This is a genomic window from Ruegeria sp. CDSC068 (assembly GCF_059610545.1).
This window is the reverse complement of sequence record NZ_JBXWNV010000007.1, coordinates 107,132-164,802: the sequence shown is the minus strand read 5'-3', so window position 1 is coordinate 164,802 and position 57,671 is coordinate 107,132. Positions and strand designations below refer to the sequence as shown.

Sequence of the window (57,671 nt, the reverse complement as noted above, 5' to 3'; positions counted from 1 at the left end):
TCCTGCGCAGGTCCATGTCCCCAAAAGCGTTTTGGGACGCGTTGCTGGAAACCGGCCACATCACAGCGGCGATCTTGTTCCTGATCACTGCAGCGTCAATTTATAGCCGCATGCTGGGACTGGCCGGGCTTCCCAACCAGTTGCAGGATTTGCTTGCAGGAAATTCGGCGTCCTTCTGGTCGATCATGCTGCTCTACGTGCTTTTGATGCTGTTTTTGGGAACATTACTCGATACCGCATCCATCATTTTGATTGTTGTCCCGTTGTTCCTGCCTATGGCCGAAGCGCTGGATATGTCGCTGATCTGGTTTGGTATCATCACCGTGGTCGGCGCCGAAATCGGGCTTTTGACCCCGCCACTAGGCATATCCTGCTTCGTCATCAAATCGACGATCAATGACGACCGCATCTCGCTGAAAGACGTGTTTATGGGCGCGCTGCCCTTCGCCTTTGTAATGCTAATCGTTCTGTTCATTCTGATCGAGTTCCCGATCCTCAGCCTTGCCCTGATTTAAGGAGGCCAAGATGCGCTCTGTCACCAAAGACAATATCACCGATGTGTTCATGGGATACCTGTCCAAGGATACTGATCCGCGGATGCGTGAAATCATGGGGTCTCTGGTCAAGCACCTCCACGATTTCGCCCGTGAAACCAACCTGACGCATGACGAATGGCGCACGGGAATTGCATTTCTGGAGGAGTGCGCCGCTGTGGAAACCGAAGATAGGCATGAGTTTGTCTTGGCCTCGGACGTGTTGGGACTGTCATCGCTGGTGGATATGCTCCATTCAACTCCAGATGCCACAAGCTCGTCTGTTCTTGGGCCTTTTCACGTTTCTGGCGCACCGCCACTGCCATTCGGTGGTGATATGAAGCGTCACTACGGTGGGCCGGTTTTGCTGGCCGAGGGCGTTATCTGGGATGCAGAGGGTAATCCGATTGGCGGTGCAGAGCTCGACATCTGGCAAACGGCGCCAAATGGAATGTATGCAAGCCAGGATGAAGAACAGGACACCTTTTCTTTTCATGGCCTGATGACAACTGGTGAGGACGGTAAGTATGCATTCACGACCGTCAAGCCAGTCGAATACACCGTGCCGTCAGACGGGCCTGTCGGGGACATTCTGCGCGCCTGCGGTCGCCATCCTTGGCGACCGTCGCACCTGCACTATATCGTTAAGGCACCCGGGCACCGTTCCTTAGTTACCGAGATTTTCCCCGACGACGATCCCTACCTGGATCAGGATACAGTGTTTGGTGTTCGGGATGACCTGGTAATGACTTATGTTGAAAGGCCGGCTTCAGAATTTCCCGAAGGCATGGAACTTTCTGGCAAGATCACTGAACCTTTCTTGCACGTAAAGTTTGATGTGAAGCTTGCCAGAGTTTGAATGCTATTGAGGGTGGTGCGGTGCTGAAACATACCTTAATTTTAGGTGCAACGCTTCTTTGTGGTACTGCCATCGCAGAAGAGCGACCGATCTTCGATGCGCATATTCATTACAGCCATGATGCCGTCAAACAGGTTCCTCCCGAACAAGTTGCCAAAATCCTTCGGGACGCAGGCGTGCGCAAAGCACTGGTTTCCAGCTCGGATGACAACGGTACCCAATTACTGTTGGCCGCAGCGCCGGACATTGTTGTTCCAGCCCTTCGCCCCTACCGTCGCCGCGGTAAGATCAACACCTGGATGCACGATGAAACGGTAATCGGTTATCTGGAAGCAAATCTGGCGAAGAACGAATACAAAGCCATCGGCGAGTTTCACGCTTATGGTGATGATATCAAAACACCGGTCATCCAGCATATGATCTCGCTGGCAAAAGAACGGAACCTAATTCTGCATCACCACGGCGATCGAGAGGCCGTTGACCTGATTTTTGAGGCCTGGCCCGAAGCTCGGGTATTGTGGGCCCACTCTGGCTTTGACGACCCGGCCAGTGTGACTGATGCCTTGGAAACCTATCCAAGGCTTTGGGCCGATCTTGCGTTTCGCTCTGATATGGTCTCGCGGGGCCGTGTTGACCCAGATTGGAAGGCTGCGTTCGAAGCGCACCCGGATCGGTTTATGGTTGGTACGGATACGTTCGCTCCAGAGCGTTGGTACTACGTAGGCCCTCATGCTGATTTTTCACGGGAGTGGTTGGATTTGCTTCCGGACCAGATCGCAGACAACATCGCATACGCAAACGCAGAACGTTTACTGGCATCAGAATGATCCGCTGGGTTGTCTGGTTTCTAGTATCATCTGGCGCGGCCTTCGCTTGTGAAACGGCAGGGCAACGCATGAGTTCGGAAATTCAAAACGCACCCAAGGTGCATGTGGCGCTCGACGAAATTCGATTGTCCCAACCGTTTTCTATTCTTCTGACAGTCTGTGATGATGTTGCCGTGAGTGAGGTGCGCGTCGATGCAATAATGCCTGCTCACCAACACGGGCTAAACTACGCCCCCAAAATCACCGCATTAGGCGATAGGGTGTTTCGTGCAGATAACATGCTGTTTCACATGCCGGGGCTGTGGGAACTGCGAGTTGACACCAACTTTGGCAGGCGATCGATATCCTACACTTCCGATGTCGTTCTAAAATGAAGGTGCTGGTGACAGCGGCGTTTGTAGTCCTAGCAGGGGCCGTTCGTTCTGAAGTCCTGTTGTCTGATGACGAAATTCAGCAAACGTTGTCCTTCGGACCATGGCCAATTTCGTTTCAGTCGGATCCAAGCAACAGGGTTTCAAACGATACAGGAGCGATTGCGCTGGGAGCGGCCTTATTCAACGATCCGGTGTTGTCAGCCGACGGAGCATTTACTTGTGCAAGTTGTCATGACCCTGAACAGGCATTTACCACGTCCGACGCGCGAGCATTTGGTCGCGTCCTGGTAGATCGAAACACTCCATCCCTGCGGAACCTTGCTGGTCTCCGCTGGTACGGTTGGGGCGGTAAGAGCGATAGCCTGTGGGCAGCTAGCTTGCATCCGATCATCGAAGAGCAAGAGATGGCGCACAGTAAAGAAAGCCTAAAGGCAGCTATCTCGGAAAGTATCTACATTGATGATTTTGAAGCCATATTTGGCGACATCCAGATTCAAGATCCAGAACTTGTGCTGGTGAACACTGCCAAAACGCTATCCGCTTACTTGGAAACATTGGCAACCGGCCGGACGCAATTTGACGATTTTCGCGATGCATTGGAGAACCAAGATTTAGCAGCCGCTGCGAACTACCCCGAAGCTGCCCAGCGAGGTCTTCAGCTGTTCATAGGGCGTGGAAACTGTGTTTTTTGCCACAATGGTCCGAGATTTTCCAACAATGAGTTCCATGACGCAGGCGTTCCATATTTTCTGAGCGAAACCGAGGTCGACGACGGGCGGTTCGGTGGATTGAACTTTTTGCTTTCAAATGCTTACACATTGGACGGCAACTGGAGCGACGATGCAGAAAAGCAAGGTGCATGGGTGGTTCGCAGTGTCCGCAGGAGCCACTCAGATTTTGGGACCTTTCGTACGCCAAGCCTACGGGGCGTGGCCGAAACCGCGCCTTATATGCATGACGGCAGCCTGATCGACTTGGATGCGGTGATCAGGCACTACAGCGAAATTGATACAGAAAGGTTGCACGCCGACGGTGAAGCCATTCTTTCGGAGTTGAGTTTGTCTGAGCAGGAGATTGCAGACTTAACTGCATTTTTGGAGTCACTGTCCAAAGTGCCTTAACACAGCGCTTGTGTTAACGGCTTGGAAATGGGCTATCTGGCTTGCGGTTTTGGAGACCGTTGTAGACCTTGGTGTCTGAGCATTTTCTCTTCAAGAAAGTGCTCTCCCGAGTCTATTCCAATTATAGTGTACGATTGAGTCAGTCGGGGTACACGGTTCAACCGAACCCAAACTTCGCTTGTCAGATCACTGAAAAGTTTGGTGGATATTGGCGGCTGTCTCAAGAAGCGCTTGTTCAATAGTTTCTTTTTGTCGTGAAAACCGTGTCGTTGGCACCGGGATGGAGATTGCGTGCAAATCTCCAACCCAATCGACGAAGGAAAATCCTATTGCCGACACACCGGCAGAATGCTCGTCCATGTCATAGGCAAGGCCTTGTTCTCGGATCATGGCCAGTTCGGACAAAAACTCATCTAAGTTCCTCTGGATTCCGTTCCGGTCCCATTCGTTTCGAATTAGCTTGATCGCATCTTCTTTACTGAGTTTGGCAAGACATGCTTTGCCATTCGCCGTGGTGGTCAAAGGAAAAACCTCGCCCACTTGCGAAACTGTAGTCAAACGGTATACGCCGGGAACCTGATCCAGAAAAACCATACCGATACCGCGCATAACCGCTAGGTCAGTTGTTTCTCCGGTCTTTTGTGTCAGTTCAGTCAAGAGAAGCCGGCAGTGCTCGACAATGCTATATTGGGCCGCTCCGGCAAGGGCGTTCAGTTCAGGGCCGAGCCGCAGACCGCCTCCATTCGCATCGGAAATAACAAACTTCTCTTCCGCAAGGGCACTAGTGATTCTCTGTACCGTAGAGCGGGGCAGGTCAACGCGTTCGGCAATTTTCCCCAGGCTCATTCCGGACTGGCTTTCCTTCAGGACACGCAGAATCGAAGCTGCTCTCGAAATGACCTGAATGCCACCTTTGTCATTTTTATCAGGCATTTACACCTCCTCTTCGTTTCTTGGTTCTGCCGCTGCGGGTGTCAGGCGCACTGGCAAGCTGTACCACTATGCGGTGCAAGTCAACCGTAATGTGAGTTTTAAGTTGACCGCATCGCGGTGCGTATGCATCATGATACGGGACAGGTGGGGAGGCCACCCATTCAATTCAAATCGACCAACGCCGCTTCGTCGGCGAACAGAGGAGATATGCCCAATGGTTGAAATCCGCGGCATTGAGTTTCAGGCAAACACCGACAATGACATGGGGTTGGAGTTCTATAACCTGAGTCACAGATACGGGTTTCAATGCCCTAACTGGCCCTATTTCAAAGACGTCCAGATCGACCGCAAACACTATATGGCCAAGTCGGGCGTATTGTCGCAAACGATCACCACGACCATGCACGTGACCACGCATATCGATGCGCCGGCACATGTTGTTCAGGGAACGCCGTTCATCGACGAGGTACCGCTGCCGCATTTCTTCGGTTCGGGCCTGGTGGTTTCTGTCCCCAAGAAAAAGTGGGAGCAAATCACAGGCGATGATCTGGAAAAGGCTTGCGGGCACGCGATCCGCAAGGGTGACGTTCTGATCATCAATACCGGTTGGCACAAGCAGTACGAAGATGGTGACTACTTCGCCTACTGCCCGGGTCTTGTTCCTTCAGCCGCCGAGTGGATGATCGAAAAAGGTGTGAAAGTGGTCGGGCATGACACCCAGGCAAACGACCACCCGCTGGCAACAGCCATTGGCCCGCAGCGAAACGGTCCGATCATGCCGCATCTTGAGAAGGAATATCTTGAGTGGTCAGGCGGAATTCCGTGGGAAGTTGACTTCCCTGAGTGGGAACCGGTGCACAATATGCTGTTCTCCAGAGGTATTCTTGGAATTGAAAATGTTGGCGGTGACCTTGATGCGGTGACCGGCAAGCGATGCACCTTCGCATTCTTCCCTTGGAACTGGGACCGTGGTGATGGCTGCATCATCCGCCTGGTGGCGATGATCGACAAGAACCAGTCCTATCGTATCGAAGCTGGCGAAGAATTCTGAACACTCACGGACCGGTCGCCGGTTCGCCGGCGGCCACCATTACTATAATCCTGAGCGGGGACGAACATGCATCTAAAGCGGTTTAAAGACGCCCAACCCTACGAAGCACCGAACCACTTTGGATGCCACGGGCTTCGTTTGCAGGGGTTCGAGGAAGGCGGGCCGACAAATCAATGGATCGGCTTCAGTCAGTTCCTGCCGGGTGGAGGCGCGGGGCCGGACTCTACGCCGTTCGAGAAGGTCTACGTGGTTTTGGACGGCGAAATGACCGTCATCGTTGATGGAGTGGAAACCACCCTGGGTCCCATGGACAGCTGCACGATCGCGCCGGGCGAAGTTCGTAAAATTGAAAACCGTTCGAACCACACCTGCAAGATGCTTGTCGTCATTCCGTACCCGCCAGAAAGCTGAGGACGAATAGTATGTCTAATCCACTCAAGATGTTTGATGTTAAGGACAATGTCGCACTGATCACGGGGGCCTCTGGGGCTTTTGGCATGGTGGCCGCACGTGTTCTTGCCGGGGCCGGTTGCAACTTGGTTTTGGCAGCAGGCAACCAACAAGCGCTCGATGAGATTGCCAAAGAGTGCGAGGAGCTCGGAGCTGCTGTTGTAACAGTGAACACACGCCCAAACGATGAAGCGTCATGCGACGCGTTGGTCGATGAAGCGGTCAACAGTTTTGGCAAGCTGGACATTCTCGTCGTCGCGTCCGGTATGAACAAAGTCGCTCCAATCAACGAAATGGCTCCCGAAACCTTTGATGCGGTGATGGATGCCAACGTCAATCAAAGCTGGTTACTTGCGCGTTCGGCTGCGAAACAGATGAAGGTCAGCGAATATGGCAAGATCATCTTCGTCAGTTCCGCTCGTAGTATCCTTGGCCACCCGGCTGGCTATACTGCGTATTGCGCATCAAAGGCTGCAGTAAACGGGATCACTAAAGCCTTGGGGTGTGAGCTCGGGCCGACTGGAATTACCGTCAACGCGATCGCTCCGACAGTGTTCAGGTCTCCTTTGACAGCTTGGATGTTCGAAGACACCGACGAGGCCAAAGCGGTGCGCGATGGCTTCCTTACCCGTGTTCCCAAGGGGCGACTGGGTGAGCCAGAAGACCTTGCCGGTCCTCTGCTGTTTCTCGCGTCGAGGGCATCTGATTTCTACACCGGGCATATCCTTCATGCCGACGGTGGATATACGGCGGGCTAAATGATGGTGCGTAATAAACAGCAGATGGCAGTGATTGGCGCAGGTCTTATGGGCCATGGTATTGCACTGACTTTAGCGAAGGCCGGTCAATTCGTCGCCATCACGGATCCGGTGAAAGAAGCCCGGGATACGGTGTCAGAGCGCATTCGCGCCAGCATGGCGGCGATGGGGGATGACGAGGATAAAATCACAAAGACCCTCAAGATGATTGAGATCTTTGCGACAACGGAAAGCGCGGTCCGAAATGCGGACGCGGTTTTCGAAGCGGCACCGGAAAAATTGGAGCTTAAGCAAGCGATATTTGCTGAAATCGAGGCGCATGCACCAGAGACTTGCATTCTCGCATCCAATACTTCGGTCATGCCGATCACTCAGATCATGTCTGGTTTGCGGCTGAAAAACCGGGCCATCGGAACGCATTGGTGGAACCCGCCGCATATGATCCCGTTGGTCGAGGTCATCAAGACTGAGTGGACAGACTCAGAGACTGCACAGACAATGTACGATCTATTGAAGGATGCCGGAAAAACTCCGGTGATGGTCGAAAAGGATGTGCCCGGCTTTATCGGTAATCGCCTTCAACACGCGTTGTGGCGGGAAGCGGTCAGTCTGGTGGAAAACGGTATCTGCGACGCAGAGGCGGTTGATACCGTGATCAAGTCCAGTTTTGGCCGCCGGTTGGCAGTGCTTGGACCTTTAGAGAACGCTGACCTTGTTGGCACCGATCTGACGCTCGATATCCATGAAAACGTGCTGCACGATCTTGAGGCGCACAAGGGCCCCTCAACCTATCTCAAGGCGCTCGTCGATGCGGGCAAGTTGGGCATGAAATCCGGCGAAGGGTTCAGAAAGTGGGCCGAAGGCGAGGCAGATGAAGTTCGCCAGCGTGTCGCAACGCATCTGAAAAATCTCGAGAAGACTTTGTAAGATCAATCAAACACTGGCGGGAGGCCGGTGAAGGGAGGACGCAATGACAAGGACTTTCAAAACAGCCACAAGGCGTGGTTTCATAGCCGGTGCCACAGCGGCGATTGCTGCGCCGGCCATCCTTCGGGCAACGCGGGCCTATGCCGCGAACCCGACGCTGCGGATCGGTAACGTCAGCCCGCGCACCGGACCACTGGCCGGTTTTGCCGAGGCCGACGAATATGTGCTGCAAGCCATTCAGCAGGTCTTTTCGGCGGGGTTGGACAACAATGGCAAGACCTGGAATGTCGAAATAATCTCAAAAGACAGCCAGTCCAATCCAAACCGCGCTGCAGAGGTCGCCGCTGACCTAATCTTGGGCGATGAAGTCGATATCATCGTCGCGGCGTCAACGCCGGACACGGTGAACCCGGTCGCTGACCAGGCAGAGATTAATGAAGTTCCCTGCATCACAACCGACTGCCCATGGCAGCCGTACTTCTTTGGCCGCAACGGCGTTCCGGGCGAAGGGTTTGAGAACACCTATCACTTCTTCTGGGGTCTTGAAGACGTTATCGCCGCGTTCCTCGACATGTGGGACAAGACAGGCGTGGCCAAGACCGTGGGCGGTCTTTTCCCCAATGATGCCGATGGCAATGCTTGGGGTGATGCGGAACTGGGCCTGCCCAAACCGCTTGCTGCTGCAGGATACACGCTGACCGATCCCGGCCGCTATCAGCCGTTGTCTGACGACTTCTCAAACCAGATCGCAGCGTTTAAGGCGGCTGGATGTGAAATCGTTACCGGCAACATGATCCCGCCGGATTTCGCAACGTTCTGGAGCCAGGCCGCACAGCAGGGGTTCAACCCCAAGGTTGTCACGATCGGCAAGGCGCTGTTGTTCCCGTCTGTCATTGAATCGCTCGGCGATCGTGGCGATGGATTGTCGACCGAGGTCTGGTGGTCTCCACATCACCCGTTCTCGTCCTCGCTGACCGGCATTTCGTCGAAACAACTGGCAGAAGGGTACACAGCAGAGTCGGGACGTCCATGGACGCAACCGCTTGGCTTCAAACACGCTCTGTTCGAGGTCGTCGCCGACGTGATCAAACGGGCTGATGATCTGGAAGACCCCACTTCGATCATCTCGGCAATCACATCCACCAACCTGAACACCATCGTCGGGCCGGTGAACTGGGGTGATGGGCCGATGAACAATGTCACTAAAACACCATTGGTCGGTGGTCAGTGGCAAAAGTCCGGGGACGCGTATGAGTTGCAGATCGTTGCAAACAGCACCGCGCCCGAGGTTCCGGTGACGGCCGACATGAAGCTGCTGGGCTGACAAATTGTTCGGCGCCGATCTTGGCGCCGAACCCTTCATCCGAGAGAAGCATGACAACAATCCTGAATCTCCAAGACCTGAGCAAAGCATTTGGCGCAGTCACTGTCGCCGATGCGCTGAACTATCAGGTCCAACAAGGTGAGGCGCTTGGGGTGATTGGCCCCAATGGCGCCGGTAAAACGTCGATGTTCAATCTGATTACAGGGACGCTGAAACCGAATTCCGGACGTATCGACTTTGATGGTCAGAACGTCACCAAATGGAGCGCCGCAAGACGCAGCCATGCAGGGATCGCACGTTCGTTTCAGGTCCCGCAGCCATTTTCGGGCATGACCGTTTTCGAAAACGCCATGATCGCTGCCACGCAATCGGCTGGGCTGCGTGGGCACCAAGCTGAACGGTTTTGTCTGGAAGTACTGGATCAAACGGAGCTGCTGCCAAAGGCAAACACTGTTGCAGGTAGCCTGACATTGCTGGAACGAAAACGTCTGGAACTGACACGCGCGCTTTGCGCCAAGCCAAGATTGCTGCTGCTGGACGAAATCGCCGGTGGGCTGACCGAAGCTGAGTGCAAGTCACTGGTTAAAACCATCAAGGACATTCATGCCTCCGGCGTCACCATCATCTGGATCGAACACGTCGTGCATGCGCTTCTGGCTGTTGTGGACCGCCTGATCGTTATCGATTTCGGAAAGAAGATCGCTGAGGGCGAGCCGCAAACAATCATGGAAAGCACTGAAGTCAAAGAGATCTATCTGGGGATCGAAGCCGATGCATGATCCAATTCTCCAGACACGCGGTTTGAACTCATACTACGGCGACTTCCAAGCACTCTACGACGTCGAGCTGGACGTGGGCGAGGGCGAAGTCCTTGCCATTATTGGTGCAAATGGTGCGGGAAAAACCACCTTGATGCGGTCCATCACAGGGTTGCTGACGAACGGACCGGGTCAGATCCACTACCGGGGGCAGGATGTCAGCCGACTTCGAGCGGACGAGGTTGCCGAACTTGGCCTCGCCATGGTTCCAGAAGGTCGTCAATTGTTCCCCTCTTTGTCAGTCAAAGAAAACCTGATGATAGGTGCGCAAGTTGGCCGCAAAGGCCCCTGGGATCTGAAAGCCGTCTATGATCTATTTCCAATTCTTGAAGAGAGAAAAGATCAGGCCTCTACTTCGCTCTCTGGCGGTCAACAGCAGATGGTTGCTATCGGGCGCGCTCTCATGGCCAATCCCGATTTGATCCTCTTTGACGAAGTTAGCCTCGGGCTGGCGCCGATAATCATCAAAGACATCTACGAAGCGCTTCCCGGCATTATTGGCGAGGGTATGAGCGCGATCATCGTTGAACAGGACATCACCAAGGCACTGTCGGTCTCGAGCCGGGTCTACTGCCTGCAAGAGGGACGCGTTTCGCTGGAAAGCGCGTCTGACACCGTTTCGCGCGAAGACATCTCGCGCGCTTATTTCGGGATCGAATAACATGGAATGGCTGAACGCTATCGTGCAGGGAACTCTACTCGGCGGGCTTTACGCCCTGTTCGCGGCAGGGTTGTCATTGATCTTTGGAGTCATGCGGCTGGTCAATATTGCCCATGGTGACCTGATTGTGCTGGCCGCGTATCTCGGGCTGACGGTTACGACCGCGACGGGAATGCATCCGATGGCTGCTTTGGTGATCGTTGTTCCCGCAATGGCATTGATCGGATATGCCCTTCAGCGCGGCCTTCTGAACCAAACTTTAGGCGACGATATTCTTCCGCCCTTGCTTGTCACCTTCGGCCTAAGCGTGATCATCCAGAACGGGTTGCTGGAGGTCTACACCGCAGACCCCCAAACATTGAATGCCGGTGCGCTGGAAACAGCAGGCGTTGCCGTGGGCGGTGTGGCACTCGGAATCTTACCGCTTCTCACTTTCGGTATCGCCATCGCGGTGATCTGGGGGCTGCAATGGACCTTCTATCATACCGCTTTGGGGCGCGCGTTCCGTGCCGTTTCGGACAATCAGGACATCGCCCAGCTCATGGGCCTTAATCGTCGGCACATCTTTGGTCTGGCCATGGCTCTGGCCCTGGGTGTGACTGCGATTGCCGGTATCCTGCTTGGGATTCGGACCAGCTTTGATCCCTCAATCGGCGGCGGTCGTCTGATCTTTGGCTTTGAGGCCGTCATTATCGGGGGGCTCGGTAACCTTTGGGGTACACTGGTCGGCGGCGTGATCCTTGGTGTTGCGCAGACCATCGGTGCCAAGATCGATCCGGGTTGGCAGGTGCTTGCTGGCCATATCGCCTTTCTTGTCATTCTTGCCGTTCGTCCGAACGGCCTCTTCCCGAGGATTTCAGGATGAATCTGCAGGACTATTCCGTATCTCGATCGTCAAAAGCAGCCCGGGTTGCTGCGATCCTTGCGGCGGTCACTCTACTCGTTCTGATAGCAGCGCCCTGGTGGGCGGGCCGCGCTGACATGCGTCTGATGGGCGAGTTGTTCCTCTACCTATCCCTCGCCACCCTTTGGAACCTCATGGCGGGTTACGCCGGTCTCGTCTCGGTTGGTCAGCAGGCCTATGTGGGCTTCGGTGGTTATATGCTCTTTGCGTTGACGATGTTGGGCGGGCTGCACCCGTTGGCCGCCATCGCAGCGGCGGGAGTGCTGGGGGCTTTGATCTCAATCCCGGTTGCTGTTCTGATCTTCAGGCTAAGGGGCGCCTATTTCGCCATAGGCACCTGGGTCATCGCCGAAGTCTTTCGATTGAGCTTCGCGCAAATCTCAGCGCTTGGCGGAGGATCGGGGTCTTCGCTCCCCGTTGCCATCGTGAAATCGCTGGCGTCGGGTCGTGCGATGCGAGAAGCGCTTAGCTATTGGCTGGCGCTCGGGGCCGCTGTTCTGGTGGTGACAGCCGTGTATCTCTTCCTACGCTCGCGGCAAGGGTTGGCGCTGACGGCAATTCGCGACAACGAACTGGCTGCCGGTAGTCTTGGCATTGATATCTGGCGCACAAAGTTCATCGTTTATGTTGTCACCTCAGCGTTTACAGCAATGATCGGTGCGCTCATCTTCCTGCAAAAGCTACGCATCTCGCCGGATGCGGCGTTCAGCGTCAATGACTGGACCGCCTTTGTCATATTCATCGTGGTGATCGGCGGCATCGGCACCATCGAAGGGCCGATTATCGGTACGCTGGTTTTCTTCGCCCTGCGCGAAACACTCGCAGACCTCGGTACAACTTACCTGATCGTTCTCGGCGTTGTCGCAATCGTTGTCATGCTCAAGGCGCCAAAAGGCATCTGGGGCGTTATCCGCAGCCGTTATGACCTGCAACTTTTCCCGCTGGGCTATCGCGTCAAGCACATCGGACAATCCAAGGAAAACTGAACCCATGGCCCGTCAGAAAAAAACGATCATCACATGCGCCGTAACCGGCGCTATCCACACGCCAACCATGTCGGATGCACTTCCGTACACCTATGATGATATCGCGCGTCAGGCGATTGACGCTGCCGAGGCCGGCGCGTCGATCCTGCACCTGCATGCGCGCAACCCCGAGAACGGCTCACCATCGGTCGACCCGAATGACTTCGCACCTTTCCTGCCGCGCATCAAACAAGCGACAGATGCTGTCGTGAACCTGTCGACCGGTGGATCGCTGACTTTGTCTATTCAGGACCGGATCAATCCGGCCAAGGCCTTCAGCCCCGAAATGTGCTCGATGAACATGGGTTCGATGAACTTCTCGTTTCATCCGCTGGCTAACCGGTATGGCGATGACGATTGGAAGTTTGATTGGGAGAAGGACTATGTCGCAAATTCCGATCAGAACATATTTCGCAATACATTCCGGGACATTCGCGAAGCGGCAGAAACCCTGGCCCCACATGACATCAAATTCGAACACGAATGTTACGATGTCGGCCACTTGTACAACCTGAAATTCTGCATGGATATCGGGTTGTTCAAGGCACCCATATTCATTCAATTTATCTTTGGCATCCTCGGCGGCATTGGACCCGAAGTCGACAATCTGATCTTCATGAAACGCACTGCCGACAGGCTGTTCGGTGACGACTATCGGTGGTCAGTCTTGGGGGCTGGCGGGGCGCAGATGTCGCTTGCCACGACGGCGAGCGAGATGGGTGGCAATATTCGTGTGGGACTGGAGGACAGCCTGTTCATCTCTCGTGGAAAACTGGCTGAAAACAACGCTCAGCAAGTCGCAAAAATTCGCCGCATCGTAGAGGACTTGGGCAGTCAGGTAGCTTCGCCCGACGAAGCCAGGGAAATTCTGGATTTGAAGGGTGGCGATCAGGTAGCGTTTTAGCAGGAAAGGCGCTTGCTACTTTGCAATACTAAACTGGGGATTGGTTCAATTCTGGGTTTCGACATTAGCAGCAGATTCGGTGAGAGGCCGTTGGTCGATCTGGGTGAGAATTGCTTGACGCCTGGGTCAGAATTATCTGACGTTATTTGCTGGTTTTTTGAGGTTTTTGCCGTCGATTGAGATCAAGAATCTGTGACATTCCACAGTAAATGTTGAACGTCACACGAGCCTGACCCAACCGTCACAGTTGGACCAAAACTGTCTGATCGTTCGACACAGGAAGGTACCCTAAGTCAAACGCCTAAGGTGCGGGGAATCTTAACTCAGCGCTGTTTACTAGTTGTTGGCAATGGGTTGTGGCGTTGCCTCTCAGGTTGTCGGCTAGTCGCCATTTTAGGCCTACTCCAGAACTTGACCCTACCTTCAAGATGCTGCGGGCGAGCCCGCTTTCCCGACATTCGCTGCACGCGCAAGATCAGGAACTACTCAAACGGACACATTGCGGGACATTTCTGCCATCCAAATTGATGCCAGCCGTTTTGTTTTGGCGCAACTAGAGTTGGTAGATTTTGCTGAGAACGACTTGTAGACGTGGCCAAATTAGCCTGATCATGTGCTCTATTCGCTCACTCTGGTAAACTCGGAATTTAAGGCCCCGAAAGAATAGACAGTTGAAATGTGCGTTACTTTTTCAGTCGATTTGTCTCGGTCAATATAAACATTGAGACACTGTTCACGATTAACGTGGATGGCAGGTGTGCGTACACAGAACTGGTCCCCCTCGATCGACCAGTGACCGGAAATCGGTTGCCCTTTCATCCAGGCGAAGTTCATAGTGAGCGTGCCGTCAGTGCTGCGGTCTTGAGAATATGGCATTCCAAAGGGACCCAGCGTTTGTGTCTCCTGATAAATATCGGAAAAGAGTTCAATCAAATTGTCGTGCTGTAAACGGTCGGCCTCCCGCCCGGCTTCGAAATCGAAAGGTGATTCCGGTAATCCCGCGGCTCGCATTGCCTCACTCCAACGATCGTACAGAGCCGGATCGGCATACCGACCGAAATAGCCTCGCTGCCAGGCCAGATTGTTCCACACGGTCTCCTTGAGAAACTTTGCCATGTAAAATTTGGCTTCTTCCAGTTCGCCACGTCGGGCATAAGCATTCGCCAGTTGGGAGTACTGATCGATCTTGGCGGACTCTTCGGGAGGGATCTGTTTAAGCAGTCCCAAGGCCTGCTCTACATCATCAAGCAGAAGGTAGGAGAAAGACAGGTCCCTCGTTTCGCCGGAATTCAGCCGCGGCGACAACGACTGGTATTTGTCGAGTTCCTGCCGTGATTCTTCATAGTTGCCGGCTGCTAGCGACGACAGGCCAAGAACAAATCGTAGCCAAGGCTCGTCAGGTTGGAGGAATACGGCCGCCCTCGCTTTCGCCAATGCCTGCTCGTGGTTTGACAGTTCAATCTCAATTCGAACTTGCAGACCAATCGCATAGACATTCGTGTCTTGTGCTTGGAGGATTGTTTCGATGCTTTCTCTCGCTGCATCTAGTGCATCAAGGGTGTAGCGTATGGTGTTGTAGCCCATACTCCAGATGGGAAAATTGGCTTCCGCGTATCCGACATGTGCGGCGATAAATCCGGGATCGAGGTTAATCGATTTCTCGTAGAGAGGCAGAGATTTTTCTAGATCGAAGAAGTTTCCGCTGTACCGAAACAACTCAGCCTGGGCAAATGCGAGGTAGGCCTCGAAACTGGTGGTAGGCTTGGATTCGAGTATCGCCCGCTCCGTCTGGTTGAGCCTGACCTTCATGGCGGCCGTAGCGCCCAGTTTCAGCATAGCCAAAACGCCAAATAGCTCGTCAGTCTTCCCGACCTCTTTCTGCTCCCAGACAACGTCCTCACCCGAGGCACTGATGTCGCGCAGACGCGCCGAGATCTCGACGGAATCGGCTTGGGATATCGCTGTGCCGTCGAGGATGTAGCGCACGTCCAGATCATCCGGCACGTCGCTGGCAGCAAGTTCGATACCCTTGTATTGCATCGACACGTCGCGAGGTGCGATAGTCAGCCCCTTCAGCCGGGCAAACGAGGCAATCAAGTTCTCCGTCGCGGCCTCGGCAATCAGTCGGCTGCCAGCATCGGCGGCGGCCAGCGGCAACACCAGCAGCTTCGGTGGTCCGGTACTTGTCGGTGCAAACATCCGGTCGCGGGCGTAGAGTCCGGCGGCGATAGCCACCACCAGCGCGATCACCGCCAACGCCCCGTAGCGCACCAGCGGCAGTCGGGTCAGCCTCGCCTTTACCAACTTGCCAGCGTCACTTGGGTCGAGAAGCACTTGGAAAGTCTGGACTGGTTCCGAGATGTTTTTTGACCATTTGCGGACCAAGATCGGCAAATCCCAAGTCGAGCTCGCCTTTTACATTGTTGAACACGGCTTCCGAGATCCGGATACCACCCGCCTCTGCCAATCCCTCCAGTCGCGAGGCAACGTTGACGCCATCGCCAAAAATATCGTCGCCATCGATTATGATGTCCCCGAGGTTTACGCCAATTCGGTAGGCAATTCGTCGGTCTTCTGGGTTGTCCTTTTCGCGATCAGCCATCCACTCACGCTTGCTTTGGGCTTGGGTCGTGTGGAACTCTGACCGATGGGCGAAATACGCCAAAGCCACCCATTATTTGCATTCTCTCGCGCTACCTAGAGAGCCTATGCACAGGTGCGGCATTGCCAAGTTTTCTGAGGTGGATTGGAATATGCGTGAGACCATGCAATCAGGCCGATAGTTCCGCCACATACCCTTCCCACAACTCGGACACGTCGGCTCTGGCATGGCAGTAGGAGTGATTGGAAGGACGATAGCGGCCGGGACGAGGATTCTACTGATTTGGTCGTGGACGACGAGAAGTCGTTGCGCTTGGCGTAGTGAGTTGAACCGACCCATCATCTTTTCCTGATTTCGCGTCGGCCGGTGTGATCCTTCGGTCCGGATGTCGAGCCCGCGTGTGCGCCGGATGGTCGGTGACCGGCGCGATGGCCTTGGTCGGGGGAAGAAGCATTAGGGGTAGCTGTGCTGAAGTTCGAGCGTGCGTAGCTTGAATGAACGTTTTTGGGCGAATTGGAGGGGCCTCATGGCGGACAAATCCGCCTTTCTTATCAATTGCGCAACGGTACGCTTTCAGAAAAGGGCGTGACACTGTTGTTCAAACTTGGGTCCGGCACATATCCAGAAATGCTGTTACCGGATCCGTTTGTTGCACGGCCCTTGCCAGAGCAATGGTGACCTCGAACTGGCCAATCTCTTGCGCGAGCGGACGCGTGACGACAGCATCGCCTTCAATCGTCAGATTCCGGCCAGGCGGGAAGCCAACAAGAGTAAAGCCCAATCCTTTTCCCACATATGCTTGAACTATTTCGCGCGATTGCGAGGTCAGCGGCACCTCCGGATCAAGACCGGCAGCCCGTAACAAGTCAAGATAGCTGGGGCCGGGACCAGCGCGCGATACGGCAATGTAGGGAATGTCGGACAGGGCCTCGAGCTGCACGCTGTCTGCCTTTGCCAAAGGGTGCGATGCGGGCAGCAAAACCAAGGGCGGCAACGCCTTCAGGATTTCGACATCGAAGCGCGTATTATCAAAGCCCTGATTAAAAACAACAAGCGCATCGACCTCTCCAGCATCAAGTGCAGCAACGAGGCTTGGAAAATCATCTTCCACGACTTCGATACGTACACGGGCATAGTGGTTGCGGAACGTCAGAACCGCGGGCAACACGATCCGTTGGGCAATGGCGTAGTGTGTTCCGATTCGGATCGTTCCGGTTTCCCCTTTGGCCATTTCGGCGGCACGTCGGTCCAGGGCCTTCGCCCGCATTAGCAGAGCTTCTGCATCGGCTAGGAACTCCGTACCCGCGCTGGTCAGCCGCATACCCCGTGCGGGAAAACGATCAAACAAGGTCAAGCCAGTGACCGCTTCGAGTTTATCAAGCGCCGAGGAGATCGCCGGAGCGGAGACGTTCAGTTTTCGCGCCGCAGGCGCGATACCACCGCAACGGGCGATTTCCGACAAAAAGGCAAGTTGACGTAGTGAAAACCGAACCATCAGTTAAATCATCCTTTGAGCCAGATTAATTCAGTTTTTCCGGTCTTAAGCAATATCCTACTCTTCTCGCTAGAAAACAGGGAGAGAACCGATGGACATCAGACCTTTGACAGGCAGCTTGGGGGCAGAAGTTTTCGGAGCCGACGTAAGAGACGGTGCACAGTTTGCAGAAATCCAGGCAGCCTTCGCCAAATACTCCGTCGTTGTTCTCAGAGGGCAAAACATTGCCCCGGAAGACCACCTCGACTTCGCGCGCCGCTTCGGTCCGATCAACGTGAACCGCTTTTTCAACCCTGTCGACGGGCACCCTGAAATTGCAACCGTCCTGAAGGAAAAGGATCAGAAAGAAGCGGTGGGCGAAGGCTGGCACACCGATCATTCCTACGACCAGGTCCCGGCGATGGGATCAATCCTGCATGCCATCGAAATGCCCCCCTACGGCGGTGATACGCTTTTCGTTTCGATGGGCTCGGCCTATGAGGCTCTGTCGGAATCCATGCGCCGGTTTCTTGATGGGCTGACGGCCGTACATTCGTCGCGCCACGTCTTTGGCGAGGCCACGTTGGATAGTGAAGCGGCCAAAAGCGGAAGGTTGGCTAATGCCGAGGCAGCGACGCAAGATGCGCGCCACCCTGTCGTCATCAAACATCCGCTTAGCGGGCGCTGCGGATTGTTCGTAAACCCTGTCTTTACTACGCACATTGAAGGTCTGACGGTCGACGAATCTGCGGCCGTCCTCTATATGATTTATGAGCATTGCAGACAGCCCGAATTTCAGGCCCGTGTCCGTTGGCAGGAAGGCGACATCACCATGTGGGACAATCGCGCCACCTGGCACAAGGCGATCAACGATTATCACGGATTCCGGCGTCTCATGCACAGGATCACTGTGGATGGCGTAGCCTTATCGCGTTAGAAACCCGATGTTGGTCGAGCGAGCGCAAAAGGAATGTGATGCGCGAAGGGGTCATTCGTATGCCGCGTAGAATCAGACATTTTGGGCACGGAGCCAATTTGGACCGCGAATCCCGTCAAAGTCGGAAAGGCGGACAAAGTTGCCGTTCGCTGCGGCCGCTCCAAGGTCCGTTTTGGCGGACCTATTGCGGTACTCAGGAGGTGCAAGAAGGCGGCAAATAGCCTTCCAACAAGTTACCTAAATACTCCAAACGGTTCGGTATTGCTTCCAGAACAGCCGCCTCGACATTCGCTGGCAACCGCCCCGGATGATGGAGCATTGTCCAAGCGAATAACGTACTCTCGGCTATGTCCTCTTTGTTTCGCTTTTCAGCAGCGTAACTTGTGATGAAACCACCGTCCGCAATCTGATTTGACTGCCAATCAGGATCCCGAGAGATCAACGGGTCCAAAGCAACATGCGCGCTCTCGTGAAAGACTGTTTCATCCAGATCATGCTCGGCCAAGCGTCGCTCCATTAGCCCATCATATAGGGTAAAAAATCCACCCAATCCTTCTTCCCACGCTGCTCCATCACCATCGAGGATGTTCACATGTTTCAGCTTGTTACGCATCTGGGTCGGTAATCTGGAGATAGACGCCGCTGCTTCCATCGCGCGTTGTTGGGGGTCGCCGACATCGGGATGCACGTTGATGCGGATTTGCTTATCGGGAAAGGTCACTTCGAATTGACGGGCACCTTCAACGAACAGCAAGTCTCGTCGAGGGTCATACATTTCCGTTCTGCCAAGTTCGTTTTCAGCAATCGACCAACATGCACCGGGATCGTCAGCCAAGATAAAGTCAAAGTCATTGGACGCAACAGAGTTCGGGTACAGTGGTTGTGCGAGCAAACCACTGGGTGCGACGGCGAGGATCAGTAAGAAAACGAGAGGCTTCAAAATGGCATCCTACTTTTCGATAATATGACGGCTGACCTTGGCGTCGTTCGACGCATCGGTCAAGTTGGGCTCTTCTCAAACCTTAGCTGCAGGGCGATCTAACAGCAGCTTCACCGTCTGGGTCAGAAATGCTTGACGTTTGGGTCAGAATTAAAATACGCGAATTTTGCTTTTCTTGAGGTTTTGGCAACCGATTGAGTCAAAAATTTGTGACAATCTCTTCCGGTTTGTGTCGTTTGAGTCCCACATCTAATCCTCCGTTTCCTAACTGTTGGGGCGAGCCAATTCGGCGGGGGAGAATCTCACTGAGAGTTCGATGCTGTGGGGGTTTTGATACACGACGATCAATTGTCTTGTCTAAATGCCAAAAATTGTGGGCTCGACGCTCGCTTCAAGCCTCGTAAAGGTGTTTTCGAACAGTTGGATCGATCCTGTTGCTTTGGGCAGGGTAGATCCCGCAAGCGGCAATAGCCTCACGGGCTGTCACACGCTCATGCAAGCGTTTCCAGATTGTCTTGGCAGCATAAGGATGCGGGTATGGTCGCCATGCGACACCCATTGTCATGCCCCGCAGGTACTTCAGCTGCTGACGGTGTGCCGAATACAATATGGTGGTGGCAACGCTACCTTCGCGCGCAAGCTCGTGCTCGGTCACGAATATCCTGTTCCCACGCATTGTCACCAAACCCGCATAGCGCGAAATCTGGTGCGTGCTCTTGTCTGGCGATATGGCAATTTCCCTGGATCGGATTGTGAACAACCCATCAACTTCCTGAATCCGGATCAATGAGCAGAAAATCTTTCCTTCCCAAGAAGGCGTGCAGAAATAGGAATGATAGAAGCCTACATATCGCCTCAGGTTTTTCTGTTGGCTCCGAAATGGATCCAGAAATGCGTCCGTGGGCGCTGTCCCGGATTGGGGCAGGGTGCCTTTCAGCATTCGTTCAAAAGCATCGGTTTCAGCAAACAACTCTGCTTCTGTCAGGCCGAAATGACGCGCGATGCGACGCATGTTGTGGGCAGAGGGCAGACTGGAGCCATTCAGGTAGCGATTGAATTGCTGTCTGTTGACGCCGATATCGCGGCAAATCTGTGAAATGTTCCCATGCTCTGCGCACAGCGACCGCAGGTTGGCAGAAAAATTCTCTGACACAGGCAAAACCTTTCGCGTTCTGACGCTATATCACTGCAAAATGCGTCAGTTCGCGTAAGATCGCACAATTTGTTTTATCTGCAAATCGGTTTCTTCTTCGGCATCAACTCGCAACAGACAAGCGCCCAGATGTCAATTGAAACCATCGAGAACACATGGATCACGCTCGCCGATGGGCGACGGCTGGCTGCGCGCATCTGGTTGCCCGAAACCGGTCCTGCCCCCGCAATTCTGGAATATTTACCGTACCGCAAACGTGACGGCACTGCGCCAAGAGATGAAACGACACACACGGTTTTTGCCGAGGCAGGCTATGTCTGCATCCGCGTTGACATAGCAGGAACCGGGGACAGCGAAGGGCAATTCGACGACGAGTACTCTGAGCAGGAACTGCATGATGGTGAGGAAGTCATAGCCTGGATCGCCGCGCAGGATTGGTGTGACGGCCATATCGGGATGATCGGGATATCGTGGGGTGGGTTTAACGGCTTGCAGCTAGCCTTTCGACAACCACCAGCATTAAAGGCCGTCGTCAGCGTCGCCTCGACCGTGGATCGCTATGCGGATGACATCCATTTTATGGGTGGATGCCTTTTAAGTGATAACATGAACTGGGGCAGTCAAATGTTTGCCTATCTGACCCGACCCGCTGATCCGGACCTTCGTGCAGATTGGCGTGAGGATTGGCTAACCCGACTGCAAAGCGTCCCATTTTCTGCTGCGGATTGGCTGCGCCATCAGACACGTGACGCGTTTTGGAAACATGGCTCGGTTTGCGAGGATTGGTCTGCGATCCAAACGCCTGTTTTGGCTATCACCGGATGGGCAGATGCTTATGTCAATGCGCCCACGGCATTGGCAGCCAACCTAACCGTGCCTACCAAGGCCGTCATTGGGCCTTGGGAACACCGCTATCCTCACATCTCGAAACTCGATCCTGCAGACTTTCACTCCGAAGTGATCGGCTGGTTTGACCGCTGGCTGAAAGGGCAGGAAAATGGGGCCGAGGACTTGCCTGCGTACAGGACTTACATGCAGGTACACTTCAATCCGACGGCGCACAACTCTGCTCGGCAAGGTCGTTGGATTGCGGAAACCACGTGGCCGTCGCCGCATGTGTCTGACCAGGCTTGGCATTTGACGCAAGGGGGGTTTTCTCGGGAACCGGCTACAGGCACGGTCGCTGTCACATCACCCAGTCATGTCGGTAGGGAAGGCGGATATTTCTGTGCGGGCATGCGGATCGACAATGAACTTGCAGGGGATCAGGCAAGGGATGATGCCCTGTCGGTTTGTTTTGACAGCGCGCCGCTGCAGGCCCCGCTGGAGCTGCTGGGCCGAGCAAAGCTGAAGTTTAGGTTTTCGGTAGATCGACCTGTTGCCCAACTTGTCGCGCGGTTATGCGATGTCTCGCCCTTAGGTGTATCGCAGCGCATCAGCTATCGTCCACTGAACCTGTGCCACTACCGCAGCCATGAAACGCCCGAAAGTCTGCGGCCGGGTGAAATCTATGAAGCCGAAATTGTTCTGAACGAATGCGCGCATTATTTGCGCGAGGGTCACGTGTTGCGACTGGCGCTGTCGACGTCATACTGGCCGATCGTATGGCCAGCACCGCACTCGGCCGAGGTGACAATGTACTTGCAGGATTGCACCCTGCATTTGCCGGTGCGGGAAGTCACGCATGAGGTTCAAGCCTCTGAACCTGGCCCGGCACAGAACTATCCAGTTCTTGCCGGTGAACAATTGCGTCCACCATCCGCGCAATCCGAACGCACCGTGACCAAAAATGGTCAGGTGGTTCTGGAGACATTTGATGACTACGGAAAATCGCGCGACCCGTATCATGATCTGATTGTCGGCAATGACGTTCGTATGCGCTACTGCATTCACCCCGATGATCCGACAACCGCACATTTCGAGACCGCTTGGAGTTTTTCGTTCGAGCGCGAAGATTGGCAAGTCGCCATCTCAACCGAATGCCGGATGACCTGCGACGCGCAAAATTTCTATCTCTACCGCAAACTACGCGCCACTGAAGGTGCAGATGAAATCGAAGTTTTGACGAAGGAATGGTCAGAAACCGTTCCGCGCGGACTTCTCTAACTTAATCCAAGGGAGGATACTATGAAGATCGAATGGACAAAGGCCAATGTAGGTCGGCGGAGGTTCCTGAAAGGTGCAACCGCGCTTGGGGCTGCCACGGCGCTTCCGATGGGATGGGCGAACCGTGCGTTTGCGGCAGATGACGGCGTGCTGCGGGTGCGGGCCTATGGAGATGCGCAGAACATGGATCCGGCCCATTCCGTTGGTGTCGTTGAAGAAGAGGTTCATGCCTCGATCTACAACAAGCTGATTCAGTACAAACCAGGCGAGGAATGGGGCTGGCAGATGGATGCCGCCACGATGATCGAGCAGGTTGATCCGACCCATATCAAGTTCGCATTGCGTGATGATATCGGGTTCACCAATGGATTTGGCGCGATGACCGCCGAGGACGTCAAGTTCAGCATGGAACGGATCGTGGACGACGCAACCGACAGTCCGAACAAGCCCGATCTGGGGCCATTCAGCCACGTGGACGTGACCAGCGAACGCGAAGGCACGATCGTGCTGAACAAACCGTTTGCACCGATCTGGTCGATTGCCCTGCCGTATATCACTGGCAACATTGTCTCGAAAGCAGCGGTCGAAGCCGCCGGCGGCCGGATCGGCGCTGATCCGGTTGCGGAATCCGGTCCTTACCTGCGCGACAGCTGGTCGCCCAAGGAAAAGACTGTTCTTAAGCGCAACCCCGACTGGAAAGGGGACGCGCCCACTTGGGACACCGTCGAGATCTATCCGATTGACGATGAAAACACTGCCGAGATTGCGTTCGAAGCGGGTGAACTGGATGTAACCCGCGTGTCGCTGGGCTCGGTCGAGCGTTACCGCGCCGGGGTTCCCAATGGTGGATCGCTGGTCGAAAAACCCTCGCTTTATTATGTCTGGATGGGCATGAACGTCGAGCATCCGAAGCTGCAAAATCAAAAACTGCGGCAGGCGATTCAGCACGCGGTGGATGTCCCCAGCATTCTGGAGGCGGCGTATTTTGGTGCTGCTGAGCCATCAACCGGCATCATCGCACCGGGCCTCGCCGGGCATCGGGCTTCTTCGCTGGTGCCACCGGCGGCGGATTTTGAGAAGGCGGCACAGCTGCTGGCGGAATCCGGTGAAACCAATGTCACGCTGACCCTCGACACGCTGAACAAAACGACCTTCACGACAACGGCTCAGATCATTCAGGCGACGCTCGCGCAAATTGGGATCACGGTTGAAGTCAACGTTCTGGAATCCGGTGCATTCTGGGCGTCCGGCGACAATGAAAACCTGCAGCTTGTTCTGAACCGCTTTTCGATGACCCCAGACCCGTATTATGCGACGTCGTGGTTCACGCCCGAACAGATCGGGAAATGGAACTGGGAACGCTTTAACAGCCCTGAATTCAACGAAATCCATGAATCCGCGGCTGCGGAAACGGATATCGCAAAGCGAGCCGAGATGTATCAGCGTGCGCAGGATTTAATGGAAGAAAGCGGCGCCTATCGCTTCATCACCCATGAGGCAACGCCGGTTATTCACAGCGCCCGGGTCATTCCTGCATTGCGGCCAGATGGCCTGTCGTTGCTTCGCTATTTCGGCAAGGCGACCTGACCTCCCCAGGTCGACCGGGTACGGCGGGCGCGTAACGCTCGCCGTGCCAAATTGAACGCCATCAAGCCATAAGGAGCCAGTTGGCCATGCTGAATTTCGCAACCCGTCGCTTCGGGCTGTCGCTGCTCATCCTGTTCGTGGCGGTCACCGTCATGTTCCTGATGATCCGCGCCGTGCCTGGCGATCCGGTCCAGATCATGCTGGGCCCGCGTGCCACGCCCGAACTTCAGGCCCAACTCACAGCGGCGCTGGGGCTTGATCAACCGATCTGGAAACAGCTTTTGATTTTCTATGGGAATCTTCTGCAAGGCGACCTAGGAACCGATGTATTTTCGGGTCGGGCCGTGACGGATATCGTGTTCCAGCAATTGCCGTTCACGCTGGAACTGATTTTTGCGTCAATCCTTTGGTCTGCAAGCCTGGGCATCGCACTTGGTGCCTATGCTGCGGCACATCCCAACACGCTGATCGATCGGATCGCCGCAGCAATTTCCGTCAGCTTCGTGGCTGCCCCGGCCTTTGTTGTCGCACTTTTGGCGCTGCTGGTATTCGCCGTGCATTTGCAGTGGTTTCCCGCCATCGGCGCCGGAGAGGGGTTCTGGGATCGCCTCGACCATCTGGTTCTGCCCGCCTTTGCCATCGGCCTCAGCTGGGTTGGCTATATTGCCCGGCTGGTACGCGCCTCGATGCTCGAGGTTATGGGCGAAAGCCATGTGCGCACGGCGCGCGCCTTTGGCATCGCCGAGCGTCGCGTGGTCATGGTTTATGCACTGCGGATCGCCATTCTGCCGGTCGTTACGGTGATCGGGGTAGGGATGGGCTTTCTTCTCAGCTCCGCCGTTTTTGCTGAAATCGTCTTTGCCCGTCCGGGTTTGGGTAAGTTGGTTATCGATAGCATTACCACCCGAAACTACCCGATTGTTATGGGCTCCGTCCTTATATCAACGGCGTTGTTCGTGGTGTCGACCGCATTGGCAGATCTGATTAATGCGTTGCTCGACCCACGTGCGCGCACGGCTCATTGAGGAGGGAGCGTTATGGAAAAATCTCGTTCCGAACTTGGCCAGATCATCATCGGCGTCGCCCGCGACCCGCTTGGTCTTATGGGCTTGATCATCGTCGGTGTCATCGTGTTCTGCGCCATCTTCGCCTATTGGATTGTACCCTATGATCCGATTGCGATGGATATCAAATCCCGCTTGCAAGGGCCGTCCGCCGCACACCTGCTTGGTACAGATCAGTTAGGGCGCGATACGTTTTCGCGGGTTATCGCCGGGGGGCAAGTTGCGCTCAAGGTGGCATTGCCTGCCGTGTTCGGCGCAATGGCAATTGGCCTGACGCTGGGCATGATAGCCGGGTATGGGCCGAAATGGCTTGATAACCTTCTGATGCTGTTCTTCGATACCATCCGGTCCTTTCCAACAGTGATGTTTGCGCTTGCCGTTGTGGCCCTGATCGGACCCAGCCTTCAAACCGTGGTCTTCGTCGTCATGGCGACCTCAATCCCAACCTACGGTCGCGTTGCGCGAACCCAGACTCTGACGCTGCGCAACTCTGAATTCATTTTGGCAGAACGCTCGATGGGGGCCAGCATGGCGCGCATTCTGGGCGTGCATATGCTGCCCAACATCATCGGCGTTCTGGCTGTGCTGGCGGCCATGGATATCCCCACGGTTATCGCGCTGGAGGCGGGGCTGTCCTTTCTGGGGCTGGGCGTGAAACCACCGACCCCCAGCTGGGGTGCCTTGCTGAAGGACGGGTATTCATTGATCCGCCAAACCCCCTGGTTGGTGGTCGGTGGTGGGCTCCCGATCATTCTGGCGACGCTCGGATTTACTTTCCTGGGTGAAAGCCTGCGCGATGTGGTTGACCCGAAACTGAGGAAACAGCGATGACCGACACACTTCTGGAAATCGACCACCTCAGCGTCGATTACGAAACAGGCCGTGGTGACCTCAAGGCTCTGAGGGACATCACATTCGACGTCAACAAAGGCGAAATAGTTGGCATTGTCGGGGAATCCGGCTGCGGTAAGTCCACTCTGATCTCGTCCATCCTGCGTTTGACAGCGCCTAATACGCGGTTCCGCGAAGGAGAGATCAGGTTCAAAGGACAGGATCTGCTGCGGGCCTCCGAACGACATATGCGCGACTTGCGTGGGTCGGACATATCCATCGTCTTTCAGGACCCGATGCAAACGCACAATCCGGTTCTGACCATCGGGCAGCAGATGCTGGACATTCAGCACCGCTCCAAACAGTCAAAGGCGGACAAGCTGGCCCACGCAGCCAAGATGTTAGGCGCCGTTGGCATTCCCGATCCCGAAGCTCGCCTGAAACAGTATCCACATGAATTTTCTGGCGGGATGCGTCAACGGATCGCCATTGCGATGGCGTTGATGTCCGAACCTGACCTTTTGATCGCGGATGAGCCGACAACTGCGCTGGATGCAACGCTAGAGGTGCAGATCATCGAACGCCTGCAAGAGCTGCAGCGCGAGTTTCACTGTGCCATCCTGTTTATTTCACACCATCTGGGTGTGATTGCGGAGCTCTGTGATCGGGTGGTGGTGATGTATGCCGGTGCGGTGGTCGAAAGTGGGGACGTGCGAGAGATTTTCCACAATCCCAAACATCCCTACACACGCCGCCTGATCGAATGCGACCCCGGCCACATCAAGGAACGCGCCCGCGTATTGCCAACCATTCCAGGAGAAGTGCCCGATCTGGCGAACCTGCCAGGGGGCTGCATATTCCGGGATCGGTGCGATCAGGCGATGGCGCGCTGTGCCAGCGAGGTGCCCCCCTTGGATCAACTGAAGCAAGGCCACCACGCCGCGTGCTGGCTGAATCATGAGGAGGCCACAACATGAGCTTGCTGAACGTTGTGGACCTGCACACCAGTTACGGGCCGGTCAATGTGCTGGCAGGTGTCAGCTTTACCGTGCAACCCGGCGAGACCTACGCGCTGGTTGGCGAAAGCGGTTCCGGCAAAACGACCGTGATACGCGCCATTGCGGGGCTTGCGCCCGCACAGGACGGTTCGGTCACATTTGAGGGGCAGGAAATTCGCGGCGCGCCGGAACGTGTCATGCGTCCGCTGCGCAAGGATATGGCGATGATGTTTCAGGATCCGGTCGGCAGTCTGTCACCGCGCCTGACCATCCGTAGCCTGATCACCGAGCCTTATCGCATTCAGGGCATGAAAGACCGCGATCTGGATGCCGAGGCCAAGCGCCTGTTGGAAATGGTGAACCTGCCGACGCATTTCGCCGATCGCTATCCTTATCAGTTGTCGGGTGGTCAGGCACGGCGCGTGGGCGTGGCGCGCGCATTGGCGCTGGAACCCAAGCTGATCCTTGCGGATGAGCCGACCGCGGGCCTCGATGTGTCGGTACAGGGTGAGCTTTTGAACCTGCTCAACGATCTGCGTGAAAGATTGGGGCTGGCGATGGTGATCATCACCCATAACCTCAGCGTCGTGCGCCACGTGGCCGACAGAATGGGCATCATGTATCTGGGCCGGTTGGTCGAGGAAGGCACGACCGAGACGATCTTCGACGACCCGCGCCATCCCTATACACGCTGCCTTCTGAGCGCCAACCCAGAGCCCGACCCGGATGCACGATTGGAACGGATCGCCCTAAAAGGTGAACCCCCCAGCCTGCTCAAACGCCCTTCTGGATGTGAATTCCGTGAACGCTGTCCTTTTGCAAAGGAAATTTGCACCCAGACCCCGGAATGGGAAGTGGACGGCGGTCACGGGCTGCGTTGTCTGGCGCCGTTGTCGTAGAAGGAAATCCAATGCTAAGTACACTTTTCTTCAACGGCACAATCCTGACTATGGATGCGCAGAATTCTTCGCCGGAGGCGGTTCTGACCGAAGGACACAGGATTAAGGACGTTGGAACCGAGGCCGATCTGCGCGCTTGCATGCCGCCGGATACTCAGGAACGCAACCTGCGGGGGCGCACTCTGATGCCCGCGTTTATTGACCCACACGGGCATTTTCCGGATCCCGGGTTCATCCGGCTGTTCCGTGTTGACCTGTCGTCGCCTCCTCTAGGGGATTGCCGGACCATGGCGCAGGCGTTGGACAGGCTTCGGGAAAAGGCTAATGCAACGCCCGAGGGTGAATGGATCATGGGGGTGTCGATTGACAATACCTCTATTCTCGAAGGTCGCATGCCCACGCGGGCCGAGTTGGACAAGGTATCACAGCGTCATCCAATCTGGGTTATTCATGCATCGGGTCACAACGGCACGGCAAATTCTCTTGCGCTTGAGAGGCGTGGGGTTACCCGTCACACACCAGACCCGGACGGCGGCCGTTTTGGCCGCGACCCTGAAACCGGAGCCCTAACGGGATTGATCGAAGGTCTTTCGGCCATGGGAGAGATGGGCGATACCGATTTCCTGATCGACCGCGAAAGGTTCTGGCAGGGCTTTGATGCCTGCCGTGACGAATATCTGACCCATGGGGTGACCTATGCCCAAAATGCCTGGACGTCGCAAACCATGCTGGATCACTTCGCCAGCCTGCCCGCAGACCAGGATCCGGGAATTGATATCGAGCTGTTACCCGTCGGGAGTCTGGAGCCAGAACTAAGTACCCAATGGATCGGCACGAACTGGCCCTGCAACCCGCATTTCACACTAGGTCCGCGCAAACTGTTCACGGATGGGGCCTTTCAACTGCAGACCGCGTATCTGACTGCCCCGTATTTCAAGCCGGCTGATCCAGAACATCCACGTGGGATGACTTACACCTCGCAAGAGCAGCTGGATGCTGATGTCAGCAAACTCCATAGCAAGGGACTACAGATTCATTGCCACTGTAACGGCGATGCCGGCGCCGAGATGTTCATTGATGCGGTTGAAAAAGTACTGCGAGCGTCCCCTCGTACAGATCATCGTCACACCATTATTCATGGCCAGGCCCTGCGAGATGATCAGTTAGAGCGTATGGCCCAACTTGGCCTTACCGTTAGCTTCTTTCCCGCCCATGTTTATTTTTGGGGGGATCGCCACTACGACACCTTCTTGGGCCCCGAGCGGTCCGAGAGGATATCCCCGGCAGCATCAGCCGAGCGTTTTGGCGTACGTTATACGATCCACAACGATGCGTCGGTCACGCCAACACGTCCAATCCACCTGGCCCATTGTGCAGTAAATCGGAAAACCTCTTCAGGCCGTGTGCTTGGCGAGGATCAAAAGATCAACGTTCTGTCAGCTTTGCGTGCCCAAACCATCGACGCCGCTTGGCAAGTTTTCAAGGAGGATCGGCGCGGATCAATCGAACCGAGTAAAGTTGCAGACTTCGTTGTCCTTTCGCGCAATCCCCTTCACGATCCGAACCGTCTGAAGGATACACAGGTGCTCGAAACGATCCGAGCCGGTCAAAGTGTTTTTGCCGCAACGCATGCCAAAAAAGAAATCGAGCACACCTAATGAAGACCAAGCGTATTGCGATTGCGGGGTTTCAGCATGAAACAAATTGCTTTGGTGTGACAAAGGCCGGTCTCCCCGAGTTTGAGATGGCAGATTCCTGGCCCGGCATGTTGCGCGGTGAAAAGGTCTTGTTGGAAACGGAGGGCATGAACTTACCCGTCGCAGGTTTTGCTGCGGCTGCTCAAGCCGCAGGGGTTGAGGTTGTTCCAATCCTTTGGTGTTCTGCTGAGCCGTCTGCGCATGTAACCGATCATGCATTCGAAACGATTTGCGGGATGTTGTTCAATGGAATCCGAGATGCCGGCCACATTGACGGCGTTTATCTGGATCTCCACGGGGCAATGGTCACTGAAAGCTTTGCTGACGGTGAAGGAGAGCTTCTGCGCCGTATTCGAGAGCTTGTGGGTCCCGGAACTCCAGTGGTCGCAAGTTTGGATCTGCACGCCAATATCTCTGCTCAGATGGTCGAATATACGGACTATTTGTCTGTTTTTAGAACCTATCCTCATTTGGATATGGCGGAAACCGGCGCACGATGCGTTCCTGTCCTGCAGCAATTGCTGGCGGGCGAAACACTATACAAAGTGTTCCAGCCGGTGCCATATCTCATCCCTTTGCATGCGCAACATACGGGCTCTGCGCCATTCGACGAAATCTACCAGTTACCAGTTAGACTTGAGCGGCAGGAAACCTTGGCCGACATTGCTTTGGGCTTCACGGCGGCGGACTTCCCTGACACCGGCCCGGCCTGCCTTGCCTACTCAGCCACAGCCCAGAAAGCCGCCGCCGCCGCCGAAGAAATCGTCAACTTGTTTATATCCCGGGAAGCCGATCTTGATTGTTCGATGCTGTCGTTGGAGGAAGCTGTTTCGACATGCCGCGAAAGACGGGAAAAACCCGTTGTTCTCGCAGATGTTCAGGACAACGCTGGCGCGGGCGGGACGTCTGATACCACAGGCTTGCTGGCCGCACTGATTGAGGGTGGGGTAAAGAGTGTTGTGATGGGTCTTTTCCATGATCCGGACAGCGCAATGCAAGCCCATGAGGCAGGAGAGGGTGCACTGATTGAGTTGGCAATCGGTGCAAAGTCCAACCTGGCTGGACACGTTCCGGTCAAAGCAGAGTTTGAGGTCCTGGCTTTGGGTGATGGCACTTGCCGCTATACCGGAGAAATGTATCGCGGTGGCGTGGCAACGCTGGGCAAAACAGCTGCTCTGCGATTGGTTGGGCACGAGGCCGATATTGACCTTGTCGTCACAAGCATACGCAATCAATGCCTGGATCGTGCACATTTTACTCATATCGGGCTAAACCCTGCGAATTATTCAGTGGTTTGCGTGAAGAGCACCACCCACTTTCGAGCTGACTTCGAACAGATTGCAGGGAGTGTTTTTGCGGTCTCTTCTCCAGGCGCCTTTCTCTGCGATTTGGAAGAAGTCCCTTACGCTTGTATCACTAGAAGGCTTCCTAAGGCCCGTGAAGCTGATTTCGATGTTCGTGGAGTTGTAGGCACTAGGAAACTGCCCACTCTATGAAATGTGCCTGTTTGGCTACTCAGCAAACCACATTCCATTAGGATCCATCATATCTTCAGATCGAGGCGGGGCTTCCAAAACGGCCGGAAGAGTTCAATCTTCGGACATCGATTCATCACAACTTTGAGGCCCGCATCCTCGGCGAGCTGTGCTGCTTTGTCGTCGTAGACGCCGATCTGTCCCCAAAGAACTTTGGCTCCGATCGCGATGGCCTTTTCGGCGAAGCCAAAGAGTTCTTCCTTGGGACGGAAGACATCCACCATATCAACGGGTTTGTCGATTTCTTCGAGTGAATGATAGACCTTCAGGCCCCTGATTTCCTTGACGTTCGGGTTAGGGTTTACCGGCAGAATGTCGTAGCCAATTTCGCTGAGTTGTCGCAGAACGCCGTAGCTAAATTTCGTTTTGTCGGCGCTTGCACCAACCATTGCAATGGTTTTGACCGACTTCAGGATCTCGGCGAGATACTTGGGGTCGTAATCATACATACGGTCGATATCTGCTTCGGGCATCGGTTAACCTTCCTTCGGCGTCGCAATGTCTGCTTTGAGTTCGTGGGGTTTGAGTGGATCGAGGAACGGATTGCGGTAAAGCTTGTCATGGCTCTCAACCCCGATCTCCAAGGTGATGTTTGACGTCGCGCGTGCCACGCAGAGGATTACGTAGCCATTGGCGATCTGCCTATTGTTCAGCGCGACCTGTCGGCGCTGATCCACCGTGCCTGTTTTAAGTTTCGCGGCGCAGGTAATGCAGCCGCCGTATTTGCAGCCGAAGGGCAGATCAACACCCTGTTCGCGTAACGTATCCAGTAGTGGGCGTCGTGCGTCCACCTCATATGTCGCGCCATCCCTGTTGGCGATCGTCACAGTATGCGTTGTCATAGCCAAATGTCGCTTGTGCAATCACCGCCTGGATACCGGCTCTCGTGGCAGCGCGAGGGGCCATTTGGCTCTTTCCCAAAGTCCACGATGAAGTCCTCGTTGATCTTCATGCCGCCGTTTTCAGGATCGCAATCTATCATGACCATCACACCGCCTTTTTCGCGGATCTCGGGATAGAACTGGTTGTCCCAAGTCGAGAACAACGAGGTGGTGACATAGAGTCTGCGCCCGTCGAGAGAGAGTTGGAACATCTGCGGCCCACCGGCGACTTCAACCCCATTAACGGTTGGCGCTTTGCCCAAAAGCCCACCCATGAACACCTGGCCGGTCAGTTTGGGATTATGCGGGTCGGTGATGTCGTATTGGCGCATGTCGCCATGAAGCCAATTGTTGAGATAGAGGTATTTGTCATCCATCGAGATCAGGATCGCCGACATCACTCCTGGCAGCGGGATCGGCCATTCAGGGTGCATCTCATTCTCGACGTCGATGATCTTTGCCCATTGCCACTTATTCGCGTCGTCCTTCCACCAGTGAATGACGTTGGTCGACAGCGCGGCCCCACAAAACCCATGCGTGCTGTCTGGGTCATGGTGGAATTTGACTTCCAACGGCAACAGCCCGTCTTCGCCTAGATAGAAGCTTTCAACAGGCTCGCGTTTTTCGAAATCCCAAAAATGCAACTCGCGCCCGTATTTCAGGTGACCCACTTCTTCCAGATCGAAACCCGGCATAAAGGTGTTGGGCGCGGCCCATTCGGAACTCACCATCACGTTGTGACGGGGCTGATACCAGAAATCATAACCGAACTTGATGCCGCCCATCGAGTTCTCCCAGCGGCCGACGATGTTGAATTCTTTATCGAGATGCAGATAGCCGCCCGGAGCTTCACCCTTGGCGTCTCCAAGGAAGGAAATGATGATCTCCGAACCCAGACAATGCACTGTATGCGGCCCTGACAGATCGGCCTTGGCCTTAATCTCGGCCCCGTCGATAACCTTGTGCAGCCGTGGTGCGCGTGGGTCAGTGACCGTGTCGACGATATGTAGGTTGTTGGAACGCACACCGGGCAGGATCAGGTATTTTCGCGACATTGAGCCGTCGTCGTGGCAGGACGAACAAGCATTCCAGCCCATGTGATGAAGTTCATCCCCGATCCCCGGCATTTCCAGCCGGTGGATCACCTGAGAATAAGTTGGGCTTTCCGGGTCTACATCCACTGTCGCAAGATAGTCGGGCTTCTGAATGCCCGTGCCTGTATAAATGGCAATCGTGTAAAGAAGCTTCTCACGGGGGGCTTGGATTGCCTCTTGCGGGCTGGCGTAGCCCGGTCCGCAACATGCACCATCCATCGTTGAACCCTCCCTTGATCACGATTACGGTATCGTATATCGAAAATACTATTATCGCATAGTGAGAAAAATGCATCTAGAACGCTTAGCGCTGATATTGGAAGTCGTAGGTCAAAAAGGGCATGCGACTGTCGCGGAAATTTGTGCACAATCCGATCTCCCTAAGCCAACAGCCTATAGGTTGGTTCAGGATCTTGTTTCGTCCGGACTGTTGCAGACATCTGCGAGAGGGGAGTTTGCCATTGGAACCCGATTGAAGCGTATCACCCGGAGTGATCATTCTGATCCTGCGCTTCTGGAAGTGATTGCGCCGATCTTGGCCACCGGCGCCAGAGACTACGGGGCTGCGTTCTTTCTTTCCCGACTGCGCGGCAACTGGGTCGAGATCATTCACGTGGCCACGCCAGAAACGGGCGTGTCATATCTTCACCCGGGTGTGGGCAAACGGCCTATGCACGCGTGCTCTTGCGCCAAGGCAATTGCCGCCGTTTCTCCAGAGCTGCTGTCTCATGGCGAATTGAACGGGCAGCTCAAGCGGTACACCGAGCACACCATTACCAGCGGAAAAGATCTGGCAAAAGAACTCGATGTCATTCGGGCCAAAGGATACGCCGAATGTGTCGAAGAGCTGGAAAGAGGTATAAGTTCTGTTGCAACAACACTGGGCAAAACAGGTGTTGGTTCGACGTTGTCCATTGGCGCCACAGCTTCCGTTCGGGTGTTTACGCCTCCAATGCGGGTCAAAATCGGCCAAGCACTCATCGAAATGTCGCATGAGTTATCATCTGCCCTAGGATGGGATGGCGCAGACGCGAATATGAAATCCGCCTAGGTTAGTGTTGGCTAAAGCAGTGGAGAAGGTTCACGCCATCCGGCGGCGTCGAAACGTTTGATACCATTAGACGGGTTTACGGGCGGCCAAGGAGGCTAAGTATGGACGATGGAATGCGCGGGGGATTCTTCGCAGTTAATGTCAAACCTGAGCACCGGCAGTCTTTTTTGAACGCCAGCATCTTTGAAGCGCAAAGTGTTGTAAGCGAAGAGGCAGAGGTTTTCCAGTTTCAGATCATGGTGGACTTGGCAAATCCCAATCGGTTCTATTTCTACGAAGTGTTCCGGGACGAAGCAGCCGTTCAGGATCACTGGGATTCTGAAGCTTTTAAGAACTGGTTGAACACGGTCCAAACAATGCTGGATGGTGACATCGAAATTATTGCTCGGATGCGCTCGCTTTTCCCAACGACAAAAGGCTTCGAGGCCCAAAAACCAAGCCTGCTGCAGTGGTGAATCCGACCGGACGTTTGAAATTTTGGTCGCTGTGAGAAAACGACCGGATGTAGCGCTTGCCGGCTTTGGGCACGTTGCAAAAGCACAATAAAATATGCTCTGCGGACGCCGCCGCCGTTCGCTGCACGTACTACCCAATCGGATATTTCGGCAAGGTTGCACAGGTACCTACTTTTGCAAAGTCGTGGCATAGTAGCCCAAGGGGTATACACACGCGATCTACACCGGACCTTACCAGGCTTGGACGGACCGATCTCCGGATAGTGTTCGAGAAGGTTAGGGTAGTCTGGGGAGCCGCACGTCGGCCAACAATGCGCAGTGGGGTAAGCAAGCTGGTGCCCCAGTTCAGATGATATTACATTGTCCAAGAGTTTTTGCACCGTCACAAGGGTCTACGGTGGTTCGCGGATGCTTGTCGATTGAAAAGCAACCTCAAGCATCCGACATCAATTTTCGACGCTCTTAGGACCAAGCACTAGTGCATGCATCATTGCAATTTTCGTCAACCGAATACTCTGATATCAAACCGTAACCAGCGCCAGATTCTTTAGCAGTTTGGTAGATTTTGTTTCAGTATGATCGCGTGCTTTCGAACTTGCGTGGATTTGCGTTTGCGATACAGATGTTCGAACATCGTGCGCGTGCCCGGGGTTGTCGTGGGCACGCAACGGACCTGCTCTAGACATTCCCGCACTGCCGACAAGTGCGAACACCGTAGCAGATGCAATCATTACTTTTTTCGTTTTTGGTTCCTTTCGGTCGAGCATGTTTGAAGCGCTGTGTGTGTCTTTTATTTTACAATCTGCGGCTCAGATTTATTGCGCTGGCAGACCATGGTTTTAGGAAAAGGTATTAAGCTAATGCCTGAAACCCATTTCGCTTCAGACCAAACGCAAGACACTTTAGAACTGGACCTCTACGCCGATGTTCCAGCCGAAGGGGTGGTCGTTCGAGCTGCTTCCCAATCCGGTTTCACTGGTGATCTCACCATATAGCCATGAGCGATCCGAAAGCGCGACATCGCCACCTATGCTCAGGGCCGCTGTGTTCTGACCTCGCTCCGTGAACACTGCGCTTTGCCCAAACACCACCGAGGTCGCGTTGTCGAACGCATGATAAAAGTCGATTTGACCGTACAGCATCGAATTGTTTGCAAAGGCACGTTCAGCACGCAATCCGACCCGGGCGGTCAACGTGTCACTATCCACCAGAGATCCGATCTGACTACCCGCGACTCGATCAGGGACATCGTCCATGTCGATATCGCTGTACATGACCTGCGCTTGCGGGATGAGCATCCATTCGTTCGGAAGCGTGAAGGGCTTGCCAACCTCAATAGATATCTCATACCCACTGCCATCGGCATCCACTGCGCCCCCGCCATTCGGACGTACCTGGCTGTCGAAAAACCCATAGCGAAGCTGCCCGTTGATATAGAACATACTATCCGCAACCCAAAGCGCGCTCAGGGTTGCATCATAGGCGTTGGTAGAGATATTGGCGTTGGCCGAGCTGGTGCCGATGTTCGATGACAGGCTGCCGATGCCAAATTCCAGTCCGCCAAACAGCTGTCCGCCCCCGACCTCACCCAAAGGCAAATTCGCGCCATACCGCAGACTGCCGCTGTTCGTCGTCATCTCGCCGTCACCGACATCATAGCTGTCGCGTTCACCTTGGGACTCAACCCAGAACAATGGTCCTGCGGTTGTTGTCAAGTCAGTCAGCGCCAGGCTACTATTGAATGGTTTGGAACCGTTGCTTTCCGCTGCAGTGTGGTTGCGTATTTGCGAAACAGATGAGCGAACATCCTTTGCATAGCCGCGTTGGCCGAGGCCATGCGACGGGCCGGCCATGCAGATTCCAGCACTTGCAACAATCGCGAACACTGTAACGGATGTAATCATGACCTTTTTCATCTTTTTGCGCCTTTCAGCTAAGCGTGTTTGGTACGCTGTGGGTGCAATAAAGATGGCAATCTGCGGCTCAGATTGATTGCGCTGGCAGGTCAAGGTTTTGAGAAAAGGCATCAAGTTAACGCCCGGTCGGGCGTCTTTCGCAGTGGGCGTTAACTGTCAGGCAAACACTGGTTTTGCGGCAACCGCGCGCCGGATTGATCACGTAGAAGCCGACAAGTGCACCCATTCCGCTGTTGGTTTAGTTTGAAAGAATGGTCACTGGCTACGCGTAATGGCAAAGTAATTGATCGGTTTGTGACCTAAGAATTTAGCGGGTCAATGAAGCTCCGTCACATCACAGCGTTTAGCCAGCAAAAGGGGCTAACCGGCTGGAGTTAATCACCGGCATATCTCGCCCCGCTGTTCACACAGCCGGGTCTCTTGCGGCATCGTAGGCTCAGCGCCTCATTCGTTTGATCACTGTACCAGCATCAATGTCAAAAACGTTCTTTCGCCTTCTTGCATCAATGTCCACCTCAGGCAATTCAAGGAAATAAAAGGTCACGCCGCCGATAAGCTCTGTCCCGTGGCTGCCCGCTTCCCTGCATTCTTTACATACTACAGGAGATTTCCCATAATCCCGAAGATGACATCGTGCTCTGCAATTGCGTTTGTGACGTCGCGGGGCTTACGTCAAATGTGTCTGCAAATGTCACCCCAGACAATGCTGCAATAACAAGCGAGACAACGGGAGCAATCACTACTTTTTTCATCTTCTGGCTCCTTTTTTGTTCAGTATATTTGAAACGCTGCGTGTGCACTCAATTTGGCAGCCCGCTATCCAAATTGATTGTGTCGGCACGTCAGAGCATTGTGAAAAGGCATCAAGATAGCGTCCGTTTGCGATGGCCTCTGAAACAGGCGCGGCCCCTGGCACGTAGACACAGAATTTTCGACGGCCTCCCACAAAACTGAACCGATGGCAGCGTAAGCTTAGAGAGAATCTGGCTCATCTATTTTGTTTGATTGTGCGGTGAAGCAAACCTCGCGTTTCGGTAGTCTTTTGTTTGATCCTTTGTCGTCGTTTTAGGATGGATTGCTCGCGCCCGAAATAGACATCTGCGGGCGTTAAGATTTGCAGGTTCTTGCATTTGGGTTTGTGATTGTAGTGATCGACAAATGCATTGATCTGATGGTGAAGTTCACCAGGTATGTCGCCGTTTTCAGCAGGGTGCGGGTCTTCAGAGTTTGGTGTCAGCGCTTGATCTTGCCTTGGGTTTGCGGGTGTTTCGGCGTGCCCTTGACGTGTTTCATCTGTTGATCCCCTTGCCACTCGGCAAGCTTGTCCGAGACGTCGCTTGACCCGTAATCACCTAGCAGTTTTGGCTTGTGCAGGACCATTGTCAGATCGCATCCTGAGGCTTGCAACGCTAGGCCTAGCGTGTTGGTCACATCCTCGGCCTTCATCGTCGCGCAGAACTTCCAGGCGATGATGTACGGCTGTAGTCGTCGAGAGTAGTAAGCAACCCCAGCCAGCCGATCACTTTCAGATACGTGAAGTCTGTCTGCCACAGCTGGTTCGGCTGTGTGGTCTTGTTACGGAGCTCGTCTGCGACAGACAGAACCACCTCGGCCGGGCTGATGATCAGGCCAAATTACTTGAGGATGCGATAGACCGAAAACAAGAGCATTCAGAAGACTCATCTTTCCCGAACGAGATTGGGTGTTTCAGGGCGCAGAGCGGAAGTTCGCAGCAGCCGCGAGTTAGTGAGGTTGCGAAATCGGAAGCAGATATTGAGCACGCCTCAAACTATGTTTTTCTTGGCACGTCGTCACAGAGTTCCTCGCTGCTGAAGGTGTCGACAATCGTAACTAGTATCGCTGCGAATGGGTTCCTTTGTTTGACCCTGCTTACCCAATTCTGGGCCTATTATTGGGTATTGCACCCAAAATAGGCGAGCCACTCGGCTATCTAAAAACGTAGCCACGCAGCCGATGACATGTCCCGTTGCGGAAGTGAGGTGGCTGAGGGCATATTGCCATTGGCAAAAGAGGAATGGAACGCACGGTGGATTACAGATCCTGTCGCGATGATGTTCACGACAAACGCAATCTGGCCTGCCTCGACCCCATGGTTGAATGCGACAAGCGTAGTTGGAGTATTACTGCCAGGCGGTTCAATATCCCGCAGATCAGCGACGAAACCGAGGCCGCGTAACAGGCCGAAGCCAAACGCGATGAGCCATTTTGAGCGCTCGAACAAACGCACCTGCTTTTCGTCCCGTTTGAGCACTTCAACTGCCTAGAATACAATAGACAGCGCTATGATCGCTCCAACCGGGGGCGGGTATTGAAACATGAGGTAGTGCGACAAGCGGCATTCATCGGCGACAGAGCAATGCAAAGTACAACCAAGAAATCGGCGCGGGATCATTGCGGCAACTTTTCACCCAGATTGTCCGGAGTGGGCATGGAGATGTCTACTTTGCGTTTCAACTCATTTATCTGCGTGTCGGGAAACTCGGATTTCCAATTGCAGTGCCCGTCAAATAGAACCTCATCACGAATGGACTCAAACGCGCGCAAGGCGGGCTGTTGGGGCGGATCTACCCACACAATATTGGCGCAATATCCCCAGGGCACCGGGCCGGGCCTTTGTCCAGGCGGCAAGCTGCTGATCGTTTAAATAAAATGCACCCAAACGTACCGGCGACTTGTTGGACAGGTGTTGTCGCAATAATTGCCGGTAGCAGACTAAGTGTGCCAAAATCATCCAGGTTCGCCCCGGAATTCAACGCAGCGATTGTTGTCTCAGTGGTTTCTGGGTCGAGATCAGGCCCAAATCAGATTTGATGAAACGCAATTGCCGCTGGACTCAGGAAACGCTCAGAGTATTTGTTAAGGTTCTCTTTCAGTGCCGCATCGTCAGGTTCCGTCGGTTGCACCACCTACAGTGTCAAAAAGTGCGTCTTTTTCGCCAATCTGCGGCGAATGGCACTTTCGCCACGATCAAGGACTGGTGCGCGCCCCTCGCGCGCCAACCCGTTTGGACGCGAAGTCAGTTAATCTAAAGTTGGAGGTCGCTGCGAGGGTGTCTGAAATTGTTGGATCCACCGATTAATATCCACGTCATCAATGACAATCTGGCTCAGATCAACTCGGGATGTAGGAACGAATACCAGCCAAATATTGCTAGCCCAAGAAGAAAGAAATGTAACAGCGGCTCTTTGCGAAATAGCTTGTGTATTCCGGAGTTTGGTAAGTTTGTTGGCTGCTACAAAGCTGATCACAAAACCGGAAGAGCGCTCCTTTGCCTGGGACCATTATTGCGGGACGACCACAAGTGAGCCGTATTTTCGCTGAACCAACCCGTCGGCCTCCAGCTCTGCCACCAGCTTGGCGAAGGCACTTCGGGACAAGCGACAAATCTCAGCCAAATGCTGTTGGGTCAGGGGTATGGCGCGGGTCGGTGCAAAAGCGTCGGATATCCTGGTCAGGATTGTAAGGCTGCGCAGTTTGGAATCCGCCAGCATAAGATCACGGGCAACGCGAATGGCAAGTGCGCCATTTATGACGGCCAGTGCCCCAAGTGCACGCCATATCGGTTGGTCGTCCTGCTCTAGTTGGATCAAAGCCTCGTACGGGACCCGAAGCAGCTGGCAATCTGTCAGAGCAATCGCGCCAATCTGACGGGGCAAGCCGGTGATTGCCGCCGCCTCTCCAAACCAGGCACCGGGCCCGAACACATGGCCCAACACGATCCCTGATTGGCCATCGTCTAACTGAATTCCAACAGCGCCTGACACCACGGCAAAGACGGATTGATCGTGATCAGAGAGTGCATAAATTCCCGCACCACTTTCGACACTCACACTGCGACCTGAATTTACCAGGCTGTTAGCCAGACGTGTATCTATCGCACGAAGCCAGGGAGATGCCGCCACTAAGGCCTGAATCTCGTTTGTTCTGGGTGGTTTCTGCATCAAATATCCAATTTAAGACAATCTCCGCACGCGTTTTGGATTATCATATCTGAAAGCGTGCGAACAAGCGCTCTGTATCTGGGAGAGTGAATTTGAAGACAACAATAGTGCTACTTGCGTTGTCTGCTTCGGTGTTCTTGTGCGCGCAAAAGGTGCAAGCCGCAGAGGGAGGTATCGAGACCTATCTTCTTGGCAGCCGTGACAGCATGTCGGGCATCCTACCGCCTCCCGGAACATACCTAAATAATGATTTCGTGTATTTCAGCGGCACCGCTCCCAGCATGGCTTCGGGCGGTGTGGTCGTGACGGACCCTGATGTAGAGGTGTTTACTTATAAATTCAATTTCACACATGTTTTTGACGCGCAGTGGGGCAATGCGCGATTGGGCCTCAATTTCAATTTGCCCTACGTTTCGGCAAACGGGCAGTATTCTGGCGACCTCAGCTCGGGGTTTTCCGGAACCCTCAACGATGACGGCGAACATGCCTTTGGTGATATCGTTCTTTCGCCTCTCTTCAACTGGAGCAAAGGCAAGTTACACACAACATTGGCCTTACAGTTCTTTCTGCCCACTGGCCACTATCAGACGACGCAAATCAACGTCGCAAACCGGTCGATTGACGCCCTGAATGCCGGGAAAAACCGATTTGCATTTGACCCAACCCTGTCGATGACCTGGTTCGACCCGACCACGGGATGGGAGTATTCAGGATCGTTTGGCGTCACCTTCAGCGCCGAGAACGACGCAACCGACTATCAGACCGCGCCCGAGGCGCATTTTGAAGGCGCGGTCATGCGGCATTTGCCCAACAAACTTGCCCTTGGGCTAACGGGATATGCCTACCATCAGATCGGTGATGACAGCGGCAGCGGGGCGGATGGGATCAAACAATTGCTTGGCGCTGATAGTTTGGAGGCCAGTGTTTATGGGCTGGGCCCGATCGTCACCTGGTCAACCCAGGTTGGCCAGACGCCGATTTCAATCAAGGCAAAGTACATCAAGGAGTTTGGGGCCAAACGTAGATTTGAAAGCGACAAGGTCTGGATGACCGTTGGATTGGTGTTCTGATGAGGTGTGTTCTGTCTATTGTCCTGATGGCTGTCATTCCGACCTCTGCGATTGCACAGCAGGACAATCAGACATTGGCCAGCCAAGCCAGCGACCCGACCGCGTCCTTGATGTCGTTTCAACTGCAGAATTTCTATTCACCTTCTTCGCATAACGCGAACGGGGCACTGAACGTTACCCAGTTTCGCGCCGCCATTCCGTTTCAGTTGGGGGGGATCAGTAACATTGCCCGCCTGACGCTTCCCTCGGTTACGTATAACTCAAATGGCAACACCGGGATCGGCGATGCCACCCTATTCAATCTGGCAGCCTTTGACCGTTCGTGGGGCCGTTATGGGATCGGTGTCGTGGCCCTGCTGCCAACGGGTGCTGATGGTGTCAGCATCGAAAAATGGGGGTTGGGGCCAGCGCTTGGTTTCGTGGCGCGGCCCGGGTGGGGGCTTGCAGGGCTATTCAATCAGAACATTCTGACTGTTGCCGGCGACAACACGCGACCGGACGTTAACATTTCGACTCTGCAACCCATCGTCAGCTACACGCTTGATCAGGGCTGGTCGGTCGGCACATCTGACATGACTGTTGTATACGATTGGGACCGATCACAATTCACCAGCCTGCCGATTGGGCTGAAAGTCTCGAAGTTGAGCAAACTCGGCGGTGTCCCGGTTCAGTGGCAGCTGATCTATGAGCGTAATTTCTATGATACCGGCACCGGGCCACAAGACACGATTGGCCTGACAGCAAAGCTGTTGGTGCCGAAAAGACGATGGGCGGATATTTGAACGAAAGGGTTTGAGATGACCATGCATTTGACTCTGGCAACTGCACTTGCGGTGTCACTTACGTTACCCGCGCTGGCGCAGGATACGGCCTCGGCTGACAACGCGGCTGGTGACCTCAAGGGGCAGCCTTATTCTCCCAATGCCAACCGGGGATTTCCGACCAGGGTCCTGTTCGGTGATACGCATGTCCATTCGGCATTGTCGGCGGACGCAGGTGGCGGCGGCACGACTTTGATGCCGCGAGATATGTACCGGTTCGCCCGGGGCGAGCAGGTGACGTCGAACACCGGGCAACCCGTCAAGCTTGAGCGTCCTTTCGACTTTTACATGCTGACTGAACACACCGATGGTATGGGGGTGATTACTGACATCAAAAAAGGTGCGCCAAATATCATGGCGGACACACAGGGCAAGAAGTTTCACGAAGCGTTCGCAAAGGGCGGTGACGAGGCCAAACAGGCCAGCATCGACCTGATCGCGCAATTCAGTCAGGGCACGTTGAGCCAGGCGTTGCTGTATCAACCCGGGATGCCAGGCTATGACAATACCTGGCGCGATCTGGTACAGGCCGCAGAAGAATTCAACGACCCGCATGTCTTTACTGCGATGATCGCTTATGAATGGACCTCGTTGACCGAAGGCAATAACCTGCATCGCAATGTCATCTTTCGCGATGGACCTGAGAGGGCGTTGCAAGTGGTTCCATTCCTGATGGCGCCTCCAATGGGCAGCCCGGATCCCCGCGATTTGTGGAAATGGATGCAAAGCTATGAGGACAAGACCGGAGGGGACGTGCTTGCTATTCCGCACAATCCGAACCTCAGCAACGGCATCATGTTTGCGCTGAATGACACGTTGAACAACAACGCGCCTTTTGACCGAGAGTATCTGCAAACCCGGCAGCAATGGGAAAAACTGGTTGAAATTGGCCAGACTAAAGGAGACAGCGAAACCCATCCGATGCTGTCCCCGACAGATGAGTTTGCAGAATACGAACGGTGGGATTGGGCCAATCTGGATGTCTCCGAAGCCAAAACGCCTGAGATGCTCGCCACGGAAATGGTGCGCAATACGCTAAAAAATGGTCTGGCTTTTGATCAATCCGATGGGATCAACCCCTTCAAGTTGGGCTTTGTGGGTGGTTCGGATATCCACACCGGGCTGACCACGCAGCTCGACAACAACTTCTTTGGCGCATTCACTTGGATGGAGCCGTCAAAAACCCGCGCCACCTCGGTGGCCAAAGGGAATGCGGATTTGGGAATTTCCTATAAGGGTTGGCAATATGCCACTCCGGGTCCGACGGCCGTCTGGGCCACTGAAAACACCCGGGCGGGTATCTTTGACGCGATGGAACGGCGCGAGGTCTATGCGACCACGGGCCCACGCATCACAGTGCGGTTCTTCGGCGGAGACTTCGTGGCCGACGACATCAAACACCGCGAGTTGGCCCGGATCGGCTATTCCAAGGGTGTCCCGATGGGGGGCGATCTGGCGGGTAGCGATGCACCGTCTTTCCTTGTTTACGCCCTGCGTGATCCGATTGGCGCTAACCTGGACCGCATCCAGATTATCAAGGGCTGGGTTGATGCAAACGGCGAGACCCATGAAAAAATCCACGACGTGGTTTGGGCCGGTGATCGCACGCCCGGTGATGACGATAAATTACCACCCGTCGGAAATACCGTCGATCTGAGCATCCCAAGCTGGACCAATGATATTGGCCGGGCTGAACTGGGTACCGTGTGGACTGATCCGGAGTTCGACCCCTCGCAGCACGCATTCTACTATGCTCGTGTTATCGAAATCCCGACGCCACGCTGGACCGCCTATGATGCGGTTCGCTTTGATGTCGACATGCCCGATGAAGTCAAGATGATCACGCAAGAGCGCGCCTACACCTCGCCAATTTGGTACACACCTGAAGGATGAAGCCGATGAAAACACTTATTATTGCGACATCCACCTTGGCGCTTTCGACTATGGCGTTGGCGGAACCCAACCCAATGCGTAACGCATACTTTGGCGAGACCCATATGCATACGGCACTGTCGCTGGATGCATATATCGGTGGTGCACGACTGATGCCGTCTGACAGCCTGCGCTTTGCCAAGGGCGAGTCAGTCTTGGTAAATGGACGTCACAAACAATTGTCGCGCCCGCTCGATTTTGCAGCGGTCAGCGATCACGTGGAATATTTGGGCGAGATGTATTCGACGATATTCCCCGAGGCACCAGGATACGAGCAAGAAGATCTGCAACAACTACGCAGCTTGGAAACGCTGAAAGACAAACAGGATTGGTTCTACAAGTACGTCATCGCCAACAATCGCAGTGAAAATCCTACCCATCCACCTTTCTATCAGGGGCCTGAGACCACCAAATCCGGTTGGCAGATCATCATCGATGCCGCCGAGGAACACAATGATCCGGGCAGTTTTACCGCCTTGATTGCCTTTGAATGGTCCGCAGCGCCGAACGGTGGCAACATGCATCGCAACGTGATCTTCCGCGATAGCGTGGTCCCGGACCTTCCGATGTCCAGCTATGATTCCAACAAGGTCGAAGACCTCTGGGACTGGCTGCAAAACGCACAAGACAACGGATCAACACTTTTGGCGATCCCGCATAATTCGAATGCGTCAAAGCAGCAGATGTTTCCCGAACTCAACAGTTTTGGCGAAGCACCGGACAAGGACTGGGCCAGCACCCGGCAGGCTTGGGAGCCGCTGATCGAAATGATGCAGATCAAGGGTAATTCTGAAGTACACGAAGCATTCTGGCAGGCGGATGAGTTCGCCGGTTTCGAAAACGCGAATTCCATTCAGAAAAACTCAAACCGGTATTTCCACAAGCGCGACTTTGTGCGCGAAGGGTTGAAACTGGGACTGGCGGCCCAACAGGAGTTGGGCGTAAATCCCTACAAATACGGGTTCATCGGCGGCACTGACAACCATAATGGCCTGATGTCGGATGTGGCCGAAGACGATTTTATCGGTGGTCACGGTCCCGAAGATGGTAGTGTTGATCGACGTCGCAAGGGCGGGGTTGGCGGTTGGATCGACGGGATAGACCTTTCGATTGGTTCACTTGCTGGTGTCTGGGCCGAGGAAAACACCCGAGCTTCGATTTGGGACGCGATGAAACGGCGTGAAACTTTCGCCACTTCCGGGCCTCGGGTCAAAGTGCGGATGTTCGGTGGCTCGGACCTTGCGGACAATCCGACCGATCCCGTTGCAATGGTGGAAGATGGCTATGAAAACGGCGTACCGATGGGTGGTGATTTGATTGGAGACAAAGCGCCCACTTTCACCGTATATGCGCAAAAAGACCCGGACGGCGCCAATCTGGATCGCATCCAGATCATCAAGGGCTGGGTCGACTCAGCGGGGGAGATCCACGAAGAGATCATCGACGTGGCCTGGTCCGGCGATCGCGAGATCACCGCAGATGGCAAACTTCCTTCGGTGGGCAACACCGTCGATCTGACAACTGCGCTGTATACGAACGAAATTGGTGCCCCAACATTGATGGGTAGTTGGACTGACCCAGACTTCAACCCAGAGCAAAGCGCGTTCTATTATGCACGTGCTATCGAGATTCCGACGCCTAGGTGGTCGACGTATGATGCCGTTCGTTCTGGCCTTCCTTTGTTGGAAGAAGTCCCCGCTACGATTCAGGAACGCGCCTGGGGCTCGCCGATCTGGTATTCACCCACCGGATAATCAGAGAATTCAACTTGGGCAACAGTTGAGTTTTCAAGTCTTACAACATGCGGAAAGCAACGCCAGGTTCAAATCCTGAAGAAGTGCGGTAGCCCTTACCGGTAACGCATGTAGCTCGCAACTAACGGTTTTTTCCCCGCGCTGCGTCCGAGATCAACTGCAGGCCCAGTGTGACGGCCGGAACAATGTCCTTTGTATCAATCTATCAAAGCTCGGGCTGCGCTGGCGCCTCATCGTCGACTGGTGTTTGCTGATGTGACACGAGCTTCCAAATACCTGCATCGTTCAAATAGGTCGACGCACATAGCGCATGGTAAATCGGAGCGTCAGGACGCTCGGCTGAAACCCGATATGCGAGAACAGCAATCTCACCTTTTTGATTGAAATGTCGGTCGCTCATTCGAACCGTCCGCCATCCTGCCGTACCTTGCGCACCAGTCGTACCGCGTTGAATTTTCGCTGGGTACGGGAAGATCATCACGGCATCTTCAGATATTTCTGAATGTGCGGATTCGAAACCGTTTAACCACAGCCGCTCTTCTGTTGCCCAAAGTTGGTCTTCAGTGGTCATTTCCCTCTCCCTTATTGCGTACGCCTCAATAGAAAATGGCGCTTTTTGAAATCTGTTTCTGAATTGACCCCAAGAAACTGGAAACAAGAACAATTTCTTTCATAGGTTAGGCGTTCTGCACCTAGCCGTCACCTCAATTGGTATTCTGGGCGCTATCGGGTCAAATTTCCAGGGTCTGCGAACTTTTAGCGCCACTTCTGTTGATCTAAGCGAGGAGGCGAAGTCGGCTTCGTTCGGACATAACCGAGTGTTGAAAGCGTTCGGTTTTCCATTCCTTGGTGCAATCCTATTCAACCAGCAGGAACCCCAAAAATAAAAACCGCTCCGGAAACAACACTTAGCGCCAAAAAGGCAGCGGCTTTTTTCCCGTCACCCTTACGCTTACGTGCAGCTTCAAATGCGACCAAGCATTGAAGGGCATAAAACAAGGCAAAGGCACGGCTTGCCAAGGCAATCACCTGGTCAACATCAGTCGACCACAGAATGCCGACTCCAACCAGCGCAATTAAACCATAGGCGTGGCTGGGGTTTACGCGATCATGAGTGATCTCGCCGATCAGGCCGGCATCCCCAATACTGTCTGCAACAGATGCGCTAAATTGGCTGGCTGTCGCAGCAATTGTCAAAGAAATCGGCAGTATGCCCGCGACCAAAGCCGAGACAGATATAACAGCAGCAACTCCCTCTCCCTGAGACAGATCTATCAGCAGCGGCGAAAGGAGTATGAAGAAGACAATGTAAATAACCCCGGAGAGCAACTGCGCGTTCCACATCGCCTTAATTCTGGTCTGCGCATCAAATTCCTCGCCCATGAACCTTGTCGTTTCAAATCCCTGCACAACAATCAGCAACCCGAGAAGAACAGGAAGTGACTTAAGCTCGAATTTGCCAGCAGCTGACAGAAAGTCGCCCGGCCCGACGATCTTCCCGAATGCAAAAACCGCAAGAGCCGCAAGAAAACCAGCTATCACTGATAGATTTAAAGCTGTCGCATAGCGTTCAACGCGGGCAACTTTTTGCGCTCCACCGCTCCAACCTAATAGCCCAATTGCTATCAAAAGACTTATCGCGATGGGTTTTGCTAACTCTGGCCGGTCGATATTTGCGCCCTGTAGGACAAAGTGCCCGAGAAGGGCAAGGTAATAGGAAACGGAAATGAAGTAGGCAAATGCGAGAACAATATGACTGAGTTGCTCAATCGAATGCAGAACATGATCCTTGTCAGCTGCCAATTGTGGTTCGACAACTCTGATGTTGTAGCGAATTGTCCATCCAATCAGCATTGCCACGAGAATTAACAGCGCCATCGCAAGCGCAGCAAAGCCCCCGAACTCCCGGGCAAGCAGAGGGGCGGAAACCAGAAAACCACTCCCGATGATTGAGGCGAGTGGGGTAACTGTGGCGCGCCAAATCGCGGTTTGTGAAAACGGAGCGAACAGTAATCCTAAAAGAACGACTGCTCCAATGGCCACAAAGGTAATTGTCGGTATCAAATCAACAGACCTATCCGGTTCGGGCGTGTTCTTCGCCTCTTGAGAAATTCTATCCGATTTAACTACTTCTAACTGTGTTTCGGCCCTTTCCCTATGTTTAATCTAAGCATTGATTATTTTGCTGTTGTTGAGAAAATTTCCTGACAGGCTCCGTTGCGTGTCGCTGCCATCCATAGGGATGCGACACTCGGGCGTGCACCGAGTAAGTGGTTTGGCGAAGCCGCACCGCAGCACTTGCGATCAATATGAAGGTCCGCTTTGGGCCGAAACCAAACGCCGGATTTTAGTTCAGGATCAAATCATATGTCTCATCACCGAAGTATAGGTCCGTGCAAAGCTATCCCATTCGTCAGATCGCAGCAAAAGACCTTCCTGTTGCTTGGCGGGTTGCAGGCAGCCTTCGCTGGCGCTCCTATCACTTTCGAGCAGCGGCGGAGCGCGACGCAAACTCCATGAGGCGTTTGAACTTCGGGCAGTCCATATGGGTCTCCGCCGGGCAATCTGCCACATGACGGAGCGCATCCCGAAGCCGGGTCAGGCCTCGGATTTGTTCGTCGAGAGTGTCTGCCCGTAGGTGTAATTCGGGGCGAGGCAATTTCGGTGTTCCATCTTTGGCGAACATGCCTCTGATCTCAGCAAGCGAGAACCCCGCCATTTTCCCTAAAGAGATCAAGGCGAGTTGCGTCAACACCAAGGTCTCAAACTGCCGCCGCAGGCCATTCCTCGCAGCTGATTGGATCAGTCCAATTTCCTCATAATAGCGCAGTGTTGAGGGCGGGACGCCGCTCCTTTTAGACAAGACACCGATATCAAGAAGTTTCATGGTTGACCTCAAGTTGACTTGAAGTGGCAGAGTAACTTCTCACTGGTACACGAGACAAGAGAATTTACGATGACCGATGCGATACAGGCACAAAATCCCACTCCCATCCTGATTGCCCTCGCTGCGGCGACACTGACCGCCTCATTGGGAATCAGTATAGCGGCGGTACTGCTTCCGACACTGGCACACAGCTTCTCCGCGACAGTGTCGGAGGTGCAATGGGTAATGCTGGCTTATCTCACATCAGTGACCATCGCCGTTGTATCGGCCGGACGGCTTGGCGATCTATTCGGCCATCGCCGCTTGCTGGTTTTAGGTCTCATCGTTTTTATAGCAGCGTCAGTATTAAGCGCGACGGCTCCGAGCCTCAGCTTGTTGATCGCTGGACGTGCGTTGCAGGGGCTTGGCGGAGCGATCCTGATCGCGCTTCCGATGTCTATCGCACGTGATCTCGTCCCGACAGAGAGGTTGGGCACAGCGATGGGGTTGCTCGGGACGACTTCCGCTGCCGGGACTGCATTGGGCCCCTCGCTGGGTGGTGTGCTACTTGCTATGGGCAACTGGCGCATGGCATTCTGGTTTCTTGCCGGGTTCGCCAGTGTTACGCTTTGTCTGTCCGTCGCCTCTATCACGCGCGATTGCGAACGGAGGACCGTATCTTTCCGAGAGTTGGATTTTCCGGGAACCTTTGTGTTGGTGATAGCTCTCTCAGCCTACGCGGTGGCAACCAGCGGTGGGGCATCAAGCATTCCGTTGTCTCCGGGCGCGCTTATTTTCACTGTTTTGATCGCAATCGTCGTGTTTGGGATGGTCGAAGCCCGTGTGGCCTCTCCACTGGTGCCCATGAAATTGCTCCGCGACCAGAGAACAAGTATCGGGCTTTTGATGAACCTGCTGGTCAGTGCAATCATGATGTCAACTTTGGTTGTTGGTCCGTTCTATCTAGCTTTTTCTCTGGGGTTGAACGATGCAGCCATTGGTTTGGTTTTGGCGGCGGGGCCATTGGTCGCCGCGCTCTTCGGTGTTCCGGCCGGTTGGGTAACAGATCGGGTTGGCGCAGATCGCGCGATGATCATCGGCCTTGTGCAGACCACGTTTGGTCTGCTGTGCTTGGCATACCTGCCGCGATACTTCGGAGTCGGCGGCTATTTGATCTCACTCATCATGCTGACGCCTGGCTTTCAACTTTTTCTTGCCGCCAACAACACAGCAGTTCTGATCCACGCTGCCAGGGAACAGCGTGGCCGACTCTCTGGCCTCCTCGGGCTCTCGCGGAATTTAGGTCTGATGACGGGTGCTTCTGCTATATCCACACTGTTTGTTGCCATAGTCGGGACTGGAGATACTGCGAATGCTCCGGTTGCGGATATTGCACATGCTTTTTCGATGACCTTTACGGCCACTGCATGTTTGGCCCTGATCGCCATGGGATTGGCGATTTTCGGCCAAGTTCGGCACGCCCGCGAGGCACCTAACCCAGCTGAGTAAGATGGTTGAGGAAAGCGGGGCCGCTAACTGTGGGGCGATTGTGGAAAACCGGAAATCACACTCTTTGATGAGGACGGGCTTTGAAACGGCAATGGTTAGGGGCCAACGGGAGTAATAAGTGCCGTGTCTGGACAGTGAGAGATACGCATGCTGCTTCATTTTGTGTCACACCTGTGTGTCACACCGCTCGAATGCTTGCATCTAGTTGTGTTGCTGGAGTTTGGTGGAGCCTAGGGGAGTCGAACCCCTGACCTCTTGCATGCCATGCAAGCGCTCTCCCAACTGAGCTAAGGCCCCTTCCAGGTACCGCTGTAGCGGTGGACGGACGTTTATGAGACGACGGCAATGAGCGCAAGTCCAAAAATGGATTATGCGGAAAAGATTCTGCCTCGCATCCGGGGGTAGTTTGAGGCGGCGCAACGGCCGCCCCGGACCGGTTTTAGCTTTCTTCTTCTGCTGGCATATCGGTGATTTCGTCCAGCGAAACGTCGTCACTGCTGTCGTCATCATCATCCAGCAGATCATCGTCCAGCTCGACGTCGACACTGTCGTCATCGTCCAGAACCAGATCTTCTTCCGACGCATTTTCGCGTGCTTTTGCCGACGCGGCATCTTCCGCATCTGCGGCGATCATCCGGCTCTTGCCGGTTTCAAGCTCCACGATCTCGCCGGTGTAGGGGCTGACGATCGGGTTCTTGTTCAGGTCGTAAAACCGCTTACCGGTGGTCGGGCAAACGCGTTTTACACCCCATTCTTCCTTGGGCATTTCAGATCCCCTTGATATCAGGTGAGTCGTAGTAATGATTCAGGTCACGTGCCACATGCAGCGGGCACTGTCAAAGCCTTTGAGCAGGAGAAACAGGCACATGGGGGACCACGCATTGCCCGGAAAACCGCCGGTGCCGCTAACGCTGCGCAAATCGGCCAGGGCGCGGCGTATCAGCTTGCGAATTTCTCAATTGGACGGGCGGGTTACACTGACCTACCCTAAAGGTGTAGCAGAAGCCGAGGCGCTGAATTTCGCCAAGGTCAAGGAAAACTGGATCCGTGAGCATCTTGAGGACAGACCCAACCCATTGGCCGTGGGATTCGGGCAATCAATCCCCATTGAAGGCAAAGAGAGGCGAATCGTACCGGCAGAGGGCCGACGCGTTCTGCTGCGGGACGCAGAGGTTGCAATCCCCAAAGGGGCCGAAGCTCGGCGATTGGCACGGTTCCTAAAGGAACTGGCGCGGGATCGCCTGACCGAGGCCTGCGACGATTATGCGGCAATGCTGGGCCGACCTTATTCCAGCCTGACCTTGCGCGATACGCGGTCTCGTTGGGGATCGTGCAGTTCGACTGGTGGTCTGATGTTTTCGTGGCGCCTGATCCTCGCGCCATCGGACATCCTTCATTATGTCGCCGCGCATGAGGTCGCACATCTGGCCGAAATGAACCATTCCACCGCGTTCTGGGCGCAGGTCGAGCGCCTGTTTGGTGACTGCAAAGCCCAAAGGCGCTGGCTGCGCGACAACGGGGCGCAGCTTCACCAGTATAGATTTGATAGCGCGACGAGTTGACCGCGCGGCAATTTGTGATCACATGGGGATATGTTAAGCGCTCGCCCAACCGACACCCAACCCGCAGCTCATGATCTGGTCTATCGAGCCCTGCGCTCACGTATTATGCACGGCGACATAGCGCCCGGGCAGGCGTTGACCCTGCGCGGCATCGGCAAGGAATTTGATGTCTCAATGACGCCTGCGCGCGAAGCGGTGCGGCGACTGGTGGCCGAAGGGGCGCTCTTCCTGTCTTCTTCGGGTCGGGTGTCCACGCCCGAGCTGACCAATGACCGTATCGAAGAGCTGGCAGCCCTGCGTGCACTGCTAGAAGTCGAACTGGCCAGTCGCGCATTGCCCCGTGCACATATGGCCCTGATCGACCGATTGCAGAGTATCAACATGACCGTCGCGGAAATGGTCACGAAACGGGATGCCGTCGGTTACATCCGGTCGAACCTGGAATTCCATCGCACGCTGTATCTGCGTGCTCAGGCTCCGGCGATGCTGGCCATTGTGGAAACGGTATGGCTTCAGCTAGGGCCAACAATGCGGGCGCTCTATGGGCGGTTGCGGCGGACAGAGCCGCCGCATTATCACAAGCTGATCATCGCGGCGTTGAAGGCGGGGGATGAGCCCGGATTGAGGCTGGCTGTACGGTCTGATGTGACGCAAGGGCTGCGGATGCTGGTCAGTTAAGCGGCTTGTCGCCGAAGTGATCGGGTTGCCGTTTCCAAGCACCGCAGAACTAGCTTGCGCACTTGGTCTGCGATACTCTGACCCAAATCACAACAAGAGCAGATTTCAGACATGATCAATCGACGCCTATTTTCAGTTGGACTTGGGTCAACGTTTTTGGCCGCCTGTTCCGGTGGCACGCCAACCAGCGCCCCGGCAACGCGGATGCAGGCCGTCCCCAACGCAGGCTATGACGCCTGGGTTGCCGGCTTTAAGTCCCGCGCGGCCTCGCAAGGTATTTCTCAAACCACCATCAACCGGGCCTTTCAGGGGGCGGGGTACCTGCCGGGCGTGATCGAACGAGATCGCAATCAGGTCGAATTCAAACGCTCGCTTGAGGATTATCTGGCGATTGCAGCTTCTGATGAAAGGATCGCAACCGGCAAGCAGATGCTGGTGCGCCATGCAGGACCCCTGTCAGAGATCGAGGCAAAGTACGGCGTCGATAAAGAGGTTATCGTTGCCGTCTGGGGCCTGGAAAGCCGTTATGGATCTCGCCGGGGGGACGTGCCGGTGGTGTCGGCAGTGTCGACCCTGGCTTATGACGGCCGTCGCGGCGCGTTTTTTGAAAAACAGCTGATCGCTGCCCTGAAGATCATTCAAGAGGGCGATACAACGCCCGCGAACATGACCGGCAGCTGGGCCGGGGCGATGGGGCATACGCAGTTCATCCCGACGTCTTACTTGGCTTATGCGGTGGATTTCACCGGTGATGGCCGTCGGGACATCTGGTCCGAGGATCCCACGGACTCTTTGGCCTCGACCGCCGCCTATCTGGCGCGGGCTGGCTGGGTGCGCGGACAGCCATGGGGTGGCGAAGCTGGCACTGTTTCGGGAACACCTGTCGCGGTGTTACAGCCGCAAACGCCGGGGCCGCGCATTGCGGTGTTCCGCAATTTCCAGGTGATCAAGCGCTATAATAACTCGGACAGCTACGCGATCGGCGTTGGACATTTGTCTGACCGGATCGCTGGTGGTGCGCCATTTCAGGCCTCGTTCGGGCCCGATGCGACCGGGTTGACGCTTGAGGATCGCAAAGAGCTGCAGCGCCGCCTGACATCCGCAGGGTACGACACGCAGGGCGCGGATGGGGTTATCGGCAACAACACGAAATCTGCCATCAGCGCGTATCAACGCGCCAGTGGCTTGGCCGTAACCGGGGAACCTTCGGCGGCTTTGTTGCGCCAGCTCGGTGGCTGACGCTTTAGGCCGCCAACCCCTTCGAGCCGATATCCAGGAATTTTTGACGGCGGTCCTTGATAAGGGCTGCCGCATCCTTGCCATCCAGCTCTTTCAGCATAGCAGCAATAGCGCCGCGTACAGAGTCGACCGTTGCGGCGCGGTCGCGATGCGCGCCGCCCTTGGGTTCGGTGATGATGTGATCGCAGACGCCCAGCTTTTGCAGGTCTTGTGCGGTCAGGCGCAGGGCTTCGGCGGCCTCACGCATTTTCTCTGAGTCTTTCCACAAGATCGACGCGCAGCCTTCGGGCGAGATCACCGAATAGACCGAATGTTCCAGCATCGCTACACGGTTTGCTGTGGCAAACGCCACCGCACCGCCTGAACCACCTTCGCCAATGATCACGGACACCAGCGGAACGCCGATCTTCAAGCACATTTCGGTCGACCGCGCGATGGCCTCGGACTGGCCGCGTTCCTCGGCACCTTTGCCCGGATATGCGCCTGCCGTGTCGATCAGGGTGATGACGGGCAAACCGAAACGTCCGGCCATTTCCATCAGGCGCACAGCCTTGCGATACCCCTCGGGGCGGGCCATGCCAAAATTCCGTTCAATCCGCGATTTGGTATCCGAGCCCTTTTCGTGCCCGATCACGATGACAGGCTGATCATCGAAACGCGCCAGACCGCCGATCACAGCCAGATCGTCAGCGAAGTTGCGATCACCCGCCAGCGGCGTGAACTCGGTAAACAGCTCGGCCACGTAATCCTGGCAATGGGGGCGTTCGGGGTGACGCGCAACCTGACATTTCCGCCATGGGGTCAAATCGCCATAAAGCTCATCCAGCAACTTGGCGGCCTTGGCATCCAGCGCGGCGGCTTCTTCGGCCACGTCCATCTCTTCGTTGGCGCGGGCAAGCGCGCGCAATTCCTCGGCCTTGCCTTCAATCTCGGCCAGGGGTTTTTCGAAATCCAGATACTGGGTCATGACGCCTCTCAACGCGGAAGTTCATTGCTATATGAACTTGCTGTCAGAGGAATGCAACACAAGGTAAAGCGGGCCCCGATCAGGGGCCGCGCCAGTATGGGTTACTTCACAGGTACGTAGCTGGACGGTAGGCCGTCGTCGTCAGCGTTCACCATGTAGTACTGGTTCTCGCCGCTGTCCCAGACCAGAAATGCGTCCGCGCCTTCGGGTTTGGTCTGTTCGCCCCATGGGGCCTGAATGGTCAGAGCAACGCTTTTTGCATATCCCAGATCAGACAGGCGCAGCATATCAACTGGCGTCGTCTTGGGCGCACCTACAATGCCGGGCGCTTGATCTTCGAACATCGCCTTTACCTCAGGGGCCATGTCCAGCCGTTCGATCAGGCGCGCATTCTTGGCCGCAACATCGTCCAGTGAAACCAGCTCGTAGGCCTCGTCAAACGTGCTTTTGCCGATGATGTAGAAGTCCGGGCCATCCTTGCGGAACTGCAGCGCAATGATCGAGCCGACGTTCTCGGTCAGGTAAGCCTGATCGTAACTGGTGCCATCAACCGAACCGAGGTTTTCGCGGATCGCGTCGGGGATGGCGTCGAAGTCATCGCTGGTCAGCTGCCAACCCAGGATTGGGCGATCCTTGATATAGGCTTCGGGCGCCGGGTTATGCTGGCTGACACGTTCAGAAATCATGGTTTGTGTCTGGACGTCATCGGCCTGCGCAATAGCCGGAATTGTGGCAAGGATGGCGGCAAACAGGACTTGGCGGAGCGGGCGAGATGGATTGTTCATATCGGTCCTCATTTACCATGTTAGAAAGTCTGTTGGTCTCGTGAGTTATACGCCCAGTGTAACATTCTTACGTGTGTGGTCCGATGTGAATTCAGTAAGATTTGTAGCTGCGGAATATGAATCCGCAGGTAGGCAAATAGAAAGGATGCCGATGAAGACCGCGTTCTGAGTGTTTTGGCCCACAGTCATGGAAATCAGGCTGAAGACCTGCCGCTGAAATTGCTCAGTTCGGGTATAGAACCGGGTAGAGCGAGCCGACGAGCAAAGCCGCCATTGTCCAGTTGAACACCATCAACCGGCGCGGGTTCGTCAGGATGCGCGCCATTTGCTGGCCCAGAACGGTCCATGTGCTGACCGAGGGCAGATTGACTGCTCCGAAAACAAGGGCCACCACAATGATCGCCTGAAGGGTCTGATCAGGTGTGTAGGCGGTTGTGGCTGTCAGGGCCATGGCCCAGGCCTTTGGGTTGACCCACTGAAAGGCTGCTGCCTGCAGGAACGTCATCGGCGTGCCTGTCGTGTTTTGCCCCTTCGCCGGGGCGGCATGTGCGATTTTCCAAGCAAGGAACAGAAGATATGCAACAGAGGCGAATTTCAGCACCGTGTAGCTGATCGGATATCTGTCGAATAGCTGCACCAGCCCGGTGCCGACCAATAGCACCATGAAGGTAAACCCAAGCCCGATCCCCAGCATGTGCGGGATGCTCTTTCGAAATCCGAAATTGGCCCCAGACGCCATCAGCATCAGGTTGTTGGGTCCAGGTGTAATGGACGAGACAAAAGCAAAGGCGATCAGGGCCAGAAGGATATCGTAGGTCATAAGTTGGATAATTGCTGCAAACCGAACAAATGAAATTGCGTTTTAATGCGCGATCTCGTTAATATCACAATCAATGGCGAAAATTGACCACATAAATCAGCAAATATTGCGAGAACTTTCGCAAGACGGCCGCATCAGTAATCTGGATCTGGCGGACCGGGTAGGGTTGTCTCCTTCTGCCTGCCTGCGCCGCGTGCAGGAGCTGGAGCGTTCGGGTGTAATCTCGGGCTACCGCGCAGTCTTGAATCCATCCGAGATTGGTGTCGGATTCGTCGCCTATATCGGCGTTGGGCTGGGTGAACATACCAAAGCTGCCCAGGAAGGGTTCGAACGCGCTCTTCAACGTGTGCCGGAAGTGGTCGAATGCCACAATATCACGGGGACAATCGAATACCTGTTGCGCGTGGAATGCGCGGACTTGCCTTCGTACAAGACATTCCACACCGAAGTTCTGGGAACACTGCCGCATGTGACGTCGATCACGTCTTATGTGGTGATGGATTCACCCAAAGATATGCGCGCCTGACGTTTGAATTGTTATCTTCAACCGGCTTGCCGGGTGAATTTTCACAGCCTAGTGTCTTCTCAAGGACCTGATCGAAGGGGAACAACCCCAACAGGCCACACACAGGGAGAAGATAATGAAATTTGTTCGCATTGGAGCGCTGATAGCAGCTGCGGCGTTTATCGCCAGTTCAGCAGTGGCCGCGCCGCTCAAATTACAGCCCGCCAGTCCGCAACCCAGTCCAAAAGCGGGATTGAATGTAAAATATGTGGGAACTGGTACTCAGCGCAAAATCCGCAATCTCACTCATGCCAAGCAGTTATTGCCTAAGGCCCAGCCGGGGCAGCCGCTGATCGGTTTGGATTATAGGGATACAAACGAGGGCGAGGATGTTTTGACATTCGACCACCACTATAATGTCGCTGCAGAAATCACCGGTTACATGCGCTTTGACTCACCGGGCGTTTACGAGTTGGAGACATGGTCAAACGATGGAATCGATGCCTGGGTCG

At 54.8% G+C, this 57,671-nt stretch carries 56 protein-coding genes, 1 tRNA gene and 1 pseudogene (2 of these 58 running past the window's edge); 37 read left to right on the top strand and 21 right to left on the bottom strand.

Annotation, left to right across the window (positions count from 1 at the left end):
- The 5 genes in view from AC2FID_RS15570 to AC2FID_RS15550 are tightly spaced (at most 59 nt apart) and all read left to right on the top strand, a layout consistent with a single transcriptional unit that may run on beyond the window.
- On the top strand, positions 1–515 hold the 3' end of the coding sequence (locus AC2FID_RS15570) for a TRAP transporter large permease (RefSeq protein WP_496837569.1). It extends 790 nt beyond the left edge of the window; the window shows 515 of its 1,305 coding nt (coding positions 791–1,305); its start codon lies beyond the left edge, outside the window; it ends in the stop codon at positions 513–515.
- Between the two features lie 10 nt (positions 516–525).
- Positions 526–1,392 carry a dioxygenase family protein gene (locus AC2FID_RS15565; RefSeq protein ID WP_108862224.1) on the top strand — a complete coding sequence of 289 codons (867 nt, stop codon included), beginning with the start codon at positions 526–528 and terminating at the stop codon, positions 1,390–1,392.
- Positions 1,393–1,412: 20 nt separating this feature from the next.
- On the top strand, positions 1,413–2,219 hold the full coding sequence (locus AC2FID_RS15560; RefSeq protein ID WP_496837567.1) for an amidohydrolase family protein: 807 nt from the start codon (positions 1,413–1,415) through the stop codon (positions 2,217–2,219).
- Positions 2,216–2,593, top strand: coding sequence for a hypothetical protein (locus tag AC2FID_RS15555; RefSeq protein WP_496837565.1), 378 nt, complete (start codon positions 2,216–2,218; stop codon positions 2,591–2,593). Before AC2FID_RS15560 ends, AC2FID_RS15555 begins: the two co-directional genes overlap by 4 nt.
- Positions 2,594–2,652: 59 nt before the next feature.
- A complete protein-coding gene (locus AC2FID_RS15550; RefSeq protein WP_496760886.1) occupies positions 2,653–3,714 on the top strand; it encodes a cytochrome-c peroxidase in 1,062 nt (353 codons plus the stop codon).
- 186 nt (positions 3,715–3,900) lie between these two features.
- On the opposite strand, the gene AC2FID_RS15545 is transcribed toward AC2FID_RS15550, so the two are convergent.
- A complete protein-coding gene (locus AC2FID_RS15545) occupies positions 3,901–4,647 on the bottom strand; it encodes an IclR family transcriptional regulator (RefSeq protein ID WP_282121276.1) in 747 nt (248 codons plus the stop codon).
- Between the two features lie 214 nt (positions 4,648–4,861).
- On the opposite strand from AC2FID_RS15545, the gene AC2FID_RS15540 reads away from it, so the two are divergent.
- The 10 genes from AC2FID_RS15540 to kce all read left to right on the top strand — a co-directional run bounded on the left by AC2FID_RS15540 (position 4,862) and on the right by kce (position 13,469).
- A complete protein-coding gene (locus tag AC2FID_RS15540; RefSeq protein ID WP_282121277.1) occupies positions 4,862–5,698 on the top strand; it encodes a cyclase family protein in 837 nt (278 codons plus the stop codon).
- A 66-nt stretch (positions 5,699–5,764) separates the two neighbouring features.
- Complete coding sequence (locus AC2FID_RS15535) at positions 5,765–6,109, top strand: cupin domain-containing protein (protein ID WP_282170015.1); 345 nt, start codon at positions 5,765–5,767, stop codon at positions 6,107–6,109.
- An 11-nt stretch (positions 6,110–6,120) separates the two neighbouring features.
- A complete protein-coding gene (locus tag AC2FID_RS15530; RefSeq protein ID WP_085823198.1) occupies positions 6,121–6,906 on the top strand; it encodes an SDR family NAD(P)-dependent oxidoreductase in 786 nt (261 codons plus the stop codon).
- Complete coding sequence (locus AC2FID_RS15525; protein WP_496837564.1) at positions 6,907–7,833, top strand: 3-hydroxyacyl-CoA dehydrogenase family protein; 927 nt, start codon at positions 6,907–6,909, stop codon at positions 7,831–7,833.
- Between the two features lie 43 nt (positions 7,834–7,876).
- On the top strand, positions 7,877–9,157 hold the full coding sequence (locus AC2FID_RS15520; RefSeq protein ID WP_282153286.1) for an ABC transporter substrate-binding protein: 1,281 nt from the start codon (positions 7,877–7,879) through the stop codon (positions 9,155–9,157).
- Positions 9,158–9,207: 50 nt separating this feature from the next.
- A complete protein-coding gene (locus AC2FID_RS15515) occupies positions 9,208–9,936 on the top strand; it encodes an ABC transporter ATP-binding protein (RefSeq protein WP_496704902.1) in 729 nt (242 codons plus the stop codon).
- The gene (locus tag AC2FID_RS15510) at positions 9,929–10,636 is read left to right on the top strand and encodes an ABC transporter ATP-binding protein (protein WP_496755611.1); all 708 of its coding nucleotides are present in this window, start codon (positions 9,929–9,931) and stop codon (positions 10,634–10,636) included. The genes AC2FID_RS15515 and AC2FID_RS15510 overlap by 8 nt, the downstream gene beginning before the upstream one ends.
- A 1-nt stretch (position 10,637) precedes the next feature.
- The gene (locus AC2FID_RS15505) at positions 10,638–11,501 is read left to right on the top strand and encodes a branched-chain amino acid ABC transporter permease (RefSeq protein ID WP_496837561.1); all 864 of its coding nucleotides are present in this window, start codon (positions 10,638–10,640) and stop codon (positions 11,499–11,501) included.
- Positions 11,498–12,526, top strand: a complete 1,029-nt coding sequence (locus AC2FID_RS15500; protein WP_108862214.1) for a branched-chain amino acid ABC transporter permease — start codon at positions 11,498–11,500, stop codon at positions 12,524–12,526. Before AC2FID_RS15505 ends, AC2FID_RS15500 begins: the two co-directional genes overlap by 4 nt.
- A gap of 4 nt (positions 12,527–12,530) precedes the next feature.
- Positions 12,531–13,469: a 3,5-dioxohexanoate:acetyl-CoA acetone transferase gene (kce, locus tag AC2FID_RS15495; RefSeq protein WP_496837559.1), complete on the top strand. Its 939-nt coding sequence runs from the start codon at positions 12,531–12,533 to the stop codon at positions 13,467–13,469.
- A gap of 618 nt (positions 13,470–14,087) precedes the next feature.
- Here kce and AC2FID_RS15490 read toward each other — a convergent pair.
- The 3 genes from AC2FID_RS15490 to AC2FID_RS15480 form a co-directional block, all read right to left on the bottom strand.
- Positions 14,088–15,803 carry a hypothetical protein gene (locus AC2FID_RS15490; RefSeq protein ID WP_496837557.1) on the bottom strand — a complete coding sequence of 572 codons (1,716 nt, stop codon included), beginning with the start codon at positions 15,801–15,803 and terminating at the stop codon, positions 14,088–14,090.
- On the bottom strand, positions 15,784–16,071 hold the full coding sequence (locus tag AC2FID_RS15485; RefSeq protein ID WP_496837556.1) for an adenylate/guanylate cyclase domain-containing protein: 288 nt from the start codon (positions 16,069–16,071) through the stop codon (positions 15,784–15,786). Before AC2FID_RS15485 ends, AC2FID_RS15490 begins: the two co-directional genes overlap by 20 nt.
- Before the next feature lie 598 nt (positions 16,072–16,669).
- Positions 16,670–17,566 carry a LysR family transcriptional regulator gene (locus AC2FID_RS15480; protein WP_496837555.1) on the bottom strand — a complete coding sequence of 299 codons (897 nt, stop codon included), beginning with the start codon at positions 17,564–17,566 and terminating at the stop codon, positions 16,670–16,672.
- Positions 17,567–17,657: 91 nt separating this feature from the next.
- Here AC2FID_RS15480 and AC2FID_RS15475 point away from each other — a divergent pair, with 91 nt between their 5' ends.
- The gene (locus tag AC2FID_RS15475; RefSeq protein ID WP_496837553.1) at positions 17,658–18,482 is read left to right on the top strand and encodes a TauD/TfdA dioxygenase family protein; all 825 of its coding nucleotides are present in this window, start codon (positions 17,658–17,660) and stop codon (positions 18,480–18,482) included.
- Between the two features lie 193 nt (positions 18,483–18,675).
- Here AC2FID_RS15475 and AC2FID_RS15470 read toward each other — a convergent pair whose 3' ends face one another.
- Entirely contained in the window at positions 18,676–19,422 is a 747-nt protein-coding gene (locus AC2FID_RS15470; protein ID WP_496837551.1) for a hypothetical protein, read from the bottom strand.
- Between the two features lie 391 nt (positions 19,423–19,813).
- Positions 19,814–20,575 (bottom strand): helix-turn-helix transcriptional regulator, encoded by a 762-nt coding sequence (locus tag AC2FID_RS15465; RefSeq protein ID WP_496755606.1) that lies wholly within the window; start codon positions 20,573–20,575, stop codon positions 19,814–19,816.
- A 129-nt stretch (positions 20,576–20,704) separates the two neighbouring features.
- On the opposite strand from AC2FID_RS15465, the gene AC2FID_RS15460 reads away from it, so the two are divergent.
- The 8 genes from AC2FID_RS15460 to AC2FID_RS15425 all read left to right on the top strand — a co-directional run bounded on the left by AC2FID_RS15460 (position 20,705) and on the right by AC2FID_RS15425 (position 31,253).
- Complete coding sequence (locus AC2FID_RS15460) at positions 20,705–22,681, top strand: CocE/NonD family hydrolase (protein ID WP_496837549.1); 1,977 nt, start codon at positions 20,705–20,707, stop codon at positions 22,679–22,681.
- Positions 22,682–22,702: 21 nt separating this feature from the next.
- Entirely contained in the window at positions 22,703–24,268 is a 1,566-nt protein-coding gene (locus tag AC2FID_RS15455) for an ABC transporter substrate-binding protein (protein ID WP_496837547.1), read from the top strand.
- An 86-nt stretch (positions 24,269–24,354) separates the two neighbouring features.
- Complete coding sequence (locus tag AC2FID_RS15450) at positions 24,355–25,293, top strand: ABC transporter permease (protein WP_496837545.1); 939 nt, start codon at positions 24,355–24,357, stop codon at positions 25,291–25,293.
- Positions 25,294–25,305: 12 nt separating this feature from the next.
- Positions 25,306–26,163, top strand: coding sequence for an ABC transporter permease (locus AC2FID_RS15445; RefSeq protein ID WP_113791915.1), 858 nt, complete (start codon positions 25,306–25,308; stop codon positions 26,161–26,163).
- Positions 26,160–27,140 carry an ABC transporter ATP-binding protein gene (locus AC2FID_RS15440; protein WP_496698412.1) on the top strand — a complete coding sequence of 327 codons (981 nt, stop codon included), beginning with the start codon at positions 26,160–26,162 and terminating at the stop codon, positions 27,138–27,140. Before AC2FID_RS15445 ends, AC2FID_RS15440 begins: the two co-directional genes overlap by 4 nt.
- Entirely contained in the window at positions 27,137–28,060 is a 924-nt protein-coding gene (locus AC2FID_RS15435) for an oligopeptide/dipeptide ABC transporter ATP-binding protein (protein WP_496698414.1), read from the top strand. Before AC2FID_RS15440 ends, AC2FID_RS15435 begins: the two co-directional genes overlap by 4 nt.
- Before the next feature lie 11 nt (positions 28,061–28,071).
- Positions 28,072–29,718, top strand: coding sequence for an amidohydrolase (locus tag AC2FID_RS15430; protein ID WP_496837543.1), 1,647 nt, complete (start codon positions 28,072–28,074; stop codon positions 29,716–29,718).
- Positions 29,718–31,253, top strand: a complete 1,536-nt coding sequence (locus AC2FID_RS15425) for a M81 family metallopeptidase (protein WP_496760891.1) — start codon at positions 29,718–29,720, stop codon at positions 31,251–31,253. The genes AC2FID_RS15430 and AC2FID_RS15425 overlap by 1 nt, the downstream gene beginning before the upstream one ends.
- Before the next feature lie 47 nt (positions 31,254–31,300).
- Here AC2FID_RS15425 and AC2FID_RS15420 read toward each other — a convergent pair whose 3' ends face one another.
- From AC2FID_RS15420 to AC2FID_RS15410, 3 genes are read right to left on the bottom strand one after another with little or no spacing between them, the layout of a single operon-like run.
- A complete protein-coding gene (locus tag AC2FID_RS15420; RefSeq protein WP_496755601.1) occupies positions 31,301–31,765 on the bottom strand; it encodes a CoA-binding protein in 465 nt (154 codons plus the stop codon).
- A gap of 3 nt (positions 31,766–31,768) precedes the next feature.
- Entirely contained in the window at positions 31,769–32,134 is a 366-nt protein-coding gene (locus AC2FID_RS15415) for a 2Fe-2S iron-sulfur cluster-binding protein (protein ID WP_109310877.1), read from the bottom strand.
- Positions 32,131–33,486, bottom strand: coding sequence for a selenium-binding family protein (locus AC2FID_RS15410; RefSeq protein ID WP_496837541.1), 1,356 nt, complete (start codon positions 33,484–33,486; stop codon positions 32,131–32,133). The genes AC2FID_RS15415 and AC2FID_RS15410 overlap by 4 nt, the downstream gene beginning before the upstream one ends.
- A 70-nt stretch (positions 33,487–33,556) precedes the next feature.
- Between AC2FID_RS15410 and AC2FID_RS15405 the strand changes: the two are divergent.
- From AC2FID_RS15405 to AC2FID_RS15395, 3 genes and pseudogenes are all read left to right on the top strand, one after another.
- A pseudogene (locus AC2FID_RS15405) lies at positions 33,557–33,694 on the top strand (helix-turn-helix domain-containing protein); the annotation flags it as partial.
- Between the two features lie 45 nt (positions 33,695–33,739).
- Complete coding sequence (locus tag AC2FID_RS15400) at positions 33,740–34,318, top strand: IclR family transcriptional regulator domain-containing protein (RefSeq protein WP_282170083.1); 579 nt, start codon at positions 33,740–33,742, stop codon at positions 34,316–34,318.
- 101 nt (positions 34,319–34,419) lie between these two features.
- Positions 34,420–34,773: a putative quinol monooxygenase gene (locus tag AC2FID_RS15395; protein ID WP_282120779.1), complete on the top strand. Its 354-nt coding sequence runs from the start codon at positions 34,420–34,422 to the stop codon at positions 34,771–34,773.
- A gap of 902 nt (positions 34,774–35,675) precedes the next feature.
- Here the strand turns inward: AC2FID_RS15395 and AC2FID_RS15390 are convergent.
- From AC2FID_RS15390 to AC2FID_RS15375, 4 genes are all read right to left on the bottom strand, one after another.
- Complete coding sequence (locus tag AC2FID_RS15390; RefSeq protein ID WP_496837539.1) at positions 35,676–36,689, bottom strand: autotransporter domain-containing protein; 1,014 nt, start codon at positions 36,687–36,689, stop codon at positions 35,676–35,678.
- Between the two features lie 1,233 nt (positions 36,690–37,922).
- A complete protein-coding gene (locus tag AC2FID_RS15385; RefSeq protein ID WP_496837537.1) occupies positions 37,923–38,240 on the bottom strand; it encodes a hypothetical protein in 318 nt (105 codons plus the stop codon).
- 400 nt (positions 38,241–38,640) lie between these two features.
- Positions 38,641–38,937 carry a HupE/UreJ family protein gene (locus AC2FID_RS15380; RefSeq protein ID WP_496837679.1) on the bottom strand — a complete coding sequence of 99 codons (297 nt, stop codon included), beginning with the start codon at positions 38,935–38,937 and terminating at the stop codon, positions 38,641–38,643.
- 1,054 nt (positions 38,938–39,991) lie between these two features.
- Positions 39,992–40,540 (bottom strand): Crp/Fnr family transcriptional regulator, encoded by a 549-nt coding sequence (locus tag AC2FID_RS15375; protein WP_496837401.1) that lies wholly within the window; start codon positions 40,538–40,540, stop codon positions 39,992–39,994.
- A 203-nt stretch (positions 40,541–40,743) separates the two neighbouring features.
- Between AC2FID_RS15375 and AC2FID_RS15370 the strand changes: the two genes are divergently transcribed.
- From AC2FID_RS15370 to AC2FID_RS15355, 4 genes are read left to right on the top strand one after another with little or no spacing between them, the layout of a single operon-like run.
- Positions 40,744–41,721, top strand: coding sequence for a SphA family protein (locus AC2FID_RS15370; protein WP_496698430.1), 978 nt, complete (start codon positions 40,744–40,746; stop codon positions 41,719–41,721).
- Positions 41,721–42,503 (top strand): hypothetical protein, encoded by a 783-nt coding sequence (locus AC2FID_RS15365; RefSeq protein ID WP_496837535.1) that lies wholly within the window; start codon positions 41,721–41,723, stop codon positions 42,501–42,503. The genes AC2FID_RS15370 and AC2FID_RS15365 overlap by 1 nt, the downstream gene beginning before the upstream one ends.
- Positions 42,504–42,518: 15 nt before the next feature.
- Positions 42,519–44,435, top strand: coding sequence for a DUF3604 domain-containing protein (locus tag AC2FID_RS15360; protein ID WP_496837405.1), 1,917 nt, complete (start codon positions 42,519–42,521; stop codon positions 44,433–44,435).
- 5 nt (positions 44,436–44,440) lie between these two features.
- A complete protein-coding gene (locus tag AC2FID_RS15355; protein WP_496837533.1) occupies positions 44,441–46,228 on the top strand; it encodes a DUF3604 domain-containing protein in 1,788 nt (595 codons plus the stop codon).
- Between the two features lie 205 nt (positions 46,229–46,433).
- On the opposite strand, the gene AC2FID_RS15350 is transcribed toward AC2FID_RS15355, so the two are convergent.
- The 3 genes from AC2FID_RS15350 to AC2FID_RS15340 all read right to left on the bottom strand — a co-directional run bounded on the left by AC2FID_RS15350 (position 46,434) and on the right by AC2FID_RS15340 (position 49,115).
- Positions 46,434–46,799, bottom strand: a complete 366-nt coding sequence (locus tag AC2FID_RS15350) for a hypothetical protein (RefSeq protein WP_496837531.1) — start codon at positions 46,797–46,799, stop codon at positions 46,434–46,436.
- Between the two features lie 290 nt (positions 46,800–47,089).
- Positions 47,090–48,292: an Aq_097 family APC-type transporter gene (locus AC2FID_RS15345; protein WP_496837529.1), complete on the bottom strand. Its 1,203-nt coding sequence runs from the start codon at positions 48,290–48,292 to the stop codon at positions 47,090–47,092.
- Between the two features lie 415 nt (positions 48,293–48,707).
- A complete protein-coding gene (locus AC2FID_RS15340) occupies positions 48,708–49,115 on the bottom strand; it encodes a helix-turn-helix domain-containing protein (protein ID WP_282169985.1) in 408 nt (135 codons plus the stop codon).
- 69 nt (positions 49,116–49,184) lie between these two features.
- Here AC2FID_RS15340 and AC2FID_RS15335 point away from each other — a divergent pair, with 69 nt between their 5' ends.
- Positions 49,185–50,603 (top strand): MFS transporter, encoded by a 1,419-nt coding sequence (locus AC2FID_RS15335; RefSeq protein ID WP_496837527.1) that lies wholly within the window; start codon positions 49,185–49,187, stop codon positions 50,601–50,603.
- Between the two features lie 221 nt (positions 50,604–50,824).
- On the opposite strand, the gene AC2FID_RS15330 is transcribed toward AC2FID_RS15335, so the two are convergent.
- Together AC2FID_RS15330 and AC2FID_RS15325 are read right to left on the bottom strand one after the other, a co-directional pair.
- Positions 50,825–50,900 (bottom strand) — tRNA-Ala (locus AC2FID_RS15330).
- 142 nt (positions 50,901–51,042) lie between these two features.
- Positions 51,043–51,369, bottom strand: coding sequence for a TIGR02300 family protein (locus AC2FID_RS15325; RefSeq protein ID WP_108861356.1), 327 nt, complete (start codon positions 51,367–51,369; stop codon positions 51,043–51,045).
- 100 nt (positions 51,370–51,469) lie between these two features.
- Here AC2FID_RS15325 and AC2FID_RS15320 point away from each other — a divergent pair, with 100 nt between their 5' ends.
- The 3 genes from AC2FID_RS15320 to AC2FID_RS15310 all read left to right on the top strand — a co-directional run bounded on the left by AC2FID_RS15320 (position 51,470) and on the right by AC2FID_RS15310 (position 54,082).
- Positions 51,470–52,165, top strand: a complete 696-nt coding sequence (locus AC2FID_RS15320; protein WP_058273366.1) for a M48 family metallopeptidase — start codon at positions 51,470–51,472, stop codon at positions 52,163–52,165.
- Positions 52,166–52,195: 30 nt separating this feature from the next.
- Positions 52,196–52,843, top strand: a complete 648-nt coding sequence (locus tag AC2FID_RS15315; protein ID WP_058279022.1) for a GntR family transcriptional regulator — start codon at positions 52,196–52,198, stop codon at positions 52,841–52,843.
- A 111-nt stretch (positions 52,844–52,954) separates the two neighbouring features.
- Positions 52,955–54,082 (top strand): lytic murein transglycosylase, encoded by a 1,128-nt coding sequence (locus tag AC2FID_RS15310; RefSeq protein ID WP_496837524.1) that lies wholly within the window; start codon positions 52,955–52,957, stop codon positions 54,080–54,082.
- A gap of 4 nt (positions 54,083–54,086) precedes the next feature.
- Here AC2FID_RS15310 and AC2FID_RS15305 read toward each other — a convergent pair whose 3' ends face one another.
- The 3 genes from AC2FID_RS15305 to AC2FID_RS15295 form a co-directional block, all read right to left on the bottom strand.
- Positions 54,087–55,049 carry an acetyl-CoA carboxylase carboxyltransferase subunit alpha gene (locus AC2FID_RS15305; RefSeq protein WP_496837522.1) on the bottom strand — a complete coding sequence of 321 codons (963 nt, stop codon included), beginning with the start codon at positions 55,047–55,049 and terminating at the stop codon, positions 54,087–54,089.
- A 101-nt stretch (positions 55,050–55,150) separates the two neighbouring features.
- Positions 55,151–55,834, bottom strand: coding sequence for a hypothetical protein (locus AC2FID_RS15300; protein WP_496837520.1), 684 nt, complete (start codon positions 55,832–55,834; stop codon positions 55,151–55,153).
- Positions 55,835–56,057: 223 nt separating this feature from the next.
- Positions 56,058–56,654: a LysE family translocator gene (locus AC2FID_RS15295; RefSeq protein ID WP_109312213.1), complete on the bottom strand. Its 597-nt coding sequence runs from the start codon at positions 56,652–56,654 to the stop codon at positions 56,058–56,060.
- 73 nt (positions 56,655–56,727) lie between these two features.
- Between AC2FID_RS15295 and AC2FID_RS15290 the strand changes: the two genes are divergently transcribed.
- Together AC2FID_RS15290 and AC2FID_RS15285 are read left to right on the top strand one after the other, a co-directional pair.
- Entirely contained in the window at positions 56,728–57,180 is a 453-nt protein-coding gene (locus AC2FID_RS15290; RefSeq protein WP_058273360.1) for an Lrp/AsnC family transcriptional regulator, read from the top strand.
- 115 nt (positions 57,181–57,295) lie between these two features.
- On the top strand, positions 57,296–57,671 hold the 5' portion of the coding sequence (locus AC2FID_RS15285; RefSeq protein ID WP_109312215.1) for a PA14 domain-containing protein. The gene runs 200 nt beyond the window's last position; only the first 376 of its 576 coding nucleotides appear in the window; the start codon lies at positions 57,296–57,298; the stop codon falls past the right edge of the window.

Coding starts and splice junctions, on each gene's coding strand:
- AC2FID_RS15565 (WP_108862224.1), top strand. CDS start 526: ATGCGCTCTGTCACCAAAGACAATATCACCGATGTGTTCATGGGATAC.
- AC2FID_RS15555 (WP_496837565.1), top strand. CDS start 2,216: ATGATCCGCTGGGTTGTCTGGTTTCTAGTATCATCTGGCGCGGCCTTC.
- AC2FID_RS15545 (WP_282121276.1), bottom strand. CDS start 4,647: ATGCCTGATAAAAATGACAAAGGTGGCATTCAGGTCATTTCGAGAGCA.
- AC2FID_RS15540 (WP_282121277.1), top strand. CDS start 4,862: ATGGTTGAAATCCGCGGCATTGAGTTTCAGGCAAACACCGACAATGAC.
- AC2FID_RS15535 (WP_282170015.1), top strand. CDS start 5,765: ATGCATCTAAAGCGGTTTAAAGACGCCCAACCCTACGAAGCACCGAAC.
- AC2FID_RS15530 (WP_085823198.1), top strand. CDS start 6,121: ATGTCTAATCCACTCAAGATGTTTGATGTTAAGGACAATGTCGCACTG.
- AC2FID_RS15525 (WP_496837564.1), top strand. CDS start 6,907: ATGATGGTGCGTAATAAACAGCAGATGGCAGTGATTGGCGCAGGTCTT.
- AC2FID_RS15520 (WP_282153286.1), top strand. CDS start 7,877: ATGACAAGGACTTTCAAAACAGCCACAAGGCGTGGTTTCATAGCCGGT.
- AC2FID_RS15515 (WP_496704902.1), top strand. CDS start 9,208: ATGACAACAATCCTGAATCTCCAAGACCTGAGCAAAGCATTTGGCGCA.
- AC2FID_RS15510 (WP_496755611.1), top strand. CDS start 9,929: ATGCATGATCCAATTCTCCAGACACGCGGTTTGAACTCATACTACGGC.
- AC2FID_RS15505 (WP_496837561.1), top strand. CDS start 10,638: ATGGAATGGCTGAACGCTATCGTGCAGGGAACTCTACTCGGCGGGCTT.
- AC2FID_RS15500 (WP_108862214.1), top strand. CDS start 11,498: ATGAATCTGCAGGACTATTCCGTATCTCGATCGTCAAAAGCAGCCCGG.
- kce (WP_496837559.1), top strand. CDS start 12,531: ATGGCCCGTCAGAAAAAAACGATCATCACATGCGCCGTAACCGGCGCT.
- AC2FID_RS15485 (WP_496837556.1), bottom strand. CDS start 16,071: ATGGCTGATCGCGAAAAGGACAACCCAGAAGACCGACGAATTGCCTAC.
- AC2FID_RS15480 (WP_496837555.1), bottom strand. CDS start 17,566: ATGGTTCGGTTTTCACTACGTCAACTTGCCTTTTTGTCGGAAATCGCC.
- AC2FID_RS15475 (WP_496837553.1), top strand. CDS start 17,658: ATGGACATCAGACCTTTGACAGGCAGCTTGGGGGCAGAAGTTTTCGGA.
- AC2FID_RS15460 (WP_496837549.1), top strand. CDS start 20,705: ATGTCAATTGAAACCATCGAGAACACATGGATCACGCTCGCCGATGGG.
- AC2FID_RS15455 (WP_496837547.1), top strand. CDS start 22,703: ATGAAGATCGAATGGACAAAGGCCAATGTAGGTCGGCGGAGGTTCCTG.
- AC2FID_RS15450 (WP_496837545.1), top strand. CDS start 24,355: ATGCTGAATTTCGCAACCCGTCGCTTCGGGCTGTCGCTGCTCATCCTG.
- AC2FID_RS15445 (WP_113791915.1), top strand. CDS start 25,306: ATGGAAAAATCTCGTTCCGAACTTGGCCAGATCATCATCGGCGTCGCC.
- AC2FID_RS15440 (WP_496698412.1), top strand. CDS start 26,160: ATGACCGACACACTTCTGGAAATCGACCACCTCAGCGTCGATTACGAA.
- AC2FID_RS15435 (WP_496698414.1), top strand. CDS start 27,137: ATGAGCTTGCTGAACGTTGTGGACCTGCACACCAGTTACGGGCCGGTC.
- AC2FID_RS15430 (WP_496837543.1), top strand. CDS start 28,072: ATGCTAAGTACACTTTTCTTCAACGGCACAATCCTGACTATGGATGCG.
- AC2FID_RS15425 (WP_496760891.1), top strand. CDS start 29,718: ATGAAGACCAAGCGTATTGCGATTGCGGGGTTTCAGCATGAAACAAAT.
- AC2FID_RS15420 (WP_496755601.1), bottom strand. CDS start 31,765: ATGCCCGAAGCAGATATCGACCGTATGTATGATTACGACCCCAAGTAT.
- AC2FID_RS15415 (WP_109310877.1), bottom strand. CDS start 32,134: ATGACAACGCATACTGTGACGATCGCCAACAGGGATGGCGCGACATAT.
- AC2FID_RS15410 (WP_496837541.1), bottom strand. CDS start 33,486: ATGGATGGTGCATGTTGCGGACCGGGCTACGCCAGCCCGCAAGAGGCA.
- AC2FID_RS15395 (WP_282120779.1), top strand. CDS start 34,420: ATGGACGATGGAATGCGCGGGGGATTCTTCGCAGTTAATGTCAAACCT.
- AC2FID_RS15390 (WP_496837539.1), bottom strand. CDS start 36,689: ATGAAAAAGGTCATGATTACATCCGTTACAGTGTTCGCGATTGTTGCA.
- AC2FID_RS15365 (WP_496837535.1), top strand. CDS start 41,721: ATGAGGTGTGTTCTGTCTATTGTCCTGATGGCTGTCATTCCGACCTCT.
- AC2FID_RS15360 (WP_496837405.1), top strand. CDS start 42,519: ATGACCATGCATTTGACTCTGGCAACTGCACTTGCGGTGTCACTTACG.
- AC2FID_RS15355 (WP_496837533.1), top strand. CDS start 44,441: ATGAAAACACTTATTATTGCGACATCCACCTTGGCGCTTTCGACTATG.
- AC2FID_RS15350 (WP_496837531.1), bottom strand. CDS start 46,799: ATGACCACTGAAGACCAACTTTGGGCAACAGAAGAGCGGCTGTGGTTA.
- AC2FID_RS15340 (WP_282169985.1), bottom strand. CDS start 49,115: ATGAAACTTCTTGATATCGGTGTCTTGTCTAAAAGGAGCGGCGTCCCG.
- AC2FID_RS15335 (WP_496837527.1), top strand. CDS start 49,185: ATGACCGATGCGATACAGGCACAAAATCCCACTCCCATCCTGATTGCC.
- AC2FID_RS15325 (WP_108861356.1), bottom strand. CDS start 51,369: ATGCCCAAGGAAGAATGGGGTGTAAAACGCGTTTGCCCGACCACCGGT.
- AC2FID_RS15320 (WP_058273366.1), top strand. CDS start 51,470: ATGGGGGACCACGCATTGCCCGGAAAACCGCCGGTGCCGCTAACGCTG.
- AC2FID_RS15315 (WP_058279022.1), top strand. CDS start 52,196: ATGTTAAGCGCTCGCCCAACCGACACCCAACCCGCAGCTCATGATCTG.
- AC2FID_RS15310 (WP_496837524.1), top strand. CDS start 52,955: ATGATCAATCGACGCCTATTTTCAGTTGGACTTGGGTCAACGTTTTTG.
- AC2FID_RS15305 (WP_496837522.1), bottom strand. CDS start 55,049: ATGACCCAGTATCTGGATTTCGAAAAACCCCTGGCCGAGATTGAAGGC.
- AC2FID_RS15300 (WP_496837520.1), bottom strand. CDS start 55,834: ATGAACAATCCATCTCGCCCGCTCCGCCAAGTCCTGTTTGCCGCCATC.
- AC2FID_RS15295 (WP_109312213.1), bottom strand. CDS start 56,654: ATGACCTACGATATCCTTCTGGCCCTGATCGCCTTTGCTTTTGTCTCG.
- AC2FID_RS15290 (WP_058273360.1), top strand. CDS start 56,728: ATGGCGAAAATTGACCACATAAATCAGCAAATATTGCGAGAACTTTCG.